At 37.1% G+C, this 57671-nt stretch carries 58 protein-coding genes and 1 riboswitch (2 of these 59 cut by a window edge); of the genes, 41 read left to right on the forward strand and 17 right to left on the reverse strand.

All coding sequences use genetic code 11. From position 1 onward, the window contains the following. A protein-coding gene (locus tag ACFYKT_RS13770; RefSeq protein WP_389220532.1) for a hypothetical protein crosses the window boundary here: on the forward strand, nt 1–298 show its 3' portion. The gene continues 1529 nt to the left of window position 1, outside the view; only the last 298 of its 1827 coding nucleotides appear in the window; its start codon lies beyond the left edge, outside the window; its stop codon occupies nt 296–298. A 117-nt stretch (nt 299–415) separates the two neighbouring features. Next, complete coding sequence (locus ACFYKT_RS13775) at nt 416–1549, forward strand: tetratricopeptide repeat protein (protein WP_389220535.1); 1134 nt, start codon at nt 416–418, stop codon at nt 1547–1549. 248 nt (nt 1550–1797) lie between these two features. Here the strand turns inward: ACFYKT_RS13775 and ACFYKT_RS13780 are convergent, their stop codons facing one another. Beyond that, nucleotides 1798–2355: a cysteine hydrolase family protein gene (locus tag ACFYKT_RS13780; protein ID WP_389220538.1), complete on the reverse strand. Its 558-nt coding sequence runs from the start codon at nt 2353–2355 to the stop codon at nt 1798–1800. A 257-nt stretch (nt 2356–2612) separates the two neighbouring features. On the opposite strand from ACFYKT_RS13780, the gene ACFYKT_RS13785 reads away from it, so the two are divergent. Further along, on the forward strand, nt 2613–3692 hold the full coding sequence (locus ACFYKT_RS13785) for a metallophosphoesterase (protein WP_389220541.1): 1080 nt from the start codon (nt 2613–2615) through the stop codon (nt 3690–3692). 105 nt (nt 3693–3797) lie between these two features. Here the strand turns inward: ACFYKT_RS13785 and ACFYKT_RS13790 are convergent, their stop codons facing one another. Next, nucleotides 3798–4349, reverse strand: coding sequence for a DUF5412 family protein (locus ACFYKT_RS13790; RefSeq protein WP_389220544.1), 552 nt, complete (start codon nt 4347–4349; stop codon nt 3798–3800). 80 nt (nt 4350–4429) lie between these two features. After that, on the reverse strand, nt 4430–4864 hold the full coding sequence (locus ACFYKT_RS13795; RefSeq protein ID WP_389220547.1) for a DUF2975 domain-containing protein: 435 nt from the start codon (nt 4862–4864) through the stop codon (nt 4430–4432). 127 nt (nt 4865–4991) lie between these two features. Here ACFYKT_RS13795 and ACFYKT_RS13800 point away from each other — a divergent pair, with 127 nt between their 5' ends. From ACFYKT_RS13800 to pssA, 10 genes are all read left to right on the forward strand, one after another. Next, nucleotides 4992–5174, forward strand: coding sequence for a hypothetical protein (locus tag ACFYKT_RS13800; protein WP_389220550.1), 183 nt, complete (start codon nt 4992–4994; stop codon nt 5172–5174). 89 nt (nt 5175–5263) lie between these two features. Next, nucleotides 5264–6004 carry an SDR family NAD(P)-dependent oxidoreductase gene (locus ACFYKT_RS13805; RefSeq protein WP_389220553.1) on the forward strand — a complete coding sequence of 247 codons (741 nt, stop codon included), beginning with the start codon at nt 5264–5266 and terminating at the stop codon, nt 6002–6004. A 128-nt stretch (nt 6005–6132) separates the two neighbouring features. Continuing rightward, the gene (locus tag ACFYKT_RS13810; protein WP_389221185.1) at nt 6133–6177 is read left to right on the forward strand and encodes an erythromycin resistance leader peptide; all 45 of its coding nucleotides are present in this window, start codon (nt 6133–6135) and stop codon (nt 6175–6177) included. 297 nt (nt 6178–6474) lie between these two features. Next, complete coding sequence (locus ACFYKT_RS13815) at nt 6475–7938, forward strand: Msr family ABC-F type ribosomal protection protein (protein ID WP_389220556.1); 1464 nt, start codon at nt 6475–6477, stop codon at nt 7936–7938. A 240-nt stretch (nt 7939–8178) separates the two neighbouring features. Continuing rightward, the gene (locus ACFYKT_RS13820) at nt 8179–8586 is read left to right on the forward strand and encodes a hypothetical protein (RefSeq protein ID WP_389220559.1); all 408 of its coding nucleotides are present in this window, start codon (nt 8179–8181) and stop codon (nt 8584–8586) included. Nucleotides 8587–8728: 142 nt separating this feature from the next. Next, the gene (locus ACFYKT_RS13825; RefSeq protein WP_389220562.1) at nt 8729–9874 is read left to right on the forward strand and encodes an acyl-CoA dehydrogenase family protein; all 1146 of its coding nucleotides are present in this window, start codon (nt 8729–8731) and stop codon (nt 9872–9874) included. Between the two features lie 14 nt (nt 9875–9888). Beyond that, nucleotides 9889–11040: a thiolase family protein gene (locus ACFYKT_RS13830; protein WP_389220565.1), complete on the forward strand. Its 1152-nt coding sequence runs from the start codon at nt 9889–9891 to the stop codon at nt 11038–11040. 62 nt (nt 11041–11102) lie between these two features. Beyond that, the gene (locus ACFYKT_RS13835) at nt 11103–12671 is read left to right on the forward strand and encodes a fatty acid--CoA ligase (protein ID WP_389220568.1); all 1569 of its coding nucleotides are present in this window, start codon (nt 11103–11105) and stop codon (nt 12669–12671) included. A 67-nt stretch (nt 12672–12738) separates the two neighbouring features. Beyond that, nucleotides 12739–13842, forward strand: coding sequence for a CaiB/BaiF CoA transferase family protein (locus ACFYKT_RS13840; protein ID WP_389220571.1), 1104 nt, complete (start codon nt 12739–12741; stop codon nt 13840–13842). A 148-nt stretch (nt 13843–13990) separates the two neighbouring features. After that, nucleotides 13991–14680, forward strand: a complete 690-nt coding sequence (gene pssA, locus ACFYKT_RS13845; protein WP_389220574.1) for a CDP-diacylglycerol--serine O-phosphatidyltransferase — start codon at nt 13991–13993, stop codon at nt 14678–14680. Between the two features lie 43 nt (nt 14681–14723). On the opposite strand, the gene ACFYKT_RS13850 is transcribed toward pssA, so the two are convergent. Next, nucleotides 14724–15101, reverse strand: coding sequence for a nucleotide excision repair endonuclease (locus ACFYKT_RS13850; protein WP_389221188.1), 378 nt, complete (start codon nt 15099–15101; stop codon nt 14724–14726). Nucleotides 15102–15499: 398 nt separating this feature from the next. Between ACFYKT_RS13850 and ACFYKT_RS13855 the strand changes: the two genes are divergently transcribed. Beyond that, nucleotides 15500–17677, forward strand: a complete 2178-nt coding sequence (locus ACFYKT_RS13855; RefSeq protein ID WP_389220577.1) for a sensor domain-containing protein — start codon at nt 15500–15502, stop codon at nt 17675–17677. A 44-nt stretch (nt 17678–17721) separates the two neighbouring features. Further along, the gene (locus ACFYKT_RS13860; protein ID WP_389220582.1) at nt 17722–19695 is read left to right on the forward strand and encodes a methyl-accepting chemotaxis protein; all 1974 of its coding nucleotides are present in this window, start codon (nt 17722–17724) and stop codon (nt 19693–19695) included. Between the two features lie 104 nt (nt 19696–19799). Here ACFYKT_RS13860 and ACFYKT_RS13865 read toward each other — a convergent pair whose 3' ends face one another. Beyond that, nucleotides 19800–21839, reverse strand: coding sequence for a molybdopterin-dependent oxidoreductase (locus tag ACFYKT_RS13865; protein WP_389220585.1), 2040 nt, complete (start codon nt 21837–21839; stop codon nt 19800–19802). Between the two features lie 212 nt (nt 21840–22051). Between ACFYKT_RS13865 and ACFYKT_RS13870 the strand changes: the two genes are divergently transcribed. Together ACFYKT_RS13870 and ACFYKT_RS13875 are read left to right on the forward strand one after the other, a co-directional pair. Next, nucleotides 22052–23413, forward strand: a complete 1362-nt coding sequence (locus ACFYKT_RS13870; protein WP_389220589.1) for an MATE family efflux transporter — start codon at nt 22052–22054, stop codon at nt 23411–23413. 285 nt (nt 23414–23698) lie between these two features. Then, nucleotides 23699–23783: riboswitch (cyclic di-GMP riboswitch) on the forward strand. 79 nt (nt 23784–23862) lie between these two features. After that, complete coding sequence (locus tag ACFYKT_RS13875) at nt 23863–25044, forward strand: sensor domain-containing diguanylate cyclase (RefSeq protein ID WP_389220592.1); 1182 nt, start codon at nt 23863–23865, stop codon at nt 25042–25044. 58 nt (nt 25045–25102) lie between these two features. Here ACFYKT_RS13875 and ACFYKT_RS13880 read toward each other — a convergent pair whose 3' ends face one another. Continuing rightward, nucleotides 25103–25315 (reverse strand): methionine aminopeptidase, encoded by a 213-nt coding sequence (locus ACFYKT_RS13880; RefSeq protein ID WP_389220595.1) that lies wholly within the window; start codon nt 25313–25315, stop codon nt 25103–25105. Nucleotides 25316–25508: 193 nt separating this feature from the next. On the opposite strand from ACFYKT_RS13880, the gene ACFYKT_RS13885 reads away from it, so the two are divergent. Together ACFYKT_RS13885 and ACFYKT_RS13890 are read left to right on the forward strand one after the other, a co-directional pair. Continuing rightward, nucleotides 25509–26057: an NADPH-dependent FMN reductase gene (locus ACFYKT_RS13885; RefSeq protein WP_389220598.1), complete on the forward strand. Its 549-nt coding sequence runs from the start codon at nt 25509–25511 to the stop codon at nt 26055–26057. 248 nt (nt 26058–26305) lie between these two features. Further along, nucleotides 26306–27124 carry a squalene/phytoene synthase family protein gene (locus tag ACFYKT_RS13890; protein ID WP_389220601.1) on the forward strand — a complete coding sequence of 273 codons (819 nt, stop codon included), beginning with the start codon at nt 26306–26308 and terminating at the stop codon, nt 27122–27124. A 147-nt stretch (nt 27125–27271) separates the two neighbouring features. Here ACFYKT_RS13890 and rluF read toward each other — a convergent pair whose 3' ends face one another. Both rluF and ACFYKT_RS13900 read right to left on the reverse strand, forming a co-directional pair. Beyond that, nucleotides 27272–27988 carry a 23S rRNA pseudouridine(2604) synthase RluF gene (gene rluF, locus ACFYKT_RS13895; protein WP_389220604.1) on the reverse strand — a complete coding sequence of 239 codons (717 nt, stop codon included), beginning with the start codon at nt 27986–27988 and terminating at the stop codon, nt 27272–27274. A 112-nt stretch (nt 27989–28100) separates the two neighbouring features. Further along, nucleotides 28101–28943, reverse strand: a complete 843-nt coding sequence (locus ACFYKT_RS13900) for a formate/nitrite transporter family protein (protein WP_389220606.1) — start codon at nt 28941–28943, stop codon at nt 28101–28103. A gap of 333 nt (nt 28944–29276) precedes the next feature. On the opposite strand from ACFYKT_RS13900, the gene ACFYKT_RS13905 reads away from it, so the two are divergent. Further along, nucleotides 29277–30149, forward strand: coding sequence for a TRM11 family SAM-dependent methyltransferase (locus ACFYKT_RS13905; protein WP_389221191.1), 873 nt, complete (start codon nt 29277–29279; stop codon nt 30147–30149). A gap of 267 nt (nt 30150–30416) precedes the next feature. Here ACFYKT_RS13905 and ACFYKT_RS13910 read toward each other — a convergent pair whose 3' ends face one another. Further along, the gene (locus ACFYKT_RS13910; RefSeq protein ID WP_389220609.1) at nt 30417–30608 is read right to left on the reverse strand and encodes a hypothetical protein; all 192 of its coding nucleotides are present in this window, start codon (nt 30606–30608) and stop codon (nt 30417–30419) included. 123 nt (nt 30609–30731) lie between these two features. Further along, nucleotides 30732–32756: a bifunctional diguanylate cyclase/phosphodiesterase gene (locus tag ACFYKT_RS13915; protein ID WP_389220612.1), complete on the reverse strand. Its 2025-nt coding sequence runs from the start codon at nt 32754–32756 to the stop codon at nt 30732–30734. A 313-nt stretch (nt 32757–33069) separates the two neighbouring features. Here ACFYKT_RS13915 and ACFYKT_RS13920 point away from each other — a divergent pair, with 313 nt between their 5' ends. Next, nucleotides 33070–33522, forward strand: coding sequence for a hypothetical protein (locus ACFYKT_RS13920; RefSeq protein WP_389220615.1), 453 nt, complete (start codon nt 33070–33072; stop codon nt 33520–33522). A 43-nt stretch (nt 33523–33565) separates the two neighbouring features. On the opposite strand, the gene ACFYKT_RS13925 is transcribed toward ACFYKT_RS13920, so the two are convergent. Continuing rightward, complete coding sequence (locus tag ACFYKT_RS13925) at nt 33566–34336, reverse strand: S1C family serine protease (RefSeq protein ID WP_389220618.1); 771 nt, start codon at nt 34334–34336, stop codon at nt 33566–33568. A 446-nt stretch (nt 34337–34782) separates the two neighbouring features. On the opposite strand from ACFYKT_RS13925, the gene ACFYKT_RS13930 reads away from it, so the two are divergent. The 9 genes from ACFYKT_RS13930 to ACFYKT_RS13970 all read left to right on the forward strand — a co-directional run bounded on the left by ACFYKT_RS13930 (nt 34783) and on the right by ACFYKT_RS13970 (nt 41906). Further along, nucleotides 34783–35124, forward strand: a complete 342-nt coding sequence (locus tag ACFYKT_RS13930) for a zinc ribbon domain-containing protein YjdM (RefSeq protein WP_389220621.1) — start codon at nt 34783–34785, stop codon at nt 35122–35124. A 134-nt stretch (nt 35125–35258) separates the two neighbouring features. Further along, complete coding sequence (locus ACFYKT_RS13935) at nt 35259–35450, forward strand: hypothetical protein (RefSeq protein WP_389220624.1); 192 nt, start codon at nt 35259–35261, stop codon at nt 35448–35450. Between the two features lie 215 nt (nt 35451–35665). Beyond that, a complete protein-coding gene (locus tag ACFYKT_RS13940; RefSeq protein ID WP_064094055.1) occupies nt 35666–35866 on the forward strand; it encodes a cold-shock protein in 201 nt (66 codons plus the stop codon). A gap of 576 nt (nt 35867–36442) precedes the next feature. Further along, nucleotides 36443–37444 carry an LLM class flavin-dependent oxidoreductase gene (locus ACFYKT_RS13945; RefSeq protein ID WP_389220628.1) on the forward strand — a complete coding sequence of 334 codons (1002 nt, stop codon included), beginning with the start codon at nt 36443–36445 and terminating at the stop codon, nt 37442–37444. A 127-nt stretch (nt 37445–37571) separates the two neighbouring features. Next, entirely contained in the window at nt 37572–37793 is a 222-nt protein-coding gene (locus ACFYKT_RS13950; protein ID WP_389220631.1) for a DUF2187 family protein, read from the forward strand. A gap of 268 nt (nt 37794–38061) precedes the next feature. Next, nucleotides 38062–38814 carry a DeoR/GlpR family DNA-binding transcription regulator gene (locus tag ACFYKT_RS13955; protein WP_389220634.1) on the forward strand — a complete coding sequence of 251 codons (753 nt, stop codon included), beginning with the start codon at nt 38062–38064 and terminating at the stop codon, nt 38812–38814. Continuing rightward, a complete protein-coding gene (gene pfkB / locus ACFYKT_RS13960) occupies nt 38811–39740 on the forward strand; it encodes a 1-phosphofructokinase (protein WP_389220637.1) in 930 nt (309 codons plus the stop codon). Before ACFYKT_RS13955 ends, pfkB begins: the two co-directional genes overlap by 4 nt. After that, on the forward strand, nt 39737–41602 hold the full coding sequence (locus tag ACFYKT_RS13965; protein WP_389220640.1) for a PTS fructose transporter subunit IIABC: 1866 nt from the start codon (nt 39737–39739) through the stop codon (nt 41600–41602). The genes pfkB and ACFYKT_RS13965 overlap by 4 nt, the downstream gene beginning before the upstream one ends. Before the next feature lie 40 nt (nt 41603–41642). Then, nucleotides 41643–41906 carry a phosphocarrier protein HPr gene (locus ACFYKT_RS13970; RefSeq protein ID WP_389220643.1) on the forward strand — a complete coding sequence of 88 codons (264 nt, stop codon included), beginning with the start codon at nt 41643–41645 and terminating at the stop codon, nt 41904–41906. Between the two features lie 90 nt (nt 41907–41996). On the opposite strand, the gene ACFYKT_RS13975 is transcribed toward ACFYKT_RS13970, so the two are convergent. Further along, entirely contained in the window at nt 41997–43088 is a 1092-nt protein-coding gene (locus ACFYKT_RS13975; protein ID WP_389220646.1) for a GIY-YIG nuclease family protein, read from the reverse strand. 61 nt (nt 43089–43149) lie between these two features. Between ACFYKT_RS13975 and ACFYKT_RS13980 the strand changes: the two genes are divergently transcribed. From ACFYKT_RS13980 to ACFYKT_RS14005, 6 genes are all read left to right on the forward strand, one after another. Beyond that, the gene (locus ACFYKT_RS13980; RefSeq protein ID WP_389220649.1) at nt 43150–43707 is read left to right on the forward strand and encodes a class I SAM-dependent methyltransferase; all 558 of its coding nucleotides are present in this window, start codon (nt 43150–43152) and stop codon (nt 43705–43707) included. Nucleotides 43708–43910: 203 nt separating this feature from the next. After that, a complete protein-coding gene (locus tag ACFYKT_RS13985; RefSeq protein ID WP_389220652.1) occupies nt 43911–45155 on the forward strand; it encodes an MFS transporter in 1245 nt (414 codons plus the stop codon). A 310-nt stretch (nt 45156–45465) separates the two neighbouring features. Beyond that, the gene (locus ACFYKT_RS13990) at nt 45466–46932 is read left to right on the forward strand and encodes a protein adenylyltransferase SelO (protein WP_389220655.1); all 1467 of its coding nucleotides are present in this window, start codon (nt 45466–45468) and stop codon (nt 46930–46932) included. A gap of 97 nt (nt 46933–47029) precedes the next feature. Further along, a complete protein-coding gene (locus ACFYKT_RS13995; RefSeq protein WP_389220658.1) occupies nt 47030–47266 on the forward strand; it encodes a VOC family protein in 237 nt (78 codons plus the stop codon). Then, the gene (locus ACFYKT_RS14000; protein ID WP_389220661.1) at nt 47208–47534 is read left to right on the forward strand and encodes a VOC family protein; all 327 of its coding nucleotides are present in this window, start codon (nt 47208–47210) and stop codon (nt 47532–47534) included. The genes ACFYKT_RS13995 and ACFYKT_RS14000 overlap by 59 nt, the downstream gene beginning before the upstream one ends. Nucleotides 47535–47754: 220 nt before the next feature. Further along, the gene (locus ACFYKT_RS14005; protein WP_389220664.1) at nt 47755–48813 is read left to right on the forward strand and encodes an LLM class flavin-dependent oxidoreductase; all 1059 of its coding nucleotides are present in this window, start codon (nt 47755–47757) and stop codon (nt 48811–48813) included. A gap of 117 nt (nt 48814–48930) precedes the next feature. Here ACFYKT_RS14005 and ACFYKT_RS14010 read toward each other — a convergent pair whose 3' ends face one another. Both ACFYKT_RS14010 and ACFYKT_RS14015 read right to left on the reverse strand, forming a co-directional pair. Beyond that, nucleotides 48931–50361: a hypothetical protein gene (locus tag ACFYKT_RS14010; protein ID WP_389220667.1), complete on the reverse strand. Its 1431-nt coding sequence runs from the start codon at nt 50359–50361 to the stop codon at nt 48931–48933. Between the two features lie 264 nt (nt 50362–50625). Beyond that, nucleotides 50626–51132 carry a hypothetical protein gene (locus tag ACFYKT_RS14015; protein WP_389220670.1) on the reverse strand — a complete coding sequence of 169 codons (507 nt, stop codon included), beginning with the start codon at nt 51130–51132 and terminating at the stop codon, nt 50626–50628. Between the two features lie 366 nt (nt 51133–51498). Here ACFYKT_RS14015 and ACFYKT_RS14020 point away from each other — a divergent pair, with 366 nt between their 5' ends. From ACFYKT_RS14020 to ACFYKT_RS14040, 5 genes are all read left to right on the forward strand, one after another. Further along, nucleotides 51499–51957 carry a hypothetical protein gene (locus ACFYKT_RS14020; RefSeq protein ID WP_389220673.1) on the forward strand — a complete coding sequence of 153 codons (459 nt, stop codon included), beginning with the start codon at nt 51499–51501 and terminating at the stop codon, nt 51955–51957. Between the two features lie 182 nt (nt 51958–52139). After that, a complete protein-coding gene (locus ACFYKT_RS14025) occupies nt 52140–52319 on the forward strand; it encodes a hypothetical protein (protein ID WP_389220676.1) in 180 nt (59 codons plus the stop codon). 130 nt (nt 52320–52449) lie between these two features. Continuing rightward, nucleotides 52450–53403: a ribose-phosphate diphosphokinase gene (locus ACFYKT_RS14030; RefSeq protein WP_389220678.1), complete on the forward strand. Its 954-nt coding sequence runs from the start codon at nt 52450–52452 to the stop codon at nt 53401–53403. A 205-nt stretch (nt 53404–53608) separates the two neighbouring features. Next, nucleotides 53609–53914, forward strand: a complete 306-nt coding sequence (locus ACFYKT_RS14035) for a hypothetical protein (protein WP_389220681.1) — start codon at nt 53609–53611, stop codon at nt 53912–53914. A 298-nt stretch (nt 53915–54212) separates the two neighbouring features. After that, entirely contained in the window at nt 54213–54854 is a 642-nt protein-coding gene (locus tag ACFYKT_RS14040) for a hypothetical protein (RefSeq protein ID WP_389220683.1), read from the forward strand. Nucleotides 54855–54925: 71 nt separating this feature from the next. Here the strand turns inward: ACFYKT_RS14040 and ACFYKT_RS14045 are convergent, their stop codons facing one another. The 3 genes in view from ACFYKT_RS14045 to ACFYKT_RS14055 are tightly spaced (at most 2 nt apart) and all read right to left on the reverse strand, a layout consistent with a single transcriptional unit that may run on beyond the window. Continuing rightward, complete coding sequence (locus ACFYKT_RS14045) at nt 54926–56419, reverse strand: FGGY family carbohydrate kinase (protein ID WP_389220686.1); 1494 nt, start codon at nt 56417–56419, stop codon at nt 54926–54928. A 2-nt stretch (nt 56420–56421) separates the two neighbouring features. Further along, a complete protein-coding gene (locus tag ACFYKT_RS14050) occupies nt 56422–57363 on the reverse strand; it encodes a transketolase family protein (protein ID WP_389220689.1) in 942 nt (313 codons plus the stop codon). Further along, nucleotides 57356–57671: the 3' portion of a transketolase gene (locus tag ACFYKT_RS14055; RefSeq protein WP_389220692.1), read on the reverse strand. 539 nt of this gene lie beyond the right edge of the window; 316 of the gene's 855 nt are visible here — the last part of the coding sequence; its start codon lies off the right edge, out of view; it ends in the stop codon at nt 57356–57358. Before ACFYKT_RS14055 ends, ACFYKT_RS14050 begins: the two co-directional genes overlap by 8 nt.

Consider the following 57671-nt stretch of genomic DNA (forward strand, 5'->3'; position numbering starts at 1 on the left):
GCTCTGTCAATTTGCAGAATTACATTTATCGTTAACTAATTTTTCCTATGAAGAGCAATCTTGTTTACAGTATATTGTTCAGAGCCTACATGAGTTTGAAGGTGTAGGACTTCCATTGATTCAAGCAGCACTTGAATCCAATGATGGAAGTTTACAATACTATTCACTAACTGTTTTAGATGAATGGTCACCGACCAGTTGGAAAAATCCTGCTATACTGGCAGCAATTCAACATATCGCAACGACGACAAAAGATAAAGAAGATCGTCAACTAGCAAAATATTTATTGACTAAATAAGCAGTAATGGTGACGGTTGCTATTTTCATGTGAAAGAGATCCTTTTAAAAATTTGATTTTATATCATCTGTTGTATGGCTACACTGATAGTAAAAAGGAAAAGTTAGGAGCAAAAGTATGTCAACAACGGATATTTTTAATTTAGAAGAAAGTATTAAAGAATATTTAAATGAGGATAACAAAACGGAGTTAGATGGTATTGTAGATGCATTCAAACGCGGCACCTTTTTAAATGTTTTGTCAAAAATTAAAGGATTTCGGGAAAACCATAAAATTAATAAAGAGTTAGCGAGGATTCTATCATTAATTGAAGCTGCTTGTCATTCACAAATAGGTGAAAGTAAGCAGGCTGCAGTGATGATTAGGAATATGTATGAAGAATCCGAGAATCAATCAATTGATGACTTAATTTTATATGGAAATTTAGCATTCATGTGTGACTATAAACTTGTTCGGAAAATCATGTCAGATGCTGTGAGCCAAATAGAAAGCCAAGAACCAGTTGACAAGACGAAAGCAGCATTTACCTATCTAGTGCTGGGGGAAGCGGAGGAACATTTAGAAAAGTATGTTCGGGCAATCAAATATTATAAGCGGGGCTTAAACTATATGCAGGAAGAACAAGACAACCAGAATGTTCTCTTTCTTCATTTTAAACTGGGAGCGCTCCATTCTATTATTAATGAAACGGATGAAGCCATTGTTCATTTGCAAAAAACGCTAGAACTTGCAAATGAAACGAATTTAGAAATTAAAATGAACTGCCTTGTAAGTATAGCAAAAATATATGGAAGAAAAAATGAGTATGAACAAGCATACTCCTATTTGAAAGAGGCAATTTCTATGATTGAGAGTTCTTCCCTTGTTAGTAAGCGGGTACATGCTGAGGCTTATACGGAGATGGCGTATAATTATTTTGAACAAACCCAATTTGATGAGGCAATCCCCTATTATGAAAAGGCAATCGCCATTTATCCAAAGATACTTAATTACTCTGCAAGGGAGTTTGGAATGATTTATATGCAATACGCTTATTCCATGGAACATAAAGAGCAATCAGATAAATTACTTGCAGCCATCCATTATGAAAAAGCAATTGAACAGCTGGAAAAAACAAATGATCAGGAGTTATTGGCAGGTGCCCTTGGGGATACAATTTTATTTTTTGAAAATATCGGGAACAAAAAGAAGAAACGTTTCTATGAAAATAAATTTGTAAAACTAACGAATGAAAAAGCTCATATCCGCTAAAGGTTACTTGATAAAGGAACACGAGGATTATATAAATAACTAACATTAGTGTTGATTAACCAATAAAATATATCCCGCAAATTCTTGATGGCAAGGGATTAAATGATTAGTTTATTCGTCCAAAATTACATATTAGCCGAAAATATACAAGTTCTTATTCATAACTTGCATATTTTCGGCATTTTTTTTACATTCAAAAAACATACTGCCAGAACAGAATTTTTAAATTGCTAAATATAGATATAGGCTCATCGATAATTATTATGATTTGGACTAAACAGGTCTTCATCAGAGTTTCTAACATCAGAGAAATGATCGACATTATAATGACCATTAAGGATTCGATTGTGATGATGGATAATCTGTTCGGCAGTCAAAGGTACAGAATCTGTTGTTGAATGTCCATCTCCAACTAATGTGACATCAAAGTAATTAACCGTTGCTGTTCTGACTGCGGTATCAATACAATGTTCTGTCTTACAACCCATCATTACAAGATGTTCAACCTGCTGTTCCTTAAGAAAGTCTAATAATGGGGTTCCATAAAAAGAGTTTGTCGCTTTTTTATCAAATATCGTAGCGTCTGGTGGTACGTTAATTTCCTGATGGATTTGAAAACCATCGCCCTGACCGTCAGCGACATCCTTATCCCTGATGAAGACAACTAAAGCATTGGCAACCAATGCTTTTTGAATAACAGTGTTAATATTATTTAGCAGTGTATTTTTCTCGAAAACACTTGCTTCATTTTCATTCCCATCAATAAGTTCCTGCTGTGCATCAATGACTAGTAAAGCTTGTTTCAAACGCAAAACCCCTTTTCTTTCATAATTTAACAGTTTCTTTTTCGACAGTGAGGGAGGACAATCCTTTTTTCGTATAAAATTACTAGCCATAAACCGTTCATAGTGCCCGAAATCAGGTAAAAGCGGAGAAATTGATAGCTATGAAGCTTTTATAAAGCCTGAATGCAGAGGAAATGCAATTTGTTTGACGTATAGGTCAAATGGTATAACATTATAAATTAAGGGTATTTAGATCTTTTTCATAAAGGAGTCGACATATGTATTTATTTTTCATCGTGTTTTTGGCCATCTATTTTAGTCTCTGTTTCTACATAGGATACAATGGTTGGAGATGGCTAGTTTCCGCTTTTTCATTTAAGTATAAAAAACTGTATATTTTGATTGTTTTCTTTCTCTCGGTGTCATTCTTTATTGCATTTAGAGTGAATTCCGCCATTTTAGAAATGATCGGTGGCTATTGGTTAGTTATTGTCGGATACAGCATTATACTATTGCCGCTCGCTAACCTGATCTATTTTATAACAAAAAAGAAATGGAAGATTGGCATTGGCATAACAGTTATCGCTTTTTTTGTATTCGTATTTATTTATGGTTCATACAACGCTTGGACACCAGTTGTACGAGAATATGCGGTTTCAGTCGATAAGCCTCTAGGCGAATCGAAAAAAGATCTGAAGATTCTAATGGCAGCGGATTTGCATATTGGAACAGTCGTTGGGAATAGTCATATTGAAAAACTTGTAAAAATAGTAGATGAAGTAAAACCAGACATTGTGCTCCTGCCTGGTGATATTATTAACGATGATATTACTGCGTATGTTGAAAATAAACTTTCTGAAACGATGGCGAAAATAAAAGCACCTTATGGAGTATATGCGGTTCCAGGAAATCATGATTATTACGGTGGACATAATTCGCAATTAAAGGATGAGCTTGAAAAGATCGGAATTCCGTTTTTGAGGGACGAAATTATGATCGTAGAAGATGAATTGACTATAATTGGTCGAAAAGATGCTTCAGATCATAATCGAAAATCAATTGAGGAATTAATGAAAAAGGTGGATAAAAGTAAACCAGTTATCATTCTAGACCATCAGCCGAAAGAAATTACAGTTGCACAGGAGAACGGTGCGGATATGATTTTCTCTGGTCATACGCATAGAGGACAGTTGGCACCAGCCCATTTAATTACACAAAGGATGTTTGAAAATGATTGGGGCTATCTACATAAAGAGCAGCTGCATTCTTTCACTACATCAGGATTCGGCCTTTGGGGTCCTCCTTTAAGAATTGGCAGTCAATCTGAGGTCATGGTCATTAATGTCACCTTTAAATAAAAGAATGAAGTTCCAGATGGTATCGTATTATTTTTCACTATTCATATCATTTGTATGGATATACAAAAATGCTTGGATTAATAAAGCTTTATCCAAGCATTTCTGCTATTTCCCATGATAGCAGGTTTCATATTCCTTTTTCATTAGCAAGCTTTGGCAGGCTAGACCGCGATCATGATAAATTTCTTTCTCAACATCCAATTCTATGCTTCTATTGGAACTTGGGATTTCATAATCTTCATTAATAATAGAAAGTGTGTCTTCATTCGTCCACTTCATCGAAAAATTTGATTTTGCATCACTATAATAGATGATTTTCTTTTTGTTTTTCTTATCATTGTATGTAATCTCAACCCACACATTTACCCCGCCGACAGCACCGCCATAGGTCATATAATATGCATTAGCTATGTATTTCTTTGTTGGGGAATCAACAGGGCCTTTGTAAAATTCACCTCCAAGATGATTGAATGTGAAAAAGTATTGATTATATCCATATATTGCAATTGTTAAAATCAGACCAGTCAATGCAGCAAACATCATTTTCATAGGAAATGTTTTTTTAAAGATTAGGGAAGTAAGTAGCTTAACAAGAAAAGTAAAAAATACAAAAATTGTTAATAGAAGAATGAAGAAGCCAACCAAATGAATATACATCATTTTTCCTCCCATTTAATCGGGTCCCTTAGATTGCTAGTTAATATAATCATTATCTGTTCTTTTTTATTACAGCACCCTTAAAAAGTCTCCTGAAGAAAACCTGCTAAGCGGGAAACAACAAAAGCCGCACAAATGATTCCTACCCCAATTAGAGCGATTCCTGGGTGTAAAGCACTTTGTGATAGCAGAAATATAATGCCGATTATATATGTGAAAATGATTATTAATGCACAACGCTTGATATGTTTTAATGACAAAGTGGCTAATTCAGAAAAGGTATTCCTGCTTTCGATATAACTGACTAGCTTTAATGACTGGTAAAGAGCAAAGTAAAATGGGATCACTGTAAAATATAAACCTATAAGAATAGGATATTTCAGATAGGCAAATTCGGGATTTAATTCCGCTGCACTTCCTGCCATTTGCGGCAACCAAAAAATGCACAAGAGAAGTATAATAAGCCCAATAATAAAAACGGCCAGCTTCAAAAAGATGGTTGTTCCTCGTTTCATAATGCACCTCACTTTACTTTTCTTGGAAATAGTATAATACAAAATTTATCGAATAACAATAAAATATTATTGATTTATACAGAATTATTATTGTTAAGTATATCTTGAGATTGGATGTGTGGTGAAAATGTCAAAGGAAGAACGGGAAAGACTACAGGCAAAAGAGCAACAGAAAAATCCAACGGGTGTTTTGAATAGTGCAATTACTAGAGCAATGACAGGTTCTCCAGATGGTGGATGCTTAGTTAATCTGTTATCAATCATCATTATTGTTGGGATTATTATATTATTTAAAGCATGTGCGAATTAAGATTATACGAAAAAAATATGAATGGCTATTCACTCATGTGGTACAATGGTAGAGTGTGATAATTCTGACTTTGATTAAAGGGTGATTGTATGAGATTAAAAGACAAAATAGCCATCATTACTGGAGGAGCTAGTGGAATTGGTTTAGAGGCGGTTAAGCTATTTGCTAGAGAAGGAGCACATGTTGCATTAGTAGATTTTAATGAGGAAGCTGGTTTATTGCAGGAAAGAGAGCTTCAAGAAAAATGGGATCATATTAAGTTTTTTCAAGCGGATGTTTCCGATAGGGAAAGTGTTGATCAAATGGTTCAAGCCGTAATGGACCATTTTAATGGGATTGATATATTGATCAATAATGCTGGGATTACGAGAGATAAAACACTAAGAAAAATGAGTGTACAAGACTTTCAAAAAGTAATTGATGTCAATCTTACAGGCGTTTTTCATTGTGCGCAAGCAGCGCTCCCTTATATGTTAGAGCGGGGAAAAGGAAAAATTATTAACACCTCTTCGATTTCTGGGGTAGGTGGGAATATTGGGCAGTCGAACTATTCTGCTGCAAAAGCAGGTGTCATCGGACTTACAAAAACATGGGCAAAAGAGCTTGGGAAGAAAGGAATCAATGTAAATGCGGTGGCGCCAGGATTTATTGAAACCGATATGATCAAAACGATTCCTGATATGCAGCTGATGCAAATAAAAATGATTACTCCAAGTCCTCGATTAGGAACCCCGTTAGACATTGCCAATGCCTATTTATTTTTAGCATCAGATGAATCCGATTTTGTGAATGGCCATGTTCTGAATGTGGATGGTGGGATGCTAAAATAAACAATTATTAATGGGAGTGTACATGATGGTTTAAGTGTTTCAATATTAGTAGAATTGGAGTTTGACGAATTACATATTTCCCTTTATAATATGTATTGAATTTTACATTTAAGGAGGATTATTAAAAAATGACACATTCGATGAGACTTCGTTTCCCAACTTTGAACTCGTAATTTCATACGTTCAAAGGCTCTGCTTGTGTTTGCGGAGTAAACGGGATCAGTCTGTCCTTTTTTAATATTCTTCATTTCACATAGAAATATGTTATTTGTAGAAAGGCGGATCGTTCTGTCTTTCTTTATTTTTGTCTAAATCTGTCTATGTTTGTTTTTTGCAAATGTAGGTTTGTTTGTGATCGTTATTTTTGACGATCACTTTCATCGATCGGATTGGTTTCGCTCCCGTTTACTCTGAATCACAGGCAGATTGCCTGTGATTTTTTTATTTTAAAAAACAGGGGGAAACAAATAATGGAACAATTATGTTTAGAACTTAAAGATATAGAAGTATCGTTTTTAGATCAAGTGGTGTTAGAAATTCCAAAATTATCGGTGTATCAATTCGATCGTATCGGTCTTGTTGGGAAGAACGGCGGTGGGAAAAGCACCTTGTTGAAAGTGATGAATGGAAGCATTCGACCGAACAAAGGGCAAGTGAATCGGCTTGTTGACTTTGGTTATTTCGAGCAAACGACAAAGCCGGTTGAAAGTGAAGTAGATTATGAATTACTTGGAAAACTATCTGTGCCTCAAACGAATATTGAGCAATTAAGTGGCGGGGAACAAACACGAATGAAATTAGCCCAGCTGTTTTCAACCTATCATGAGGGGCTGTTAATCGATGAACCAACCACACATTTAGATGCCTCAGGAACGGATTATCTCATTGAGGAACTCAGGTATTACTACGGGGCTCTTGTTCTTGTCAGTCATGATCGATACGTATTGGATCAGCTTGTGACAAAAATTTGGGAAGTGGCGGATGGAAAGATAACCGAGTATACAGGGAATTATTCGGACTATGTCGCCCAAAAGGAATTAGAGAAAATACAGCAGCAAGAACAGCATGAAAAGTATGTAAAGGAAAAAAGTCGCTTGCTGAAGGCCGCTGAGGAAAAAAGGAAGAAAGCTGACAAAGTAACCCAAGCAAGTAAACAAATGTCGAAAAGGGAGGCGAATGCAAAACCGAATAAAACATTCATGACAAAATCAAAGGATACAAGTCAGAAATCAATGCAACGTGCAGCTAAAGTAATGGAACAACGAGTTGAACAGCTTGAGGCAGTAGATGCTCCAGATCAAGAAAGATCCCTTCATTTTCATCAACCAACGGCTCTTCAGCTGCATAACAAGTTTCCAATTATGGCAGACAGTTTAACACTTTCTATTGGTGAGAAAACACTGCTTAAGGAAACAAATTTTCAATTTCCTTTAGGTGCAACCATTGCAATTACAGGGAATAATGGCTCTGGAAAGTCAACCCTTCTTAAGCATATTTTAAAACAAGGTGAAAGGATTATCCTATCTCCTAAGGTCGTGTTTGGCGCATACGAGCAGATGGATTACCAATTTGAGAAAGCGGAAACGGTTCTTTCATACATGAAAAATAGGAGTGACTATGAAGAAAGCAAAATACGTGCTGTGCTCCATGCGATGAACTTCAAAGGGAATGACATGCGAAAGGATGTAAGGGAGTTAAGCGGTGGAGAAGCGATTCGACTTATTTTGTGTCAACTCTTTCTTGGAAGATACAATGTACTTGTGTTAGATGAACCGACAAACTTTTTGGATGTAGACTGTATTAACGCATTAGAAAGATTTCTAGATGCTTATCAAGGGACTGTTTTATTAGTGTCACACGATCGCATGTTTATTGAGCGTGTGGCCGATCATGTGTACGTTATTGAAGAACAAACGCTTAAATTAAGAAGATAACTCAGATGATTCGCTTGTTGTAAAATGGTATAACGTAAAGGACTGACTGAAGTCAGTCCTTTATCTGTTTAACACATAAATAAGCAGCTTATTAAATAAAATGAAATGATTGCTATATTTTTACAACCTAAAGTCAATTGAAGGTAAAAGAGTTGGCAGTAAGTAAGCATGCTCATTGCAGGTTCCTATATATAAATATCTGAATATTATGTTAATATCAGTAGTGGAGGTGGTTGTCAAATGAAATTGAAGAAAAGTTTAGGCTATTTTGCTTATACTTTGGGTTTTGTGATCTTACTGATATTTATTAGCAAGCTTCAGCTGCACTTTGAGAATATATTTAAAGAGACATTCAAAATGTATCCTTGGGTAATATATATGATTCTATTGAATATCCCCATCGGTATATATCTAGGAATTCCAAGCTTTATTGAGCAAATCAAGAAAAGTGGAAGATGGAAAATGAATTGGGGTAAGCTTGTATTGATTAGTTTGCCAATGCTTATTATTGCATTTTTTTGGTTTGTTCCTTTTTCCTATCATATTTTGGAATTTTTAATCAATCTCGGTCTCACAATGGATATAAGCACTCAATTAGGTGCGATGGTAGCAGGATACTTCTTAATAAATAGTGTATATAAGGAATAGGTAGTTTCATTCTTGAAACTACCTTTAGTATTTTTACAGGAAATGAATTCTAAATGTTCAAAAAACAATAAATAAGGTACAATAGAAAAGAAGATTATTAGTTAAAATATTCAATAAACTAATATTAGAAAGGAGAATCCCTATGTCAGCACCTTACATAAAAGATGAGCATGAAATATTTCGTAAATCACTGCGCAAGTTTTTAGAAAAGGAAGCCTATCCGTATTATGAACAGTGGGAAGAAGACAGAATGATTCCTCGGGCATTTTGGAAGAAGATGGGGGAGCAAGGCTATCTTTGCCCAACGATTGATGAACAATATGGCGGAAGTGAGGTCGATTGGGGCTTTGCGGTTGTTATTAATGAAGAGCTGGAACGTGTTGGCTCCGGCCTTGTTGGAATTGGATTGCATAATGATATTGTCATACCATACATAACCGCTTACGGAACCGAAGAGCAGAAACAGAAGTGGCTTCCCCACTGTACAACAGGAGAAATGATCACAGCGATTGCAATGACCGAGCCTGGGGCTGGTTCTGATTTAGCAGGCATCAAAACGACGGCAAGACTTGAAGGTGACCATTACATTGTTAATGGTCAAAAGACCTTTATCACAAATGGCATCCATTCTGATTTAATTATCGTCGCATGTAAAACAAATCCTAGTGCAGTTCCAGCACATAAAGGCATTAGCTTGCTTGCGATTGAACGGGGAACACCTGGATTTTCTAGGGGAAGAAAGCTGAATAAAGTCGGACTTCATTGTCAGGATACAGCTGAATTGATTTTTGAAGATTGTATGGTCCCAAAGGAGAACTTAATTGGTGACGAAGGCAAAGGATTTCTTTATTTAATGGAAAAATTGCAGCAGGAACGTCTTCTTGTCGCTATTGCTGCCCAAGTAGCAGCTGAAGAAATGCTCCAACAAACGATCGAATATGTGAAAAGCAGAGAAGCCTTTGGAAAATCAATTAGCCGCTTCCAAAATACCCAATTTAAGATAGCGGAAATGGCAACAAATATTGAAATGGGAAGAGTATTTCTTGATCAGTTGATTACCGAGCATATGCAAGGGAAGGATGTTGTCACGAAAGTGTCGATGGCGAAGTGGAAATTAACAGAGAATGCAAGGGAAATTGCTACAGACTGTATGCAGCTATATGGCGGCTACGGCTATATGGAAGAGTACGAGATTGCTAGAAGGTACCGGGACATTCCCGTCGCAAGCATTTATGCAGGAACGAATGAAATTATGAAAGTGATTATCGCAAAAAACATGGGCTTGTAGAAAGGGAGATAAATATGCATGAAGCAGTTATTGTCGAAGGTGTTCGAACCCCAGTAGGGAGAAGGAATGGGTATTTCAAGGATTTCCGTGCTGATGATCTTGCGGCCGAAGCACTAAAAGCATTAGTCAATAGGGCAGGAATTGACCCTGCAATTGTTGATGATGTTATCATGGGCTGTGTGTCACAGATTGGCGAGCAGAGTGGGGATATTGCTAGAGTAGCTGCACTTATCGCTGGCTTTCCGATCGAAGTTCCTGGCACGACCATCGACCGTCAATGTGGGTCAAGCCAGCAGGCTGTTCATTTTGCAGCACAAGCGATTCTTGCTGGGGATATGGATGTAGTGATTGCCGGTGGTGTCGAAAATATGTCACGGGTGCCGATTGGTTCCAGCTATCAAGGTGTTTCCTTTAGTGAGAAATTAACAAGTCAGCATGAGATTATTCATCAGGGATTGTCTGCAGAAAGAATTGCCGAAAAATATGGATTTACTCGTGAGGATTTAGATCAATACTCATATGAAAGTCACCAAAAAGCATTAAAAGCACAGGCAGAAGGCCATTTTACAAAAGAAATAGCACCGATTGAAGTGACACTACCCGACGGCCAAACAATCACGGTATCAGAAGACGCTGGTCCGCGTAAGGAGACATCAGTTGAAACGCTTGGAAGCTTGAGAACAGTCTTTAAGGAAGATGGCGTCATTCATGCTGGAAACGCAAGTCAAATCAGTGATGGTGCTGCTGCCCTATTAATCATGTCACGCGAGAAGGCAGAGGAATTAGGACTAAAACCAAGATTTCGAATCCTTGCAAGGTCTGTCATTGGCTCTGATCCGACACTTATGCTTACTGGTCCGATTCCAGCAACGGAAAAAGTGTTAAAGAAAGCGGGTTTGACAATCGATGAGATTGATATTTTTGAAGTTAATGAAGCGTTTGCACCAGTACCGCTTGCTTGGTTGAAGGAAACGGGTGCTGATCCAGCAAAGCTGAATCCAAATGGCGGAGCGATTGCACTTGGCCACCCGCTTGGAGGCAGTGGTGCTCGCCTAATGGTTACGATGATGCATGAGCTGGAGCGTACAGGTGGCCGCTATGGCCTGCAAACGATGTGTGAAGGTCATGGAATGGCTAATGCAACAATTATTGAGCGATTAGCCTAAAGTTCAAAACGGGAGCCGTATTCTCAAAATGGGGCTCCCTCCCAATAAAAGGAGGTTAAAGGATGAGTATTACGATTGGAAAAATATTTGATTTAACTGTAGGAAAATATGGGAATAAGGAAGCTTTATATGATGTAAGAAAAAATCTTCGCTTTACTTACAAAGAATGGAGCTTTGAGATCAACAGACTCGCTAATGCCCTCCAACAGGAAGGAGTTAGAAAAGGGGATATCGTCTCGACGTATTTATTTAATACAGAAGAGCTAGCCACCACGTTTTTTGCCTGTGCAAAATTAGGAGCTATTTTTAATCCAATCAATTTTCGATTGATGTCTGAGGAAGTAGCATATATCTTGAATGATGCAAAGCCAAAGGTTGTCATTTTTGAAAAAATGCTTGAATCGGGAATTGAACCAATTGCCAACCGTTTCCCGCATACAGCTTTTTGGTTTATTGACGAAGATGCACCCGCTTTTGCTGTAAGCTACAAGAAGAAGGTGGCAGCTGCATCGAGGTCCGCTATTCAGGCTGAAATTCACGAAAATGATCTTTACGCGATTATGTATACAAGTGGCACTACTGGCAGGCCGAAAGGTGTTCTCCATTGCCACAGAGATATTGTAGAACAAAGCTTGATAGTGATTAGCGCAACAAAGCTTGATAGCCATGATAACGGTCTTGTCACTGCACCAATGTTTCACTGCGCAGAGCTCCATTGTGCCTTCCTTCCTCGTGTACATGTTGGCGCAACAAATACAATCCTTCATCATTTTGAACCACAGCGAGTACTCCAATTAATCACCGAAGAAAAGATCACCAAGTTTTTTGCTGCACCGACAATGTGGAATATGCTTTTACAAGAAAAACTCGACGATTATCAGCTTGATAGCTTAAAAATAGGTCTTTATGGTGCTGCACCAATGGCACCAGCACTTGTCTATGCATGCAAGGACAAATTAGGTATTGCTCTTGTTCAGGCATATGGAATGACGGAAATGGGGCCAGCCATTACATTTTTGTCAGATGAAGATCAAATCAGTAAAGCGGGCTCAGCTGGTCAAGCCTGTTTAAATCATGAGATTCGAATTGTTCGCCCGAATGAGAATGGTCCATCTGATCCTGATGATACGGTTCCAGCAGGGGAAACAGGGGAAATCATTGTGCAAGGCCCATGTATGATGAGCGGCTATTATAACAATGAAGAGGCATCGATCAAATCCTTGCATAAAGGCTGGTACCATTCAGGGGATATTGGCTATCTTGATGATGAAGGCTTCCTGTGGGTAAAGGACCGAGTCGATGACATGATTATCAGTGGCGGTGAGAATATTTATCCGCGTGAAGTTGAGGACGTTCTGTATACACATAGTGGTGTCCTTGATGTAGCGGTCATTGGTCAGCCTGATGATCGGTGGGGGGAATCAGTAACAGCCTTTGTTGTTAAAAAGGATTTGGCACTTACTGCAGAGATGCTTGATGAAGTTTGCAAAAATAGTGCAGAGCTTGCCAATTATAAACGACCACGTAAATATATTTTCTGTGATGTGCTGCCGAGAAATGCAAGTGGGAAAATTCAAAAATTCATGCTGCGAAAACGCCTGGAAGATTTAACTCAGACTAACGAGCTCTAAAATCACCACTGATCAAAGGAGTTGTCTATTATAATATAGCCAAATTTAATATAGGAAGGATTTCTATATGTTAAAGGGTGTAAGAATTATTGACTTTACGAATTATCTTCCTGGCCCCTATGCCACAATGAGATTAGCGGAGCTTGGTGCTGAAGTAATCAAAATCGAACCGCCAGAAGGGGATCCTGCTCGAAATCTTGGTATAAAGAAAGATGGAACAGGTATTGTGTATCTAGCGAATAACCGGCAGAAGAAAAGTATAATCCTTAATTTGAAAGAGGAAGAGGAGAGGAGTGCAGCACTAAAGTTAATTTCAGCAGCAGATGCTGTAATTGAAAGCTTTCGCCCTGGCGTGATGAAGAAGCTTGGTCTTGATTATGAGTCGGTCGTCAAGTATAAAGAGGATATTGTTTATTGCTCCCTAACCGGCTATGGAGAACAGGGGAGTTTTCATAAACTAGGAAGTCATGATTTAAACTATATGGGAGTCAGTGGTGTTCTTGCACAATTCAAAGACAGCAGCGGAAAACCTGTCCATCCGTCCATCCAAATTGCGGACTATATGGGAGCACTGGCTGCAAGTGAGAGGATCTTAGCAGGGATTGCCTCAAGAGCGCTTACTGGAAAAGGAAGCAATCATTGTATCTCTATCGCTGATGTGGTTGCTTCCATAATGGGAAATCATCTTTTAATTGAACAAGAAACAGGCGAAACAAGGGGTATTTCTCATTTAAATGGGAAGATTATCTCTTATGCGATTTATGAAACAAAGGATCATCGTTATGTTACTCTTGGAGCACTTGAAAAAAAGTTTTGGGAAAACTTTTGTCTCGCAGTTGAAAGGGAAGAATGGATCGAAGCTCATTATTCTAAAACAGAGCAAAGCAATCTAGTGTATGAGCAAGTACAAGAACTATTTGGCAGTCGTGATTTAGCAGACTGGGTGGAGTTTGGAAAGAAGGTAGATTGCTGTTTAGCGCCTGTATTAGAGTCAAATGAGTTGCGTGACTTTCCTCTTTATAATGAAAAAGGAATGGTATTTCAAAATCCCAAAGATTTCACTTCTGTTAAAATGCACGGGGATCTTAAATCTGAAAATAGCTTTTCACCTGAAAAGGGCGAGCATGGGACGGAAATTAGAAACAATTTCATTGAGAAAGCATCGGATTGATCCGATGCTTTTTCAAATAATATTTTCACTCATTGCATTAAAGTAAAGGAATAAAATGTTATAATCGTTATGTTTAGTTTTTTTCTGTAGCTTTGGGGGAAAAAGTTGTATTTAAATATGATAAGAAAGAATTGGAGTGATAACACCTGTGCGAATAACGAAAGCAATTCCTAACATGGTTACTTTAGGAAATTTATATTGTGGTTTTTTATCTATCGGTTTTGCAGCGAGTGGAGAGTTCAAAAATGCTGCAGTGTTAATATTAATTGGGATGATGCTGGACAGTATGGATGGCAGACTTGCAAGAATGTTACATGCGGATAGTACGTTAGGAAAGGAGCTTGATTCACTAGCAGATATTGTTACTTTTGGTGTAGCGCCCTCATTTTTAGTTTATTATACATATTTCTACCAATTCGGCATGCTTGGTTTTGCTGTTGCTGGACTATTCCCTTTATTTGGTGCCTATCGATTAGCTAGATTTAATATTAGTTCAGGCAAGTCATCATTAAATTATTTTGTTGGTGTTCCGATTACTGCTGCGGGTGGGATATTAGCGATTCTTACCTTATTTGGCGATAGGATCCCACAAATTATTACAACTGTTGTTTTCACCGGAATGTGTTTTTTGATGGTAAGTAAAATTCGGATACCAAGCCTGAAAGAGATACCATTACCGAAGTACGGTACAATTGTTACTATTTTTCTTGGCTGTCTTTTATATTTGATATACAAAGGGACATATGGTCAATTTCCATATTTAATCTACATTGCTACACCTATCTATATCGCTTACCTCGCCTATCGATTTGTAAAGGGGAAGAAAGAAAAAGAGTAAATAAAAAAACTTTCGATAAAAAAGGAGAATATTCTCCTTTTTTTTATCGAAAGTATACTTTGTCTATATTATATTTTGCTTTTAATTTATTAATAATATAGGTTTCATAAATATCTCTTTCTGTTGGGTCCTCTACAAAACAAACCGCAATTTTATTTACTTCATCCCGATGTTGTTTAATTGGGGATACGGTATCCTCGAAATGTTTCTTTACCCGTTGTCTTAATTTCCTTGCTTTCCCTACAAATAGCAAATCCTCATTTTTATCGAAAAAGAGAATTAATCCACCTTTATCTCTCGGAATACGATGGTAATCTGTAAATCCATAAACACTGCTCAGTTCAGTTCCACTTGTTTCCCCAGATTGGTTCCGTTTTTTTGTAATCACAATATCTGGAGTGGGGATATCAATCTTTATCATCATTTATCACTTCCTAATCTTAATTGATGGTATCACAACATAATAGCAAAAATCTACATTCATCATAAAAAACATTCATGAAGCGAGCAGGTACATGTCTGTCTGCTATTTTTTTCAAAAATACAGCATAATAGACGAATATTATTACAAAATATTCACATTTTTCATAAACTGGCCAATTAAAAGCTGGTATCATCACTTTGTGTATTTTCACCATGTAAACAAGGTAAATTCGACACATTATTGTACAAAGCGACATTGTGTGATAAAAATGAACTAACAAATATGATCCATCCATTATTTTGCATAAAAATGAACCTTTAAACCTAGTTAAATGGATTCGTTGTTACAAAATTCTAGGATTAATACTGCTGTTAGTATTAGTAAGGAGTGAGAGAATGTTTAATCAAAGCCATGTTCAGTCATGGGTTGATTCATTACAAGAAATATTTAAAAAAGGGCAGTCAAATTATAAGAATTTGCTGCAAATGGAAAAGGATATTCAACAGATCAGTTCCTTTTTAGAAGATTATACAAATTTAAGATATGCATTAGACGCCTCTGCAATTGTTGCGGTTACAGATGATCGAGGGAAAATCCTATATGTAAATGACAAATTTTGCGAGTTATCGAAGTATTCTAAAGAAGAGCTGCTTGGGCAGGATCATCGGATTCTTAATTCAGGTTACCATGATAAAAATTTCTTTAAGGAAATGTGGAATACAATCAAGAACGGTGAGATATGGGAAAGTGAGGTAAGAAATAGAGCAAAAGACGGATCCTATTACTGGGTGAAAACGACAATCGTTCCGTTTAAGGATCAAGAGGGACAACCGATTATGCATATTGCCATTAGAACGGATATAACTGAGGGCAAGATTGCTCAAGAGAAATTGGTTGAAGCATTACAAAATGATTTCTCACATGTAGTTAACTCATTAAATAACCTTATTTTTAAGGTTGCTAAAGATAAACTAGGAAAGTTTATTTATATTCTAAATGAAGGTAAGCTAGCTTATCAATTAGGCTTAGATAACGAAAAAATGCATGGCAAACAGCCAGAAGAAGTTTTTTCATCTGAAATTGCCAGTATGCTAGTACAGAAATATGAACTTGCCTTTCTCGGCAAACCTGTTACATATAATTATGCTTATCGTAATCGGCAGCTCTTAACCTATCTATCTCCCATTTATCGTGAAGGAAAAGTGGTTGAAATTATTGGTTGTATAAATGATATTACTGAGCTGCATCATGTTCAAGAAGAAGTAGAGTTTATGGCATTCCACGACCTGTTAACAAGTCTACCAAATCGGAGAAAATTTTGTGATGATTTAAATCACTTGATGAGGAAATCAAGGGAGAAAGGTGAAAAAATAGCCGTTTTTTTTCTTGATTTAGACCGATTTAAGCAAATTAATGATTCATTAGGACACACCGTAGGCGATCAATTAATTAAAGCAGTTGCAATGAAATTAAAAACGGAAATATGTTCGAAGTCTGAAATTTATCGATTGGCTGGCGATGAATTTATTATCATTTATCCAAATATTGAAAGTAAGGATAAGGTAATCAATTATGCTAAAAAGCTTTTAGCTATTTTTGATCAATCCATTCTTCTTGGGGCTAATGAAATATATACGACCTGCAGCATGGGCATAAGCCTCTTTCCAGAACATGGAGGAGATTGTGATTCTCTATTGAAAAAAGCTGATATTGCTATGTACGCAGCAAAATTAAAAGGGCGAAATAACTATTGTATCTATGAACAGGAAATGAACCAAGCCAATGAAGAAGCACTATTGATTGAAAATCACTTGCGTAAAGCAATTGATAATAATGAGCTAGAATTATTTTTTCAACCCAAAATGGATTTAAGTACGAGGCAAATTAATGGAATGGAGGCATTATTGCGCTGGAACAGTCCTATGTTTGGAAATATTCCACCTGATAAGTTTATCCCGATAGCAGAAGATACAGGGTTAATCATAAAGATTGATAATTGGGTGATCGAACGGGCATGTGAGCAGAATAAAGAGTGGAACAGCTCTTGGTACTCTTCTCCCTTAAGAGTAGCTGTTAATATCTCCCCCCTTCATTTTCGTCTGCCAAACTTCCATAATGTCATCGAAAACGTTTTAGAAAAGACCGGCTTAGATCCTAATCTATTAGAAATAGAGATTACTGAAAATAGCTTTATTGATCATATCGAAGAATGTATAGAATGTTTAAATAAATTAAGAAACATGGGGATTACTGTTGCAATTGATGATTTTGGAAAAGGCTACTCCTCCTTAAATTATTTAAGGAAATTCCCAATTCATTCACTCAAAATTGACCGAAGTTTTATTCATGAAGTAGCAAAGAACAGAGAAGACATAGCAATTGTGAAAGCGATTACTTATCTCGCACATGAGCTAAATTTAAAAGTAGTGGCAGAAGGGATCGAAACGAGGGAAGTAATTGAAGTACTGGAGGAAATAGGCTGTGATGAAATTCAAGGGTATTATGTTAGCAGACCTCTTCCGAAAAAGGAATTTGAAGCTATATATCGCAGGTTACCTTATCAATTATTGTAAGCATATTTTTCAAGAATGCTAAAGAATCCAAAGGGGAAACCAAAATGAAGAGTCTAAAGACGAAACTAATCGTTGTAATCGTACCAATTATTTGTATTGCCTTAGTACTAGTTGCTTATATAAATCATAACAAGGCAAAGGAATTTCTAGAAGAAGATTTTGAAAAGTTATCTTTAACCAATCTAGAGAAAACACAGAAAGAATTAGATGGTGCTTTTTCAATACATATTGAACGATTAAAGGGTTTTTCCCACAGCACAGAAATGAGCAGCAAGGATGTGAACATACAGCAATCATATCTTAAGCGAATTGCACAGCAATTTCCGGAGTATTCACTGCTTTTTGTCGCGGATGAAAAAGGAACAGCCATCACTTCTACAGATGTAGAAACAAATATTGCTGATCGAGAATATTTCCAGCTTATCATGTCAGGAAAAGATTCCACTATTTCTGACCCAGTCGTAAGTAAAGCGGATCAATTAACAACCGTTGTTTTCGCTGTCCCAATTAAAAATGATAATAATCAAACAATAGGTGTTTTAGGGGGGACTTACCCGATTGATAGTCTCCAGCAGCTTGTAGCTGATGTAGAAATAGGAGATACAGGCTATGCTTCCATTACTCAGCATGATGGCTTATTTATTGGGCATCCGAGTGAAGAGATTGTTTTTAAATCCACTGTTGATCAATTAGGTATTCCAGAACTAAAACAGGCACATGAACAAGCAATGTCAGGCAAATCAGGAATGATTCGTTATAAATATAAGGGGGAAGAAAGGTTTACCTTTTATAAACAGCTTCAATCAAAAGATTGGAACTTATTTATTACAGTCCCAGTGGCAGAAGCAACAGATAAACTATCTTATTTAGCAAAGCTTTCATTTGTCACAGCAGGTATTGTCTTACTATTTTCGATTATTGTCGTCTTTATTTTTGCCTCTCGACTGGTTAAACCCATTCAAAGCATGTCTAATTTAACGTCATCAGTAGCTAAAGGTGATTTAACTTTATTAGTTGATCATCAAGGAAAAGATGAGATTGGTGTGCTTGGCACAAATTTTAATCATATGATTTCAGGAATGCAGAATATTTTAATGCGGATCGATTCGGTATCAGAGCATGTAAGACAATCATCTGCCACACTTGTGAATACAAGTGAAGAAACGAAGTTATCTGCCGAACAAGTGGCCATTGCCATTAATGAATTAGCGACAGGTACAGCAGATATAGTTCATTCGGTGACCAATGTGACTGATAAGGTACAATTTATGAGCCATACACTTAAAGATCTTAGTATGTTCGCCAATGGCGTGAATGAAACATCACTTCAAAGTAAAAATCTTTCCGAGCAAGGTGAATTATTAGTCAATCAAGCAATTGAATCTATTCGAGAGGCAAATCATCAAGTTCAGGATACAGCTCATATCATCAATCTTGTTGATAAACGATCGACTGATATCGGAAATGTGATTGATATGATCACAAGAATTGCTGAGCAAACGAACTTGCTTGCATTAAATGCTTCCATTGAAGCGGCACGTGCAGGTGAGGCAGGGAAAGGATTTGCGATTGTAGCAGAAGAGGTACGTAAGCTTGCAAACGAAACAAGCAAATCGGCCGAACAAATTGCAAGAATGATTTCTGAAACTCAAAATGAAAGTCACCGTGCAGTCCATTCGATCAAAAAAGGTTTAACAGTAGTTGAAACAGGTATGAAGGCAGTTATTCAATCTGGCGAGGCTTTTTCGAAAATATCAATAAATGTAAATACAACCTCTGAACAAGTAATGAAAACGAATCACTCGATTCAACATTTAGAAGAAATTAGTGTGAGCATCACGGAAGATTTGGAGAGCATTTCAGCAGTAACAGAACAATCCTCTGCTGGAGCAGAAGAAGTAAGTGCTGCTAGTGAGCAACAGGCCGCTGGTGCAGTTCAAATCTCAGCCGATGCACTCGAACTATCGAATTTAAGTAATGATTTGAAAGAAATGATGAAGCAATTTAAAGTAAAGTGAAATAAGTGATGCCTGTTCCTCGTTACTTTGATGTATGGAGGAACAGGCATTTTTTATGACACTCGATGAGACAAGCTTTGATTCAACCTTTTGTGAAGACACAATTATATTCTTTCGACAGCTACCCGTCCAGAAAAGAAGGTTGCCCCTCCACCCATATCCGAAAGGCGGTCAGGAGTTAAGGTGTTAACAAGTTGTTTTGTACCAGGAGCATTTGTCCATAAACCTTGGGAAACGACAACTCCTTGGAGCACATTTTCTCCTACCGTGACTTTAAGCTCGCACTCTCCCCGATTATTCCAAATGCGAACGGTTTCTCCATCCTTAATATTTTCCATATTTGCGTCGGTGCTGTTCATGTGTAAACGCGGCTCTTTTTCAAGTGAACAGTGCTTTGTAATATTAGAAAATGTGGAGTTTAAGAAATTATGATTGGGCGCTGGAACAAATAAGTATGGAAAATCTCCATCATTAATAATAGGCGTATATGTTGGTAATGGGGAATGCCCATCCTTTTCCATTTTCTCAGAATATAACTCAATTTTTCCGCTCGGAGTTGGGAGCTTTCCGGGGAATAATGGTTTTACATTCGCTTTTATATATTGCTTTTCAAGTAAGGTATCATAATTTATTCCATTTAGATAAGGATTGCTAGGATGATCAAGTGAAGTTGAGATCATTTCAGCTTCAGTTTCTTCGAAAACAGGATCATCGAATCCCATCCCTTTAGCTAATAAACGGAAAACATCCACATTGGATTTAGATTCATAATACTTTTCAATGACTGGCTGTTGTATTTGTATATAATGATGCCAGTAGGAAGCATAAAAATCTGTATTTTCGAATGAAGAAGTAGCTGGCAAAATGATATCTGCGTATTTTGCTGTTTCTGTCATAAATAAGTCATGAACGACGAGAAATAAATCATCCCGTTGTAAACCTTTTCGAACAAGACTCCCTTCAGGTGCGACAACGGCTGGATTACTGCTGTACACATACATGGACTGAATAGGAGGGTCTAATTCGAGTAATTTTTTGCCGATTTCATTCATATTGATAACTCGTGTATGTTTATTTTCTAATAAATCTGGCCGCTGCAAGTCTTCTTCATTATAAGCTAAAAAGCTGGAATTGGATTTGATGGCACCCCCACCCTTAACAAGCCATTGACCAGTTAAGGCGGGAAGACAAGAGATGGTTCGGGTGGTCATTCCTCCGTTATCATGATGCTGCAGTCCATTTCCGATCCTAATATAGGCAGGATTCGTCTTTCCGTACATTCGGGCTAGCTTATAAATGTCTTCTACAGGTACGCCTGTAATACTAGATACTGTTTCAGGGTCGTATTGAACGACATGTTCGCGAAGCTGTTCATGTCCGATTGTGTATTCTTGTAAAAACTGGTTATCGACCATATTTTCAGCAAATAAAATATGCATCATTCCTAATGCAAGTGCACCATCTGTCCCAGGCAATAACGGAATAAACCAATCAGCTAGCCTGCCTGTTTGGTTTTTATGGACATCTATAACGACTATTTTTGCCCCATTTTTTTTTGCCTTTTGTGCAAGAGCTACCTGATGCATATTCGTACTCACAGCATTAATGCCCCAGAAAATGATAAGCTTTGAATGAATCGTATCTTCAGGGTCGATCCCTAGATTTCCGCCCATCGTATATTTATAGCCGGTTGTTCCTGCTGCCTGGCAAATTGTCCGGTCTAGTTGTGAAGCCCCTAAGCGGTGGAAGAAGCGGCGATCCATTCCTTCCGCTGTAAGATTCCCCATATTCCCGTAGAAGCTATATGGCAAAATACTCTCAGGACCGGCCGTTTGAATCAGTTCTTTCCAGTGAGAAGTAATCGTTTGAATTGCTTCCTCCCAGCTTATCCGTTCAAATTTCCCTTCATTCTTGGTGCCTACTCGCTTCATTGGATATTTCAAGCGATTTTCGCTATGAATTCTTTCCTTCATATTTCGCACTTTATTACAAATATTCCCTTTGGTTACTGGGTGATTCGGATCTCCATCAACTTTTACAATTTTTCCGTTTTCTTTATGAAGGAGTAAGCCGCATTGATCTGGGCAATCAAGGGGGCACACAGATGGAAAAACACCATCTTGTTGATTTACAAAAGTGGTCATTAAACTATTCTCCTTTACCAGGTTAATCAGGTGCAAGAATACAATGTTTTAATATTGTTATTATCATAAGACAGTTTGAAAAAGACCGCAATCATTTATCATTATTAGAATCCTATTAAAGAGTGATAATTTACTTGAAAAGTAGGGTTGATAGAGTATGATAGATTATAACTATTTTAATAAGGAATATTTTATTCAAGGAGTCCATAGCTATGAACCAAACGTTTACTATTCAAGAAAAGATAAAGCAAACCTTCATCTTATTGGTTCCAATTCTGATCACTCAGCTTGGAATGTTTTCAATGGTGTTTTTTAATACAATTATGTCTGGCAAGTATCATTCATCTGCACTCGCAGGTGTTGCGATCGGGTCATCCATTTGGAATCCAGTATTTACAGGCTTAAGCGGCATTTTGCTTGCTGTTTCTCCCATTGTGGCCCAGCGTTTCGGCGAGAAGAAAACGGGGGAAGTTACGTCGATAGTGAAGAATGGAATTTATTTAGCGGTTGGGATTGCGGTTGCCGTTATTATTATTGGATTCTTTTTCTTAGATCCATTATTAACGACAATGAATCTGCCAGATCAAGTGCATGAAACAGCATTTAACTATTTGGTTGGCCTAAGTTTTGGGATTATTCCCTTTTTTACTTTTAATGTTCTAAGGTCATTTATTTATGCCCTTGGCAAAACTCGTGTTGTTATGGTTATTTTGTTATTGGCTTTGCCAATCAATTTATTTTTTAATTATGTATTCATCTTTGGTCAATTAGGTTTCCCAGAACTAGGGGGCGCAGGTGGAGGGTATGCTACTGCTATTACCTATTGGTTAATATTGGGGATGACGATATATATTATAAAAACGAAAGAACCATTTTCAGTTTACAATATCTTTTCAAATTCTAGAGAGTTTTCTTTAGATAAATGTAAAGAAATCCTGAAAATTGGTGTGCCAATGGGGCTATCCATCTTTTTTGAAACAAGTATGTTTGCGGTTGTAACTATTTTACTAAGTAAATATAATGTTAACACGATTGCGGCTTATCAAGCTGCTTTAAATATTGTCTCCTTCTTATATATGATCCCTATGAGTATTTCAATGGCCCAAACGGTCCTAGTTGGGTATGAGGTCGGAGCAGGGAGATTTAAGGATGCAAAAGCATATAGCTGGTTAGGAATCTATCTATCTGTTATAATAGCCCTCTTCACAGGATTGTTAGTCGTTCTGTTCCGCTATGAAGTGGCTGGATTCTATTCCAATGAAGCAGCCGTTATTTCTTTAACTGCCCATTTCTTAATTTATGCCCTATTCTTCCAAATATCGGATGCTATACAAGCAACGGCACAGGCAGCATTAAGGGGCTATAAAGATGTAAATATTTCATTTATTATTACACTAATCGCCTATTGGCTCATTTGTTTGCCAGTTGGATATATTCTGGCACATTTTGCCGATCTAGGTGCAACAGGCTATTGGGTTGGATTAACAGTTGGATTGCTTGCTGCTGGCGTTTGTTTGTCAATGAGGCTCATTTATATTCAAAAGAAGAAGTTTGTTAGCAGACAAGTAGGATAGGATAACGTGATAGGTAAAGGAAAAAGGTATTCACTTTAAATAGTTGAATACCTTATTTTCCCTTTAAAGCTTTGCATGGCTAAACTATTTGATTTTATGATAATATATATATTGGGATAAAATATAACTTCAAATTGACCTACAATAGTCGGAAACTAGAATAGGGAATCTTGAAAAAATTCTGCCTATTTCCCATTTTTTGATTGAAAATGAATTGACTATGGTTATTAAGAACTATATAGTAAAGATACAACCATTTTATGACTTTTCAGAATTCCAATTTAATTATAGAAAAGGCAAATTCATTGAAAAATGAGGACGCAAAGCTAGAGGGGCTAAAGTCATTAGACAATGCCAGCCAGCTACCGTGTATAACTATGAATGAGTTAGATTAATCGGTATTTGGTTAGTCTATTTTTTGTGAAAATATATCTTTGGAAGTGTTAAAAATGGGTAAACACAAGGAAAATATCCATCAAATCTTAGGGATCATTACAAAACTATTGAAAAAGATCGGTACAGAGAAAAATATTATCTCAGGGGATACCTATAAGGAAATTATTCGCACGGTCGGCGAAGATAGCGATAAACAGGTTGTTGAATCTTTACTATCACAATTACAAAAAGTAAATGTACAAATGGAAAATATGAGCTGGTTAAATAAGCATTACATCATTTTGCATGATTTTGCCCAAGTTTGCAGTAAAACATTGAATGAAGAAGTTCTGCTTAAAAAGGCATATGAAATGGTTTCTCAAGTAATGCCGACAGATTCCTTTTTTATTGCGTTATACACCGAAGGAAATCCACTTATTCACTTTATTTTTATGGTGGAGAATGGCATATTCTATCCACAAGATTATATAAAAATGGGGAATAATTTTACTACTAGAGCCATTACAACAAAAGAAATTGTTCATCCCCGGAAAGTAAGTCTTGATCAAACAGATACAACGTTTGGAGTAACAGATACAAAGTCCGGCATTTTTGTCCCCGTAATTATTGATGATCATGTAAAAGCAGTGATTTCTGCACAAAGTGTATCTGACTTTGCCTATCGAAAGGAACATGAAGAATTACTGCAAATTATAGGGAATCAAGTTATCAATTCAATAGAGACAGCAAGACTTTATGAGAAAATATATTTAATGTCACAAACAGATGAATTGACAGGATTGAAAAATCATCGTGCCTTTCATAATGATTTATCCAAGTTAATTAGCTCAGAAGGACAAGAAATTACCCTTATGATGATTGACTCTGATCGTTTAAAGAAGGTAAATGACAACTTTGGCCACGATATTGGTGATTTATATTTGAGGGTTTTAGCTGATGGGATCAAAAGTATTTGTGATGAAAATGTCGTAGGCTACCGCTATGCAGGGGACGAATTTATGATTATCATAAAGGGCTCTTCTCAACATAGAGTGGACCAAATTTATGAAGAATTAGCGGAATACTTAGCTCAGCATCCAATTAGAATTTCAGACTGTGAAATCACTGTTTCAATTAGTTCAGGTGTTGCAACCTATCCGATGAATGGTTCTTCTGTAGATACCTTAAAGAAATCTGCCGATCAAGCTCAATATAAAGCAAAAAAACAAGGCGGAAATCAAATGGTTACATCTTAAAATAGGGAGTGTCAACACCGAAAAGGGATGAATATCCTTTGTGGTGTTGACACTTTTCTTATTCAATCTGGTTTTCCCAATCTGAATATTGCCCGCTTCCGCTGCAGCCAGGACAATCAAATAAATTGGCATGGTAGGCATATTCGTTCCCAGGGTATACGGAAAATCCTCGGCCATAGCATTCTGGACATTTATTCTCCTCTTCCATTTGAGATACATGTTTTTCGTATCTATTTGCTCTCCACTCATTAAACGAATTCAATAGTCCCATACGTTTCACCTCAACTATCTTTTTCTTATTTTTTGTGAATAAACTTAAATTTATACATAAGTTGTTTTAATTCGCATTTATGAAGAAAAAGTGTATGATAATGTATAATTAGGTTATTATTGTTCGCATGTTGAAAATGAGCAATAAACATTTCCTGTAAAAAGAGGAACACCAAGGAAAGGAGATACTACGAATGAAAATACTTGGTATATCAGGTACAATCATAGGCGCAAAAACAGCCATATTAGTTGAGACAGTTCTAAAAAAAATGAAGGAAAAGTATCCAGATACAGAGATCGAAATGCTCGACTTGAGAGAGTATAATATTGAATTTTGTGATGGCAGAAATCCCGATCTTTATAACGATGACACGAAGAAAATGATTAAGATCATCTCAGATGCTGACTTTTACTTAATTGGATTCCCGATCTTTAATGGTTCGTTTCCGGCTCCATTAAAAAATGTATTTGATTTGGTTCATCCAGCCGTTTTCCGTCATAAAGTAATGGGATTTGTCGCAAATGGGGGAACTTATCAGCACTATCTAGTAGTTGAAAATCAATTAAAGCCCATTGCAGGTTATTTACGCTCTTTTGTAGCACCGAGCTATGTGTACGCAAATGGAGAACACTTTAACGCTGCAAATGAAATTATTGATGAGGAAGTTCTTTCACGCATTGATGCATTGGCGGAAGAACTAATCATCATGCAAAAAGGGCTAGCAATTAAAAAGCCTGAGTAGGAGTCATTTCGCAAAGGATTACTGAAAAAGGAGCAATCAAATGACCATCATCATTTATTGCTTCTTTTTTATTCATATTGAATTTAATTTCACAAGTTGGAAAAGATGTCGATATTTCAGTATAATATAAACTAGGAAAGTGGTCATACCACTTAGAGATTAGATAATAAAAATTTGCACTCAAAATCAGAGAATATTACAATCAATATATGAGCCGTTACCTAATTTTAAAGAGGAGGAAGTAAAAGGTGAGTGAAACAAAGGATTTACAAAGTAGTGCAACAGATATGTTAAAGGCGACTAGTCGGACTTTCTTTATTCCCATTAGTCTTTTATCACCGGGATTAAGAGAAGCAGTTTCATCTGCCTACTTATGCATGAGAGCAATAGACGAGATTGAGGATCATCCAGGGCTTCCATTATCGTCCAAAAGCAACCTTTTACTTTCGATCAGTCAAGTTTTACGAAAGCCATTCCATGATAAAGAGTTAACTGAAATCTTTCAACCATTCCAAACATTACTTCCGGAAGTCACACTTCGACTGGGTGATTGGATAAACGTTTGCCCGCAGTCAATAAAAGAGAAGATCTTGCAAGCGACATCAATTATGGCTGAAGGTATGGCGAATTGGGTAGGAAAAGAGTGGGAAATTAAGGATGAAGCAGATTTAGATGATTATACATATTATGTAGCAGGTCTCGTAGGCGTTATGTTAGCAGATATTTGGAAATGGTATGATGGGACTGAGACGGATAAAGAATTAGCCATCGCATTTGGCCGTGGTCTGCAGTCTGTTAATATCCTGCGTAATCATACGGAAGATGCAGAGCGGGGCGTGAGTTTTTTCCCAGAGGGATGGGAGCTTGATGATATGTTCATGTACGCCCGTCGGAACCTGGCATTGGCAGATGAGTATGTAAAGGTTATTAAAACAAAAACAATCCTTCATTTTTGCAAGATTCCATTGGCACTTGCACATGGCACGCTAGATGCATTGACTGCAGGGAAAGAAAAAATGAGCAGATCGGATGTAACTGAAGTTGTTAGTCAAGTGGTTGGGAAGTAATATCTAGCTAAACAACTTTGAGTACGGAGATTTTATTAAGCAGTAATGTTTGCAAACTAAAAAAAAGCCCTTGACCTCCGTTTTGTAAAGACTAAACGAAGGTCAAGGGCTTTTTTTAAAGAGTATGTGCGAGAAAAAAACGTTAATCTACCATTCTTTAGGTTCGTAGTTTAGTTCGTTAAAAAGTTGAGTTTTTTCTTTTTTTGATAAATCTCGCCATTGTCCGACAGGAAGGCTGCCCAAATGAATATTCATGATTCGCGTCCGCTGCAATCGAAAAACATCGTACCCCAGCTCAGCACACATACGACGAATTTGGCGATTTAAGCCCTGTGTTAAAATGATCTGGAAATCAAATTTAGATAACTGCCTTACCTCACAAGGGAGTGTTTTTGTGCCTAATATCTTTACACCTTCAGACATTTTCTTTAAGAATTCAGGTGTGATCGGCTTGTCAACGGAAACAATGTATTCTTTTTCATGCCTATGTTCGGCACGCAAGATTTCGTTTACAATATCTCCATCATTCGTTAGGAGTATGAGTCCGTCGGAATCTTTATCGAGCCTTCCGATATTATAAATTCGTAAAGGATGATTTACTAAATCAACTATATTTCCCTTAACGTTTTTTTCAGTTGTGCTGGTAATTCCCACAGGTTTGTTTAAAGCAATATAGACATAGTTCCTTGCCATTCTGATAGGATTTCCACTTACTCGGACATCATCCCCAGGTTCAACTTGGCTGCCTACTTTTGCCACTTTTCCATTAATAGTGACTCTTCCTTCACTTATTAATCGATCTGCCCCTCTTCTTGATGAATGTCCAGACTCGCTTATGTATTTATTAATTCGCATGTTTACCAATCCTTAAGAAGTGAATTTTTTTAAAGAATACATGACAAACAAGTTAATTTCAAGAACAATTTAAAATTATAAGCGGCAGATATGCAGGTAGGAACAAGCCTTTTGGAAATTCTTATAAACTTTTTTCCTTTAGAACAGTAAGCTGGTTTGTTTCTAGATTTGTAACAGGATTTTTCTTTTTGTTAACTAGATGAAGAGCTAAACCAGTAAAGATAAATCCACCAACAAAGTTACCAATTGTAACAGGGAGTTGATTCCATAGCCACCAATCACCTAATGTTATGTCAGCTCCCATAAAGATGGCTGTTGGAATAACAAACATATTTACGACAGCATGCTCAAAGCCATGAGCAAAAAAGAGAAAGACGGGAAGCCACATTGCTGCTATTTTTCCAATGGTTGAGCTAGATACAAATGCCATAAAAGCACCTAGCGTAACCATCCAATTACAAAGTATCGCTTTTGTGACGGCAATAATGACCCCTTCACCACCAAGGCTCTTATATGCAAGCGTTTTTCCTTCTGCCACACTAATTATCTTTTCGATCATGGGTCCATCTGTTAAGTGTCCAAGCTTTGTAGCAGTAATATAAAATAAAACACCGTATAAAAGACTGCCTAATAGATTTCCTGTAAATGCCCAAAAAAAGTTATATCCTATATTTTTGCTAGTAGTTAGGCCTCTTAATCTCGCTAGTGGCAGCATGGCGAAATTTCCAGTAACAAGCTCCAATCCTAATAAAAGAATTAGCACAAATCCAACTGGAAAAACAAATGCACCAATAATACTTAGATTTGTTTCGATTGTAGCAGTGTAGGCGAGTGTGGTGGCAAAACCTAAAAATGCACCCGATAGAATTCCCTTTATTAAGATTTCCTTTATCCCTAAAGTAGATTTGTAGGCACCTGCATGTGCAACATCCTCTACTAATTGATTGGGTTTAATATAATCCAAGACTATTCCTCCATTGTTCGTTTTTTTTTATGAGGCTTTATCTATTGTAATAAGGAGGATTTCATCATTTCAAGCATTATTTACAGTAAATTACATTTAATTATATGTATAGTAAATACAGTAAATATAGTTTAAATTCGAAAAAGCTAGATATTTGTAAATTTATTGTGCATCTGTTTAAAGATTGCTTTTCTTGTCTGTAACAGATATGGTTTGATAGGTAGAAGTAATTAAATAAAGGATGATAATAGATTGAGTAAACAAAGCAGGGAAAAAGCATATATATATACTTTTGCATGCAGGGGGGAAGAGTTATCCCTTTGTCATCTGGAAATGCGTTCATTATTCGGAATCCAGCCAGAATCAAATATATTAAAGAGTTCCATCCAAGTAGATTCCAGCCGAAGTCCGTTTATCAAAGAAAGGATAGAAGTCATCTACGAAGGGGATAACATATCGGAAATATTGGAACAAGTGGAACAACTTCATCTAAATGAGTCCACATTTAAAGTGATTTTTGTAAAAATCAATGACCTTGAAGCAGATAATAAAATTGAATATGATGAGCGGCGTAAAATTGAGCGAGATATTGGCTGGCGCATAAATGGAGAGGCCGATGTCCGTCATCCAGACCTTGTATTTGGGATAGTGACAATCGAAGGTCGCTGGTATTTCGGTAAATATCAGAAAAACAAGGCAGTTTGGCTGGATCACGTAAAAAAGCCTCGAAGTTTTTCTACATCACTAAGTACTCGTGTTGCTAGAGCAGTAGTTAATATTGCTGCCCCTAATCCTGAGGGACTCCAAGTGATTGATCCTTGCTGTGGGATTGGTACCGTATTAGTGGAGGCGCTCTCCATGGGAATTGATATAGTTGGCCGTGATATTAACCCACTGGTTGTTATGGGTTCAAGAGAAAATATTGCTCATTTTGGATTTCAAGGTGAAGTAAATATAGGACCGATTTCAGAAGTCACAAAAAACTATGATGTAGCAATAATTGATTTACCCTATAATCTGTATACACATGCTACTCCAGAGGAACAGTTCTCTATTATTAAGCATGCTCGCCGTTTTGCAAAGAAGGTTGTTATCGTTACGATTGAAACAATCGATCACATGATCGAAGAGGCTGGTTTCGAAATTCAAGACCGTTGTGTTGCAAATAAAGGATTGTTCTCTAGGCAAATCCTCGTTTGTGTTTAATCGCAGACACGGTTTAATTAATCAGACCGATTTTTACAGAAAAAAGATCACTATCACCAAAGCAAGTTGGAACAGTGACCAATTAGAGTCCATATAACCGTAGACAGTCATCAAATTAATATAGGTAAATGAATAAATGTTGACAAAAATAGTTGTTGATTGGAGTGGAAGGTGCTAGCTTGCGGGAGGCTCACCACCCACCCCGCAAGCTAGCACCTGGAGCGGAAATCAACCTCTACCAACTACATATATAAACTAACATGTGTATTATGAGATCTTTTCCTCTGATGCAAAAATTTGAATTAATGAGCCTTTTTTAATCCAGTATTGAAAGCTTTCTAAAGGAAAGACTCCTCTGCATTCTGGATTGTTCATTTGGATTATAACACTTTCAGGTGTTACTTCAATGACCTTTAATGAGTCTGAATTGTTTATGTTCGGTATGAAGGAGCTTTTCATTTCAAACTCCATATTATTAGCTAAAATAATCGTAAACACTTCCCTAATTAGTAATATATGAATAAATGATTCTAAGCTAGTTTATCCGTTTTAGCAGCTTTTATCCAGATTTTAGTTTAGATGTTAAAATTTTTCTATCCATTCGCTTAACTCTGTTGCCATCATTGGCTTTGCGTAATAATAGCCCTGTAAGGTGAGCTGAAATCCGGTAGATAATAGGAAATCTACTTGATCTTTTGTTTCAACACCTTCAATGACAATAGTTAAATTTAGCGAATGACCTAAGGCGATAATTGCTCCTAGAATGGATGAATCCTTTTTCGACTTTGGCACTTCATCAATAAAAGACTTATCAATTTTTAAAGTGGAAATAGGCATTTGCCTTAAATTAGAAAGGGAGGAAATACCTGTTCCAAAATCATCAAGTGCAACAGAAAATCCTGCTTCCCGAAAGGCGCTTATCGCACGCATGGTAGATTCAACAGACTCGATGACACTTGTTTCAGTAATTTCAAGTTCAAAATGGATCGGATCAATATTATTTTGAACTAAGGCTTTCTTTAGCTTTTTCATCAAACGTGGTGAAGTGACATACTCACCAGGGATATTAATGGCAATTTGAAATACAGGCAGTTTCTGTTCATGCCACTTACGGAACTGCTTGCTTGCTTTTTGAATAACCCAATCTGTAACATCACAAATCCGCTGATTTTGTTCTAAAATTGGGATAAAGATGGCTGGAGATAGAAATCCATAATGTGGATGATTCCATCTGATAAGCGCTTCAAGTCCATCAATCTTATGGGCATTTACATTGACTTTAGGCTGATAAACAAGAAAGAGTTCGTCATTTTCCATCGCTTGATCAATACTATTTAAGATTTCTTGTTCAAACGATAATGTGTGTATAACTGGATCGAAACGGATAACTTCAAGCTTATAAGAAATCGTTGGACTTGCCAGTACAGCAAGGGTATTAGAATATAGTTTCTTAGGACTTTGATCGGCATCAATGGCTGATAACGCACATGCGGCTTCAAGTTTATATTGTTTGTTTTGTATAACCATAGGTTGTTTCCATCTTAGTGCAATAGACTCCATGGCTGATTGGAGCTCATCTATACGATCTTCTCCTTGGGCAAGAAGGGCAAAGCGGTTTCCTTCAATTCGATATAAGTCGGTCATAGGGAGATTTAAATGTTTTAAGCAGTGTACAACGTTTCGGATAATCTCATCTCCGAAAAGATACCCGTATTCAGTATTCACTTTTTCCAAATTATGAATATTCCACACAGCGATACTTCGACTAATCCCATCATTATTTAAAACTTTCTCAAAACTTCGCCTGTTCGGAAGTTTAGTTAGAATATCAAAATGGCTAACCCGGAAATCTACATAACGATCAACTAAGCTTGATAAAAGCAATAGGCTCATTAATACAATGATTCCAATTGTCACACCAGTTATTAATAAACTCCTATCCATATGATGTTCTGTTACAATAACCTTTTGAATGGGGACATAGAAGGATGTTCCTGCCATGCCAGTGTAGTGCATGCTTGATACAGCCAGACCCATGAGGATAGAAGTCAAGCCTTTAATAAAGTAATTCTTCATATAATAGTGCAAATGAGAAAAAATAAACAGAGCAGCAAATGAGACGATTATAGCGATAATAACAGATAAACTAAATACCCATGGATTATATACATAAGTAGCATCCATTACCATCGAGGCCATTCCAGTATAATGCATAGTAGATATACCTATGCCCATGGCAATACCTGCAAAGATATAGGACCGCAATGAACGATTTATTTGGTTGACAAAATAAAAGGCCAAAAACGATGAAATAATAGAAGGAATCGTTGATAGAATGGTAAGTAGATTATCATAGTGCATCATGATCGGCAGTGAGAGTGCACTCATACCAACAAAGTGCATTGACCAAATACCAAAGCCCATCGCAAGAGATGCTAACATAAGCCAAAAGTAACGATGGAAAAAGCTATTCTGCTGCATTCGTTCATTCATTGAAAGAGCTGTAAACGAAGCAAGACTTGAGATAATGATGGAAAGGATAATAATAGATAGTGAGTATTCCCCACTAATCTTAATAAAATGATCAACAGGTGGTGGTGAAAACACAGTAAGCCCTCTTTCTAATGACAAAATGATCTTAAAAGTATACTAAATGATTGTAGAAGGTTAATAGAATTAGGTCAATAGATTTACAATTAGTCAATTTTTTCTAATTTTGATATGGATTTCATTCCAGCCAAACAAGGGTTATATGCAACAGAAAAAACTCTTGAAGTAACAAGAGTCCATCAGAGGGCATTAGGTGTCCACTAAATGTTTAGCTATCTAAGTACACCAATTTTCTGCCTATCACTACATTTTAATTGTTAGAAACATTGAATCTAGTTTGTTATCATTGATTAAAAAGGTGGTCAAAAAAATGAAGAAAGCATTGCCAATCTCAATCAGCATATTAGTAATATTCATTATTGTTTTTGCAATAGGAGAATATTTTACTATTAAAAGGTATGATGTTATGTCCGGCAATGGGAATATCGGTTTACTGCCAATTGGTATACTATTTATTGTGCTAATGTATGCATTAATAAAAATATACCAAGCGATCCCTAAAAATATTAGCCCTTTCTTCATCCTTGCATTTTTACTTATATCAACTATATCCTTGCCTTTTAGTATAAATTACGGTATTAAACAGTTAAGCCTTATAAGAAAATCTCTTTTGAAAAACTTCGATTTAAGTGATGTATACCAGTTAACTAAAGGTATAACTATTTATACTAACACTGTTTTTATTAATATTTTCAGCATGTGTACTCTCATTATTTTATCGGTATTAATATTAATGCTAGTAAAAAAATATCTTAATAAATAGCTGAAGTTACATTTGAAAAATATCAAAACATCGGAAGATTTAATTAGTACCCCTCTGGGAGATGGTCAATTACTTTTTCAATTGGAATGGCAAGCCCTATTTGATCCTTTGTTGAGATGGCGTAAACTACTCCAATAACGTCCCCACTAACACTAATGACAGGGCTTCCGCTGTTTCCTTTGTAAATTGGTGCGGAAAGCTGTAGGACTCCATTCTTCTCAGATCCTTCTAATAAAGCTCCTTCATTAACAATTTGATTATGTAATAGTGGATTTCCAATTACATAAATATGATCCTGAATGCGCCATAAATCAGGCTCACTTAAGGAAAGATGAGGCAACTTGTCCCCGGTAATTTGTAAAAAGGCAAGATCTAGATCAGGTTCTGCTTTTATGATTGTCGCTTTGAATAATTCGCCATTTGGGAAAGTAACTGTAATTGGATACATGCCTTCTATAACATGATTGTTTGTAATGATTAGCCCATTTTCAGAAATATTAAAACCAGTTCCTTTTGAATATTGGTCTTGGATGGTCACAACTGCTTCTTTATATTTTTGGATATCTTCTTGTTTCGAAAGCTCTGCAGACTTCTGTAGAAATTTAATAGATGATAAGTTGAAAACTTGTGGCCAAATTTGAATAACGCTGATAAACAAGGCAACGGCAAGGCAAAGGGCCACTCCTTTTCTTACAAATGACTTTCGTCTCTTCTGCCTATCTGCTAATAACTGATCTTCTTCATTTGGGAGAAAATCCTCTAAAGGTGGTTCTTCAAAATGAACTTCATCATCTTCTTTCTCATAATGATCCATATAAAAAAATCCTCTCATTATGTATTTTTCAATGGCTCTTTTCTTAAAGATTGTTGTTTTTTGAATAAAAGTTGTGAGTGAAAATCATTAACAAATATGTTAGTTGATTGTAGCGGAACGCGATCGACCTGGAGCGGAAATCAACTTCTACGAATTCATGTTAAAAGCAACAATGTTTGCGAAAATAGCCTTTTCAATAAAGTTAAGAGTAGTTTTCGTTAATAACTACTATACTATCGCCATTATAAATTTGCTATGAATAAAGCTTATATGGAAGTGTATCGGTCACAAGACAGTATCCGTAGATCTAAAGGCAAACTTTAATCAGAATGAAATATACGGTAGAATGAAATGGATACGGTCTAAGCTTGAGTGTATCGGCAGTTTTTTTATGCTGAAAAAGTAAAACAAGTAGAAGAATAATTATGAATAGGGGATATACAACAATGCTTAATTTGCCAAATTGTCCAAAATGTCATTCGGAATACACTTATGAGGATGGCAGTCTTTTTGTTTGCCCAGAATGTGCCTATGAGTGGAGTGCAGATTTGGATGCTGATAACAACGAAGATAATAAGATGATTAAAGATGCCAATGGAAATCCTTTAGCTGATGGGGATACCGTAACAATCATTAAAGACCTTAAAGTCAAAGGCAGTTCATCCATCTTAAAAATAGGAACAAAAGTAAAAAATATCCGTCTAGTGGATGGAGACCATGATATCGATTGCAAAATCGACGGCTTTGGTGCAATGAAATTAAAATCAGAATTTGTCAAAAAAGTATAATGAAATTTCAAGTACTGATTTTGATCTAAAAATAGTAAAGTGCAAAACCTTCACAACTCTGATAATATTAAATGAGTTTGCTATTATCAGAGTTGCTTAATCGGATATGGCTTATAAAGAAGGAGTTGAACCAAATGAAGTACTTAAAATCACAAATGAAATTGCTGATTAAAGATAATAATGAATTACAAAAACGATTAAAAGTATTAATGGAAGAACATGATCTTGAGAAAAGCTTTGCCATGAAAGCACTGTACCATTCAGAAGTTGCTGAAGGCGGTAAGTATCAGCTAGCATACCAGGCACTTGACTTACCTAAAGATTAAGGGTTTTGATTACTTTTAAAAATATGATTTTGTTGTAGAATTTCACGAAATGCACTATTTAATTGCTTTATGAAAATATATCTGTTATGATAAAGAAGTTATTTTTGTTTGGTCTGTAAGGAAAGAATAAGTATTTAAGCTTTTCGCCTTTGATATCTAACCTAGCAACGATAGTAATAAAATGTGAACTAGATTCACAAAAGGAGATTACACATATGCAACAAGGTACAGTAAAATGGTTTAACGCAGAAAAAGGCTTCGGTTTCATCGAAATTGAAGGTGGAGAAGACGTATTCGTACATTTCTCAGCTATCCAAGGCGAAGGATTTAAATCATTAGATGAAGGCCAAAAAGTTACATTTGACACAGAACAAGGTCAACGCGGACTTCAAGCAACAAATGTAAACAAAGCATAATTGCTGAAAAAGGGACTCCAATTGGAGTCCTTTTTTTTGTCTTACTAAAGAAGAATTGACACGATAATAAATAAGTTAAATATTAAGTGACAATACATATTGTACAACGAAAATTTGAGGTCGAATTAAATGCCATTATATTACTAAAACCGGTGCCAATAGGGGAGTATTAGGCTACCGAAATGAAGAATATCCAGTGAGTTTGTTTGCCAATGAGGCTCTTGTCTACCGAATGGTGAAAACTCAGTGAGTACGGTAGCCAATAAGGGGTGTTGCTTACCGAATTGATGAAAACCCAGTGAGTGTGGTAGTCAATAAGGGGTGTTGCCTACCGAATTGATGAAAACCCAGTGAGTGCGGTAGCCAATAAGGGGTCTTGCCTACCGAAATGGTGAAAATCCAGTAAGTGCGGTCGTCAATAAGGGATCTTGTCTACCAAAATGAAGAAATCTTGGTATGTCCCCGATCACTATTCCAAAAGACCAAAGTTAATAAGGAAGAAAGCATAAAAGTTTGTTTCTTCTTCTCCAATTGTTACTATTGTATTGAAACTTCAATAAGGAAGGATAATTGGAAATGACAAATATAAAAATTCCTGTATCAGTCTTAAATCTGGCGCCAATCCGTCAAGGGCAGGAAGCAAAAGAAGCGATTGATGCTATGGTTGATTTAGCAAAAGCAACTGAAGAAATGGGCTATACACGCTATTGGATTGCTGAGCATCACAATACGCCGACGCTTGTAAGTTCAGCTACTTCCATTTTAATAAAACATGTCTTAGAACATACTAGTCAAATACGTGTTGGTTCAGGAGGCATTATGCTGCCAAACCACTCTCCCCTGGTTGTTGCAGAACAATTTGGAACGATGGCAACGATCTACCCTAATCGATTAGATTTAGGACTTGGCCGTGCACCTGGTACGGATATGATGACGGCAAGTGCGCTTAGACGATCAAAAAATGACTCTGTTTATACATTTCCTGACGATGTGAAAGCATTGCTTACTTATTTTGGACCAGAAGAGATGCAAAGTTATGTCAAAGCATATCCAGGGGTAGATACAAATATTCCGATTTATATCCTTGGTTCATCGACTGACTCAGCTTATTTAGCAGCTTCATTAGGCTTGCCATATGTATTTGCATCCCATTTTGCCCCAAAATATATGGAGGAAGCGATTTCCATTTATCGTGAACGTTTCCAGCCATCGAAATACTTAGACTCTCCATATATGATGGTATGTTTGAATGTAATTGCAGCAGAGAGTGATGAAGAAGCACGTTTCGAATCAACGACGATGCAGCAATTTTTCCTAAATGTTGTCCGTGGTTCAAGAACCCCATTAAGCCCGCCAGTTGATAACATGGATCGGATCTGGAGTTTACCAGAAAAAGAAATGGCTACATCGATGTCTAGTGTGACTTTACTAGGAAGTAAACAGTCGATTCGAAAACAATTGACGAGTTTTCAAGAGAAATATCAAGTAGATGAGATCATGGCTGTAACGTATATGTATGATCCTGTTAAACAAAAACGTTCATATGAGATATTAAAAGAAGTGGTAGATGGGAGATAACAATGCCCGCTGTTTTATTCTATAAAGTGACTAGGAAAATCATGTTGTATGGTGAAGGAAAATGGTCATACTAAAAAAGCGACTTCTAGTATCACTGTCCGAAAAAGGATAAAGCGGGGGATAGAATATGACTGATGAAAATAGTAAAAACAATGATGGAAAAACGAAGCATTCAAAAAAAGCAGGCATGGGAGACTTAATCCAAATAAATAACGGAGATTCAAAAGGGAAGCAAGGGAAAGTCATTGCACTTAGGGAAAACTCTGTAATTGTTGAAATTGGTATGAACACCAAAACAGATGAACCGATTAAAACCGTAGTCAATCATAAGAATTATAAAGTACTTTAGTTGTCACAATGATTGCTAAAGTGTAGAAAGAGAAGCTGAGTAGAATTTCTGCTCAGCTTTTTAATGTTATGTTCATATTCTCTCGTTTCCGATAAAGGGCAAGGTAATCGCTGAGCATTTTTGATTCAGTTGGTATTCAAACAGAATGAAAGTGAGAGATCATTCGTGAAGGAAAATGAATGATTTTGACTGAAAATGATTGATTTTTGTAACCGTTGTCAGTAAAATATAAATTGTAAAGCAAAATTCATTTAGGGTGGGTGATTATTTGTTAACACCGACACGCCATCAACTTATTTTAAATGTATTAAAAGAAAAGAACGTCGTGAAAATAAATGAACTTGTGGAATTAACAAACGCCTCAGAGTCGACGATTAGACGTGATCTCAGCCAGCTGGAGGAAGAGAAATTCCTGAAAAGAATTCATGGTGGTGCCTCAAGACTGCAAGGAAAGCTGCAAGAGCCGAGTATGACAGAAAAATCATCCAAAAACATTCAAGATAAAAAGAAAATCGCTCAATATGCGTCAAGTATAGTTGAAGAAGGTGATTGCATTTACTTGGATGCAGGTTCGACAGTAACGGAAATGATCCCGTTTTTACCTGCTAAGGATATTGTCGTTGTTACAAATGGACTTATGCATGTGGAGGCATTGCTTGCACGTAATATTACCACCTTTTTATTAGGTGGCTATGCAAAAGCAAAAACGAAAGCAATTGTTGGCAGAGGGGCAATTGCCAGTTTAGAAAACTATCGTTTTGATCATTGCTTTTTAGGGGTGAATGGTATTCATCCTGAAGCAGGTTATACTACACCTGATCAAGAGGAAGCTATGATTAAGCAAATGGCATTAGAAAAGTCGAGGGTCACACATATATTAGCAGATCAAACGAAATTTTCGGAAATGTTTTTTGCCAAAATAACAGACCTGAATCATGCAGCTATTATTACGAATGAATTAAACATTGAAAATATAGAACAGTACAAAAGCAAGACTACAATAAAGGTAGTGACATCATGATATACACATTGACTTTAAATCCGTCTGTTGATTATATAATTGGGCTTGGCCAGGTAAGGCTTGGTGAATTAAATCGAACGGAACAAGAAGCGAAGTTTCCGGGTGGAAAAGGAATTAATGTTTCTAGAGTATTGAAGAAAATGGGAGTAAACAGTCAAGCGATTGGATTTCTTGGTGGTTTTACAGGTGATTATATAGAAGAATATTTGCAAAATGAAAGCATTGAAACAGACTTTATCCATGTACAAGAGGATACGAGAATCAATATCAAAATAAAAGCAAATAGTGAAACGGAAATAAATGGAATGGGTCCAGCCATTTCAAATGATGATCTATTAAAACTGAAACAGAAAATTAACATGCTTTCACTTGAGGATCTTCTTGTTCTTGCAGGAAGTATCCCATCTACATTACCGAATACAATGTATGAAGAAATCGTGAAAATTTGTTCGGAAAAGGGTGTCTCCTTTGTAGTTGATGCGGAGGGTGATTTACTGAAGAAGGTTCTACCGTTGGGACCATTTTTAATTAAACCGAATCATCATGAATTAGGTGAATTATTTGAAACTACTTTTTCAACAGTTGAAGAGGTTATCCCATTTGGAGAAAAGCTACTTAAAATGGGTGCGAAGAATGTAATTGTATCATTTGCAGGTGAAGGTGCCGCACTAATAACTGCTAATGGGGCTTATCTTGCTGCAGTGCCAAAAGGGGAAGTGAAAAGCTCTGTTGGAGCAGGTGATTCTATGGTTGCAGGCTTTTTAGCAGCCTATGAGAAGGAAAAGGATATAGAAAAAGCTTTTCGTTATAGTGTTGCTTCAGGAAGCGCAACGGCCTTCTCACTTGGTCTTTGTACGTCCGAAAAGGTAGAAGAGCTGCTGCCTCAAGTTTCCATTCATCGATACAAAAGGGGGGAATTGGGATGAGAATAACAGAACTATTATCTAGAGATACAATTCTGCTTTCTATCAATGGAACGGAAAAGCAGGATGCCATTGATGGACTTGTGGAAACCCTTGCAAATGCAGGCAAGTTAAATGATCGCACTGAATTTAGAGCAGCAATATTAAAAAGGGAAGAGCAAAGTACGACAGGAATCGGGGACGGAATCGCGATTCCACATGCGAAAACAAAGGCGGTAAAAGAGGCTGCAATCGCATTTGGAAAGTCAGACAGTGGTGTGGACTATGAATCACTAGATGGCCAGCCTGCACATCTATTCTTCATGATTGCTGCACCAGATGGAGCAAATAATACACATTTAGAAGCATTATCACGACTATCTTCGATTTTAATGAACGAAGAAGCACGAAAGAAATTAATGAACATAGAAAGTGCCGAGGATGTTCTTGCTATAATTGACAGCTATGATTTGGAAGAAGAAGAGGAAGTGCAAAGCATCGCTGATAGCAAACGGTTTATCGTTGCGGTCACAGCTTGTCCAACGGGAATTGCTCACACATATATGGCTGCCGATTCCTTAAAGGCAAAAGCGGCTGAAATGGGAGTAGACATTAAAGTTGAAACAAATGGCTCAAGCGGAGCTAAAAATGTACTGACAAAGGAAGAAATTGAAAATGCTGTTGCTGTTATCGTTGCTGCTGATACGAAAGTTGAAATGGAGCGGTTCAGCGGTAAGCATGTTCTTCAATCACCTGTAGCGAGCGGGATTCGAAAACCGAAGGAATTAATTGATAAAGCACTTAATAAAGATGCGCCAATCTATCAAGGCAGCAATAACAATAGTGAGACGAAGGATGGAAAGAAAGAGCAAAAGGGTGGTATTTATAAGCATTTAATGAATGGTGTGTCGAATATGCTTCCGTTCGTAGTTGGCGGAGGAATCCTGATCGCAATTTCATTCATGTTTGGCTATAATTCATCTGATCCGAATGATCCATCGTATAATGCATTTGCTGCTGCGCTGAAATTGATAGGCGGGGATAATGCTTTCGGATTACTAGTGCCGATTCTAGCTGCCTTTATTGCTATGAGTATTGCAGACCGTCCAGGATTTGCAGCTGGGGCAGTTGGAGGAATGATGGCCGCATCAAGTGGTGCCGGTTTCCTTGGAGGACTAATCGCTGGTTTCCTAGCAGGATATATAGTAATTGGTTTAAAGAAAGTTCTGTCGGGATTACCCACTTCACTTGAGGGAATTAAAACAATTCTACTCTACCCGTTGTTTGGGATTGCAATAACCGGGTTACTGATGCACTACGTCATTAACAAGCCTGTAGGAGCTCTTAACACGGCTATTACAGACTGGCTATCAGGCTTAGGAACTGGAAACGCCGTGTTGCTTGGGGCGATTTTGGGCTTGATGATGGCCTTTGATATGGGGGGACCCGTCAATAAATCAGCTTATGTATTTGGCACAGGGCTTCTTGCAAGCGGTGTTTATGAACCAATGGCTGCGATTATGGCCGCAGGGATGGTCCCTCCGTTAGCCATTGCTTTAGCAACAACACTGTTCAAAAACAAATTCACTAAGCAGGAAAGAGATGCAGGAACTGCCAACTATATAATGGGGGCATCCTTCATTACTGAAGGCGCCATTCCATTTGCAGCAGCTGACCCGCTTCGTGTCATTCCATCCATTATGGTTGGTGCAGCAATTGCTGGAGCGATCTCGATGGCTGCACATATTGGGCTTCGTGCGCCACACGGAGGAGTGTTTGTTTCATTCTTAGTCGAGGGGTCCATGTTTATTTACCTTGGTGGAATTATACTGGGTGCAGTGATTTCCGCTTTATTAATCGGCTTTTTGAAAAAACCAATTAAATAAATTATTTAACCATTATATTAAAATTAGGAGTTGTTTTCTTATGAATGAAAAAACGTTTACGATTATTGCAGAATCAGGAATACATGCACGACCAGCTACATTATTAGTACAGGCAGCAAGTAAATTTGATGCGGATATAAACTTAGAATATAAAGGAAAGCAAGTGAACTTAAAATCAATTATGGGCGTTATGTCTTTAGGGATTCCAAAAGATGCTACAATAAAAGTAATGGCTGAAGGATCAGATGCAGCACAAGCTGTAGAAGCGTTAGAAGAAGTGTTGAAAAAAGAAAATTTAGCATAATGATAAGAAGGAAGCTGCCTCAAGTGTTTTTGGGATAGCTTCCTTTTTTATATCTGGCTCTGCAAAATTCAATGAGTCTGCCGTACTAAACTAAACTTCAATTCCTTTCAAAAATCGGCTTAATGCTAGATCGATACTGGTATAAATCTTAGATTCATGCCATTTTTCAGGAAGGATTAGATAGGTGCAGTTGTTACTATTTAGATAACTATAAATAATCTGTGCTTCATCAATTTCGTTTCTGTTAACACTTTTGGATGGAATAGGATCATTATTTTTGAAATGGGTAATCACTTTTGTTTTTATTTTTTCGCTAATTTGTTCAAAATCATTGTTTTCTAGAAAATATTTGTGACTATAAAGGATATTTGTTCTCTTTATTAGAAATAGTTTAATTGTAGATTCAGTTAATTTTTCTATAATTAAGATACGATTGTTTTCTTCAGTGAATTCGATCACTTTTTCCTTACGAAAAAGTGAGTTTACAGCGTGTATCCCATCTCGATATTTAGAGGCGGTTTCAAAGTCATATACCTCAGATGCTTCTAACATCATTTGATTCATTTCGTCGAGAATACTCCTGTCAGTGCCATTAAGAAAAGCAATAAGTTTAGCAATTATTTCATTATATTGCTGCACTGCTGAACCCCCAAGACATACGCCAAGACAGCGGCCTAAGGAATAATTTAAGCATGCGGTATTGGTTCTAGTAGGATTGCTGCAGTTTAATTTAAAGCATTCCTTTATCCCTTGTATCGCTCTCTCAACAGTCCCTTTGCTCGTAAATGGGCCAAAATAAAGATTGCCATCATGATCAATGGGGTTATAAGTCGTATCAATCGTATGATATTCCTTGTTCATATGGATCACTACATAGGTAAAGGATAGTGGATTTTTCATCATCCGATTATATAAAGGTTTAAATTTCTTAATTAATTGACATTCCAGCAGCAACGCCTCAAATTCAGTATCTGTAAGAATATAGTCAAAATCCTTTAAGTGCTTAACAAGTTTTTTCACTTTTGGAGAATGACTTTTTGAGTTTTGGAAATAAGATTGAACTCTATTTTTTAAACTTTTTGCCTTTCCCACATAAATAATTTGACCAAGAGAATCTTTCATAAGGTAGACACCTGGGGATAAAGGCAGACTTTTCACTTTTTCTGATAGATAAATGTTCATTCATCCCTTTACTAGATCCTATTTCATTCGTATTTTATCACAATTCTAAGGAGCAATTTTAATGAACTCAAAAAAGAAGTGGAATTTAAAGCATAGTGAACGTATGAATCAGTTGAAGGTCCCTACTCCTAATCCAAGGTTGGTGGATCTATCTGATCATCTAATGGGCGGCACTGCTCTGGATCTTGCTTGTGGACTTGGCGGAAATAGTCTATTTCTTGCGGGGAAGAATTATCAAGTTCATGCAATGGATATTTCGGATGTCGCTATTAGTTATATTCAGGAAAAGGCTGAAATCGATAGTCTTACTATCGATGCGGAGGTTGTCGACCTTACGGATTTAGATAATAGGCAATGGCAAAAAGGTTCATATAACTTAGTTGTGATTACTTTTTATCTTGATCGTTCACTTTTTCCCATTGCCAAAAACCTTGTTAAAGAAGGCGGGCATATTTTTATAGAGACTTTCTATCAGTCACGAATGAACGAGAATAAAGGAGTATCTAACCAGTATAAATTGATGCCTAAGGAGCTATTATCTGAATTTGAAGGTTGGACTGTTCTCTATTTTGAAGAAAATGAAGAGGAGGGTCGGCAAACAATTTTTTGCCAGAAATAAGGGAAGATAACACGTTTTCCATTCGAATTAGGTTTTGGGGTTGATCCCATTTATAGCCCTTTTAAATGGACTAACTATTGCTTGATAATAAATATTGACAGAGCTGATGATTAATGGCAAAATCTTTAAGTCGACTGATTAATGTGAATTTTATCACTGGATTTTATCATTTACATAAGAAACTAAGTAGAAGGAGTGAATAAATGAATACAGAACAAGCAATGGATAATTGGAAAAAGAATATTATTCTTTTTTTGAGCAGCCAGACGATTTCCTTATTTGGTTCCGCTTTAGTGCAATATGCGATCATGTGGCATATTACGCTTAAGACTGAATCGGGTGTGATGATGACCTTATTCATTATATGTGGATTCATCCCTACCTTTATTTTATCTCCAGTTGCAGGGGTATGGGCAGATCGCTATAACAGGAAAATCCTGATTATATTAGCAGATGGGCTCATTGCCATTGCAACATTGATACTCGCAATTGTATTTCTAATGGGATATGAGGCCATTTGGCTGCTCTTTGTTATGGCAGCGGTTCGTGCTGTTGGGGCTGGAATACAAACGCCAGCTGTCGGTGCGATCCTGCCGCAAATTGTGCCAAAGGATAAGCTAACTAAAGTGAATGGAATAAACGGCAGTATTCAAGCTGTCATTATGTTCGTAGCGCCAATGGTAAGTGCAGCGTTGTTGACAATGGCATCACTCGAAATCATTTTCTTTATTGATGTCGTTACTGCAGCGATTGCGATCTTTACACTACTTGCATTCTTAAAAATTGCGGTCCACAAGAAGGCCACTGATACACAGACAACAAGCTATTTCAGCGATTTTAATCAAGGCCTTATTTATATTAATAACCATGCGTTTTTGAAGAAATTCTTTCTCTTTTTCGCATTTTTCTTTGTTTTGATGGCACCGGCTGCTTTTCTAACACCTTTGCAAGTGGCAAGAAGCTTTGGTGATGATGTTTGGCGCTTAACAGCGATTGAAATTGCATTTTCAGTTGGGATGATGGCGGGTGGTGGTATTATTGCCTCCTGGGGTGGTTTTCAGAATAAAGTTCATACGATGACTTTTGCTAGTATTTTAATGGGAATATGTACGTTTGCACTTGGTATCGTTCCAATCTTCTGGATCTATCTACTCTTTATGGCAATATTCGGTGTTGCTATGCCATTATTTAATACACCAACAATGGTTTTAGTACAGGAAAAGGTTGAAGAAGATTATTTGGGAAGAATATTTGGCGTATTTGGGATGATTTCAACATCCATGATGCCAATTGGCATGCTTATTTTTGGTCCAATTGCAGATGTCATTGAAATTGAATGGCTGTTAATTGGTACTGGAGTGCTTATTATTGTACTCGCCATTTTCTTAGTTCGAAACAAAACTTTAATTGAAATTGGAAAGCCAGCAGCGAAGGAACCTAGTAACTAAAGTTGAATCAACTAATGAATAAGAAAAAATAATATATTTCCACTGTAATCCTGATTCTTTTGATAAGTAGCTTGCTCTGTTGTTAAAAAATTTGGAATGGGATGAAGAGACCTTCATGTTCTTTATTTATGGAGGTCTTTTTTATATTAAAGGTTTATAAGCTCTATTGTTCTTGTAATGGTAAATAAACGTTTAATCGGGTCATCTACTAGCATGAAGGGTATAATAAATAAAAGGAGTTAGCAAAGGCTTATGCGATCTTAATGCCCAAGTAAAATGGAAGGATATATATAAGAAGGAGGAAGTTTTAATGACAGAAAGTGTGGCAACAGGCTGGAACCTGAACAATAGTTATGCAAGGCTGCCGAAATCATTCTACTCGAGCATTAGCCCGAACCCCGTTCGTGAACCGAAACTTGTGATTCTTAACAGTAATGTTGCAACATTACTGGGACTCAATGTCCAGAAGCTGCAGTCGGTAGAAAATATAGCGGTGCTTGCTGGGAATAAGATGCCAGAAGGTACTTCATCGCTTGCTCAAGCTTATGCTGGCCATCAATTCGGGCATTTTACCATGTTAGGGGATGGCAGGGCTTTGCTGATTGGAGAACAGATTACACCTAATGGAGAACGATTTGATATTCAGCTTAAGGGCTCTGGCCGGACACCCTATTCCCGTGGAGGCGATGGCCGGGCTGCACTCGGACCGATGCTGCGAGAATACATCATTAGTGAGGCGATGCATGCGCTTGGGATACCTACTACTCGCAGTTTAGCAGTGGTTACTACAGGTGATTCGATTGTCCGCGAAACTTATTTACCAGGTGCCATTTTGACGAGAGTGGCGGCCAGCCATTTGCGAGTTGGAACATTTCAGTATGCAGCGAATTTGAGGGCGGCGGATGAACTTCGGGCACTCGCCGATTATGCGATTAAACGTCATTTCTCAGGAATTGAAACAGGTGAAAATCGCTATCTTTCGCTCCTGCAGGAAGTGATCAAGCGCCAAGCCGATCTAATTGCCAAATGGCAGCTAGTTGGTTTTATACATGGGGTGATGAACACTGATAATATGACCATTAGTGGAGAAACGATTGATTATGGACCATGCGCCTTCATGGATAGGTATGATCCAGCAACAGTTTTCAGTTCAATTGACAGGAGCGGGCGCTACGCGTATGGCAATCAGCCATATATTGCTTCATGGAATCTTGCGCGCTTGGCTGAAGCATTATTGCCGCTGTTGCATGAAAATGAAGAAAAGGCATTAGAAATGGCTCAGGATGCGATTGGGAACTTTACCAAATTATATCAATCGAATTGGCTTGCTGGAATGAGAGCGAAACTAGGGATATTTAATGAAGAAGAGCAGGATGAGGCTCTTATTAAAGACCTCCTTGAGATAATGGAGAAGAACCAAGCGGACTTTACGAATACATTCCGTGCCATAACCTTTGGTAGATATGAAGAAACGGGCATCAATGGTACAAATGAATTTGATCAATGGGTTAGGCAGTGGCAAGCGAGACTAGAAAGGCAGCAGGAATCGAAAGAGGCTACGAAGCAATTAATGAAAAATTCTAATCCAGCGGTGATTCCACGTAACCATCGAGTGGAGGAAGCGTTGGATGCTGCAGTGAACGAAGGTGACTACAGCGTAATGGAACGGCTTCTTGATGTCCTATCCAATCCATATGATCATTCTGAAAAGCAAATGGAGTATTGTACACCTCCTGCGCCTTCTGATCGTCCATATCGAACGTTTTGTGGTACGTAATTTTTTTTAACTAGAATAAAATGCTACTTATTTTTCCGAAGGTGGGTAGCATTTATCTAGTTGCCGTTTTTTTTATAGAAAATGGAGGGTAAGTATAATGGGGAATAAAATCCAAAAAATCACTTCGAATTTGTGGTTTGGTACGCAAGCTGAAGAAGCTGCCCAATTTTATATTTCTATTTTTAAGCATTCCAAGATCAATAGAGTCATCCGTTATGGAAATGAGCGGCATAAAATGGAAGAGATTGAAGAGGGTGTTGTTATGACAGTCGAATTTGAAATTAGAGGGTCAAACCTTTGTAGGCTTAAATGGGGGACCACATTTCAAATTTAATGAAGCGATTTCTTTTATTGTAAATTGTGATTCACAGGAGGAAATTGATTATTATTGGGACAGGCTCTCAGAAGGCGGAGATGAAAAAGCCCAAGTGTGCGGATGGCTAAAGGATAAATACGGAGTTTCTTGGCAAATCGTTCCCTCCAATCTTAACGAATGGATCAGTGATACGAATCCTGAAAAATCAGAGAGAGTCATGAAAGCCCTTCTTCAAACGAAGAAAAAGATTGATATGAATGCTTTAATGAAAGCTTATGAAGGCTGAAAAAGAAAATCGGTCCAATAGGAGTTTATGATGCCCGAAAAACGAAAAAGGCAGATGCTTCTAAGCAACCAATAGAGGAATTATTTCAGTTCGAATAATTGATAAGTCAGTCTGCTTGCTAAGAGTATTCTATAAGTTTATTTTTAAAAGGAAATATGTGACCTATTTTCATCGCTAGTTTGACAGAAGTATAGGTATTATATGTTTAGGAGTGATTCAAATGGAAATAGGGATAAGTACGTTTGTAGAGACAACACCAGATGTGAAGACGGGTGAGGTTATTAGTCATGCACAGCGTATACGTGAAGTGGTTGAGGAGATCGTACTAGCTGATCAAGTAGGCTTGGATGTATTTGGAGTAGGTGAACATCATCGTGAAGATTTTGCTGCTTCTTCACCGGCCATTATTTTGGCTGCAGCTGCGTCACAAACGGAGAAGATTCGATTAACGAGTGCAGTTACTGTGCTTTCCTCTGCTGATCCAGTACGGGTATTTCAGGATTTCGCCACAGTTGATGCGATTTCAAACGGTCGGGCGGAAATTATGGCAGGAAGAGGCTCTTTTATCGAATCCTTTCCATTGTTTGGTTATAATTTAAGAGACTATGATGAACTATTCGAAGAGAAGCTAGAGTTATTGTTGAAAATTCGAGCATCTGAGAAAGTCACTTGGCAGGGAGGACATCGTCCAGCCATTCAAAATCTTGGTGTGTATCCTCGACCTGTTCAGGATCCACTGCCAGTATGGATTGGCAGCGGGGGGAACTCAGAATCGGTCGTTCGTGCTGGAATGCTAGGACTGCCACTCGTTTTAGCCATTATTGGCGGTCGTCCTCTGCAGTTTGCGGCGCTTGTAAAGCTTTATAAAAAGGCAGCAGCACATGCAGGCCATGATTTATCAAAGCTAACCGTAGCTTCCCATTCACATGGGTTTATCGCTGAGGATACTGAAGTGGCAGCGGATAAATTCTTCCCGTCTACCCAGCAGGTAATGAATAAATTAGGACGTGAACGAGGATGGGGACCTTATACTCGAGCAACATTTGATGATGCTCGCAGTTTAGAAGGCGCATTGTATGTTGGTGATTCACAAACTGTAGCTGAAAAAATTATTTATTTGCGTAAAAATGTAGGCATCACTCGCTTCATGCTTCATGTACCGGTTGGATCAATGCCCCATAAGGATGTTATGAGAGCAATTGAGCTATTAGGGAAGGAAGTAGCGCCAAAGGTAAGGGAAGAGGTAGCTAGATGGGAAGCTGAAGGGATAGAAGATTAAATTTCCTAAATTATAAATTTTGAGAAGAAGGCAGTACAGAGACATTTTATAATTTATTGGTATAATAAAAGCGCCTAAATTCCAATTAATATGGACTGAAGGCGCTTTTATTCGTAATCAGAAAATGATCAATCCAGCAATTGTTGAGATAATCAACCCGATGATTACAGGGAAAAAGCTCTTTCGAACAAGCTCCATGACTGGAACCTTTGCAAATCCTGCCACTGCAACGAGAGATGACCAGGCAATTAGCGTCCCACCTCCGACCCAAATCGCTCCCATTTGACCAATAGCAGATAATGTTGCTACATCAACACCTACACTATCCCCTAATGCACCTGATAACGAGCCGACTAAAGGCAGACCTGAGAACCCTGATCCATCAAGGCCAGTAATAGCGCCAATTAATAATATCCCCAGCCCTGCAATATATGGGCTCTCTGGAATGAATTGCTGTCCGGCAACAACTAAATCAAATAGAAAAGATGTAGATTCTTCAGCACCCGTGTTAAAGATTTTTGCTGATAGTTCGCCGCTGCCAATAAAGAAGAATCCTGCAATGGGGATGACAGGTCCCATTGCTTTAAATGCAAAGACAAATCCTTTAACAAGATTATCACTAACAATATTTAGTGAGGAGCGAGCATTTTTAAAGACTGAAGCTACAATAAGGAGAATGGCAGATGCCCCACCAATTAAAGCTGCGCCTGTACCGCCCTCTATGGAAGGAATGGCATCTGAAAATTTCGCCATTGCCATATAAATGATGATGATTAAAAATGTGATCGGAATGAGGATAGCAAATAATAAACTGTATTTGCTTCTCTTTTCCTTCCCAACTTCAGCTTCTTCTTGAAGTTGTTGATTGATTTGACCACTATTTTCCCAATTTATTAAATGTGTATTGGAAGGTTTGAGGATGTGCTTTTTTAACATTAGATATGCAATAACGATCGCAATAACACCAGTAATAATTGATAATACAAAAGCACGATCAGCAACTGGCCCCACATCTATGCCTGCAGCAGTAGCTGTTAAGGTAGGAGCAATTTGGATTACATAATCAGAGGACAAGGCCATTCCTTGCCCAGCCAGAGAAATAGCAATAGCAGCACCAATCGGCGGAAGTCCGGAGCGAACCGCCACAGGTATGAGCAATGCCCCAACTAACGGGACAGCAGGTGTTGGCCAAAAGAATAAAGAAATTGCATAGGTAACAAAGATGATAACCCAGAAAGAGATATGACCATTTTTCATAACCTGCTGGAAAGGGGTAATCATTTGTTGATCAGACCCTAATGATTTCAATGAATGGAGTAGGGCAGTCATGATGGCGATAATAAGGAAAATATTAAATAACTCGCCCGCTGCTACTAAACTAGCATTGAATATCGTTTGTAATCCGGCAATAAATGATCCAGTAAAAATCCACCCTACTAAAAAGGTTACGATAATGGAAGGGACAACAACATTCTGCCGAAATAACATGGTTAGAATGATAATACATGTGCCAATCAAATACATCCAATGTGCGGCTGTTAATTCCATACCCAGTAACACTCCTTTCAAGATGAGTAACGTGATAACTTCTTGTAAAGTAGGTTATGCAGGGAATTGGGCTTTGGTGAAGAGGAATTAATGGATAAAGTTGAGGTCCTTTAGCCCCAACTTGTTCACTAATGGTTATCATTCTTGAGAAGCTTATAGTGTAAATCGGGAAAAGTTTTTTGTTGTAGATGGACAGGAAGTCAAAGGAGCTTCATTCGCCAAATAAATAAAAGAAAACCCTAGATCAGGGTTTTCCTCTGTTAATTACAATGCTATGCTTGTTTCTACTCCATCTTGTACAATAACTAAGGCCTCTATATTTTTGGCAATTTCCTTATCAACCTGGATTACAAATGTTCTGGGTGTTGCATCTGCAGTGCAAGCACCGTCTGGTTCTGACAAAGGTACTGTCAGTGTTTTGTTATCAGAGCTTAGTTCAATATTTCTAATCTTGTAGGGACAACTTCCAGACTCTTGAACTCCAATAAAGAAAATACCTTTCTCCTTAAAGTCCACGTTTGCTATATTATTATCAAATCCATATGAGTTCCATTTTTCTTCAAAGTCAAATGGATCAATGACTTTACTGACCAAATACTGAAACAATGGGGTTGTTTTTCTATTAAATGCAATTTCATCAAAGTTGGCAGGCAATGTCTTTTCACTTGCTATCATATGAAACTCTACCTGTTTATTCATTGCCTCATTACTACAACCGAATAAAAGTAATAAAAATAGGGTAGAAACGAGTAATGCTTTAAATCTTGTCATTGATTATTCACCTCTTTCCATACATTAGACGAATATTGATTATTAAAGTTTCTTTTGTAATTATGAAAGCTGCTGGATTCATGTATTTTTCATTAGATCTATTTCAATAATCTTGGTTAATGTCAATTAAAGCAGGGCGAGAAACTTGTTAGAGTATATAAAGAAATGTTATTTCAATAGTTAATCAAGAGTGGAGAAGAAGTATAACCTTAGATTTAAGTTAATTCTGAGGTTGTCATTGTTTTTTACAGAGGCTATATTCTCAAAGATTATTATTTTATGAATTAAATTAGTTAAAATGGAATTTTATGTTAAAATAGGTATATAACTCATTAGTCGGATTATTTAAAGGAAGGAGGTAATAAAATGAAGTTTAAATTGTTAATCTTGCTTATATGCACATATATAATTGCTTTTTCAACAAACTTAATCCCATCATTGAAACATCCAGACTCAAATATGAGTATCTTTAATTTACTCGCTACATCATTGTTTCTAATCACTTTGCTAGTATTCATTAAAAAAGCGTCATATAGTGGTAAATCTAATAAGGGATTAAAGGTATTTTTAATATTTGGTTTTACATCTGGCCTAGTTGTATATGTCATAAAAATATTTGAAGGCACTATGATGGATTACGCCATTTTGGATATGATAGCATCAATTCAATATCCATTTTATTTGATGTTCACAACACCGTTATTTGGAGTGAATTACCTATTTGATATAAATTATGAGACTTTCTCATTGTTGATGTCAGCAGTGTATATCCTTGTATTCATTTTAATAATGAGTTTTAAAAAGGTAGATACCCAAAATGTATAAATAGACCTTTTAGTAGAGGTCTTTTTTTGGTACTTCTGAACATCTTAATTATAGTATAATTGGATTTTTGACAGGCGAACACAAGCTGAGCAAGATTTCTAGGTCTTGCTAGAAACAAAGAAAATTTTAAGGTATTTTAGATAGTAATAATAAATACTTTGAGTTCCAACAGGGGATCTATAATGAAAAGATATAGCTTGAAAGATGAATTTAAAGGCTACAAAAAAGGAACAACTTTTTACGTAGTTGCTGAATCAGAGTTCATTGGTGTAAAAGAATTTGTATTACGCACTCAAGATTTAAAATACAGGTTAAACATCACTGAAGCTGAACTTAATAAACATTTTACTTTATTAAAATAACTAATGATTCATGCTGTTAATCGGAAAAAGGAAAAGCATTATGATGGAAAGAGTATCTTGAAAACTTCATTTCATGTAAAATAGGATATGGAAATAAACAAAAATTATTGTTATTATGCTTGGAGGAAATATGGTGTCATACATACTTAAAGAGAATTTCAAAATGTTTGCACTTTCTTCGAATCGAGATCTTGCTGAAGAAATGGTGCAGCTATTAGGCTGTGATCTTGGGAATAGCTCAAGTACACAGTTTAGCGATGGGGAGCTTCAAATTCATATTCAAGAAAGTGTTAGGGGAAGTGAAGTATTTTTGGTTCAATCGACTTCAGAACCAACAAATGAACATATTATGGAACTGCTCATTATGATAGATGCTTTAAAAAGAGCTTCCGCTAAAATGATTAACGTTGTCATGCCTTATTTTAGTTATACCCGCCAAGATCGGAAAGCTCGATCACGAGAGCCGATCACTGCTAGACTTATTGCCAATCTATTAGAGACTGCTGGTGCTACTAGAATTCTAACGATCGATTTCCATTCCCCGCAAGTACAAGGCTTTTTTGATATTCCAGTGGATCACTTAACTGGGATTCCAATTCTCACCGATTATTTTAAGAAAAAGGCGTTAGAGGATCTGGTCATTGTGGCACCACATAATGGGGGAGTAGTTCGGGCGAGAAAGATGGCCAATTTACTAAATGTGCCTCTTGCACTAATTGATCGCCGTCGTCCAGAACATGATGAAACAGAAATTATGCATATTATTGGAAATATTGAAGGGAAAAACACGATTATTGTTGATGATTTAATTGATACAGCCGGTACGATTACGACTGGAGCAAATGCATTGATCGAAAATGGGGCAAAAGCGGTTTATGCCTGCTGTACTCATGCAGTTCTGTCAGGTCCAGCTATCGATCGAATCGCGTCATCATCCATTAAAGAACTAGTGGTAACGAATTCGATTAAACTGCCTGAAGAAAAAAGGATTGATAAAATCACTTCTTTATCTGTTGCTCCATTACTAGTAGAAGCAATCGATCGGATTCATAATCAAAAAGCGGTAAGTCCATTATTTGAATAGAATCACAAAGTTAGTCCCTATGTAGAAATCGTCAATTACTAGATCGAACATGTTTTCAGCATGTTCGGTCTTTTTATTTCTTTAATTTTCATGAGGAGAAATTGCCACTTCATTAAAAAAGGCAAAATCTATCGCCTTGATGTGAATTCCCATTTTGAAAGTCAAATCTGCTATAATAAAATATAATAGAAGGGAGGGAAGCTAGATGGAAAAAACACTTAATTTGATTTTAGATAAACTTGCTTCATTTGAGAACGTACAAAAAAGACAAGGTGAATTAATTCATCAATTAATTAATACTGTAGCTGCTACAAATGTAAAAATCTCTGAAACAAACGAAAAGGTAGACACCATCGAAAAAAGAGTAGATTCAATTGAGATGAAGGTAGATTCCATTAATGAAGAGGTTAAAGAAATCAAGCAATCCATGATAACAAATCATGATCTCGCGTATTATGACCAAATGATCTCTGAACATTCAAGGCAAATTTATAAATTGAAAAATAATTAACACATCCTCATGGTTTCTCCTTTTTTGATTAAAAACACTTCCATCTTTGTTCAATTTCCTTTTCATTAGTCACTAGCAATTCGTGAACTTGCTTACATTATAATGATAAATAATTAATAAAAGAGCCTGTCCGGCATGTTTTAACTTGATAGTGGATGTCGGATAAGCTCTTTTTATATTTTATAATTTTTAGAAAAATTTTAATTATCAAATATTAATCTTTATAGTATAATTTATGTATTAGTATGAATAAATTAGTTCATTTAGTCTATAAAATCCTAAAGAATGGAAATCTAAAATGCTAAATGTGAAATTAAATCCTTTAATCGTATTAATAGTCATTTTCCTTGGGATAATAGTCGGGGCAGTTATTAATAAAGATGCTAGTTTAAAAGCTAGCAGTGCGTTCCATATGGATGCATATTATGGAAAAAAGGGGCAAGAAAATCATCACATAGCTGGATTAACACCTAATTATGTCATGGAGTATTTAGAAGAGAATGGGTTTTCAATTAATCCAGTCTATTCAGATACAAAAGCTGACATTTATACTGCGAAAATAATACCAGATCATACAAATGTTATCGTTCAAGTGAATGTTTATTATGAACGGATAAGAAAAGAAATTATTTTAATAGAAACAAATATTGATGGAAGAAATCATTCAGGAGATCCTGATATAAAAAAAGCTGTAGAACACGTTACAGACGTTGCAAATACATATTTTTTTCTTGTAGCAGCCATACCGTATGATTCAAACCAAATGGAGGAATGGGTAAAGCTGCATATCACTGGTTCATATTTTCAAACTCCTAAAGTAAAAACAAGTGCACGTATTGGAATGGGAACAATTAATATTTTGGGAGATCCATTGTTTCGGACGCTAGAATTAGATTTTGGTTATACGGATCTATTTTCGTCTGGATGGAAGACTCCGTAACGGTCATATATATGAACGTTACGGAGTCAGGTATTTTAGGGACCCTAGCCTTGTGTCCCAAGATATGAACTTTATTTCTTTGATGTAAGGACTGATCTAACAGCAGAGTGCCAGCCAGTAAGCTTTTGCAGTCTTTTGTCTTTACTCCATGAGGGGATGTATGTGCCCTCTGTTTGATAAATATGATCTATTTCTTCGTCATTCCAGAAACCGATACCACGACCACCGGCATATGCCGCTCCGAAGGCTGATAGTTCAGCTGTTTTTGAAGTAATAACGGGTTTATCCAAGATTTCTGATTGGAGCTGCATTAGGATTGCATTTTTCGATGCCCCACCGTCACCCCTTAATTCAAAAATAGGGATATTCGTTTCCTTATTCATTAAATCAATCACATCATATACTTGATAAGCAATACTTTCAATACAAGCTCGAAGGAGATGTGCTCGAGTAGTGGAGCGATTCATGCCTATGAAGGCTGCTCTGGTATTAGCGTCCCAATATGGCGCACCCAAACCTACAAATGCAGGTACGACATAGACGCCGTCTGTATCCTCAACTGAAGAAATTAGCTGTTCAAGATCATCATAGGTTTCAAATAGATTTAGATTATCTTTTGCCCATTTAAGACTATCACCACTTGTATGAATGATTCCTTCTAATGCAAATTGTGTTTCGTCTTTTAATTTCCATGCTAAAGCAGTGACCAATCCATCTGCTCCTGATACTGGCTTTGATCCGACATTCATGAGAACTGAAGAGCCTGTACCGTAAGTAGTTTTTACCATTCCTGGTTTTGTACATCTTTGGGCAAATAATGCAGCCTGTGAATCACCCATTACTCCACATATAGGGATTGGAGAGCTAGTTTTTTCAAAGATATCAGGGTCAGAGAAATAGCCGAAAATATCATCTGAAACTTTCACTTCAGGTAACGTCAATTCCTCTAATCCAAATAAATGAATTAACTCTTTATCCCATTGTAAAGAATGAATATTAAATAACAGTGTTCTACTTGCATTCGTATAGTCAGTAGCATGGACGGCTCCGCCTGTTAATTTCCAGATAAGCCAGCTATCCATCGTACCTGCAAGCCAATTTCCCTTAATCTTTTGATCGTTCATTTGATCCAATAGCCATTTCCATTTTGTCGCTGAAAAATAAGGATCTAGCAGAAGTCCGGTTTTTGAACGAATGAACGGCTCATGGCCATCTATTTTCATTTCCTCACACATGGAAGCTGTTCTACGGCACTGCCAAACAATTGCCTTGTGTATGGGTTCACCTGTTTCTCTGTCCCAAATCAATGCAGTTTCCCGCTGATTTGTAATGGAGATAGAGGCTAGTTGATCAGGAGAGGTACCTGAAGATGCAAGTACCTCTCTAATAGTGATTTTTACATTTTCGTAAATTTCATTTGGATCATGTTCAACCCAACCAGCTTGTGGATAGTATTGCTTATGTTCCCTCGTGCATTTGCTGATAATCTGCCCTTTTTTATTGATAAGAAGTGCTTTCGTCCCAGAGGTACTTTGGTCAAGCGTGAGCAAAAATTCACGTTCCATTCTTATTCCTCTTTTCTGAGACCTTCTTCAATAATGCGTGAAACATTTTCAGAACTAATTCCATAATGGTTGAATACTTCTGCGGTTGTTCCAGCAATTGGTGCTTCGTCAGGGATCCCAAGGATACGAAGTGGTACTGGACAATTTTGTGAAGTCGTTTCTGCAACGGCTGCGCCTAATCCGCCATGAATACTATGTTCTTCAATTGTCACGATAAATCCAGTTTCTTTTGCTGCTTTCAACACTTCTTCTGTATCAAGTGGCTTGATCGTATGCATATTGACTAGGCGGCAGTTAATTCCTTTTTGTTCAAGAAGTTTGCATGCATCCAACCCAATTTTAACAGTTTCACCACAGGCAATAATGGTTGCATCGTTTCCATCGCGCAATCTTACTGCTTTACCAATTTCAAAATCGTAATCATCTGATGGATACACATCTGCAACTGGATTACGTCCAATCCGCATATAAACGCCACCATCATATTCAGTAAGAGCTTCTGTCATTTTTTTTGTTTCATGGCGATCGGCTGGAATCATAACAGCAAGACCAGGAATTGCTCGAGTAACGGCGATATCCTGTAATGAGTGATGGGACATTCCGAGTGCGCCGTAACTGATGCCGCCACTAATTCCAACTAGCTTTACATTTGTTTGTGAATAGGCAACATCGACTTTAATTTGTTCAATGCTCCTCATGCTTAAGAAACAGGCAGGGGAGGTAACGAAAGGTTTTTTCCCACTATGGGCAAGGCCGGCAGCTACTCCAACAATGTTCTGTTCTGCTATTCCCATCTCAACAAATTGTTTTGGATATGTTTCAGCAAAAGGGCCCATCGCAGCTGAACCACGAGAGTCGCTGGCAAGAACCATTATATCTTGATCTTTTTCAGCTATTTGCATTAATGTCTCACAAATAACCTGTCTGTTTGGAATTTTATTCATGACATGGTTCCTCCTTAGAATCCAAGGATTCAATCTGTGCCTGTAGCTCTTGCACGGCAAGGGCTAGTTCCTCTTCGCTAGGAACACGATGGTGCCAGTTGATCGCATTTTCAGCAAAGGAAACACCTTTTCCTTTCACTGTGTTTGCAATGATTAGCGTTGGTTTTCCTTCTACAGAAGGAACTTTATCAAATGTTTCTATTAAGGCATCGATGTCGTTGCCATCAATTGAAACAACATGCCAACCAAAAGCTTCCCACTTTTTATCTAGGGGATCTAGCCCCATCACATCTTCGGTACTTCCACTA

This window comes from Cytobacillus mangrovibacter, from assembly GCF_042865275.1.
Classification (GTDB): Bacteria; Bacillota; Bacilli; order Bacillales; family Cytobacillaceae; genus Cytobacillus; species Cytobacillus mangrovibacter.

Coding starts and splice junctions, on each gene's coding strand:
- ACFYKT_RS13775 (WP_389220535.1), top strand. CDS start 416: ATGTCAACAACGGATATTTTTAATTTAGAAGAAAGTATTAAAGAATAT.
- ACFYKT_RS13785 (WP_389220541.1), top strand. CDS start 2,613: ATGTATTTATTTTTCATCGTGTTTTTGGCCATCTATTTTAGTCTCTGT.
- ACFYKT_RS13790 (WP_389220544.1), bottom strand. CDS start 4,349: ATGTATATTCATTTGGTTGGCTTCTTCATTCTTCTATTAACAATTTTT.
- ACFYKT_RS13795 (WP_389220547.1), bottom strand. CDS start 4,864: ATGAAACGAGGAACAACCATCTTTTTGAAGCTGGCCGTTTTTATTATT.
- ACFYKT_RS13800 (WP_389220550.1), top strand. CDS start 4,992: ATGTCAAAGGAAGAACGGGAAAGACTACAGGCAAAAGAGCAACAGAAA.
- ACFYKT_RS13805 (WP_389220553.1), top strand. CDS start 5,264: ATGAGATTAAAAGACAAAATAGCCATCATTACTGGAGGAGCTAGTGGA.
- ACFYKT_RS13815 (WP_389220556.1), top strand. CDS start 6,475: ATGGAACAATTATGTTTAGAACTTAAAGATATAGAAGTATCGTTTTTA.
- ACFYKT_RS13820 (WP_389220559.1), top strand. CDS start 8,179: ATGAAATTGAAGAAAAGTTTAGGCTATTTTGCTTATACTTTGGGTTTT.
- ACFYKT_RS13825 (WP_389220562.1), top strand. CDS start 8,729: ATGTCAGCACCTTACATAAAAGATGAGCATGAAATATTTCGTAAATCA.
- ACFYKT_RS13830 (WP_389220565.1), top strand. CDS start 9,889: ATGCATGAAGCAGTTATTGTCGAAGGTGTTCGAACCCCAGTAGGGAGA.
- ACFYKT_RS13835 (WP_389220568.1), top strand. CDS start 11,103: ATGAGTATTACGATTGGAAAAATATTTGATTTAACTGTAGGAAAATAT.
- ACFYKT_RS13840 (WP_389220571.1), top strand. CDS start 12,739: ATGTTAAAGGGTGTAAGAATTATTGACTTTACGAATTATCTTCCTGGC.
- ACFYKT_RS13850 (WP_389221188.1), bottom strand. CDS start 15,101: ATGATAAAGATTGATATCCCCACTCCAGATATTGTGATTACAAAAAAA.
- ACFYKT_RS13855 (WP_389220577.1), top strand. CDS start 15,500: ATGTTTAATCAAAGCCATGTTCAGTCATGGGTTGATTCATTACAAGAA.
- ACFYKT_RS13860 (WP_389220582.1), top strand. CDS start 17,722: ATGAAGAGTCTAAAGACGAAACTAATCGTTGTAATCGTACCAATTATT.
- ACFYKT_RS13865 (WP_389220585.1), bottom strand. CDS start 21,839: ATGACCACTTTTGTAAATCAACAAGATGGTGTTTTTCCATCTGTGTGC.
- ACFYKT_RS13870 (WP_389220589.1), top strand. CDS start 22,052: ATGAACCAAACGTTTACTATTCAAGAAAAGATAAAGCAAACCTTCATC.
- ACFYKT_RS13875 (WP_389220592.1), top strand. CDS start 23,863: ATGGGTAAACACAAGGAAAATATCCATCAAATCTTAGGGATCATTACA.
- ACFYKT_RS13880 (WP_389220595.1), bottom strand. CDS start 25,315: ATGGGACTATTGAATTCGTTTAATGAGTGGAGAGCAAATAGATACGAA.
- ACFYKT_RS13885 (WP_389220598.1), top strand. CDS start 25,509: ATGAAAATACTTGGTATATCAGGTACAATCATAGGCGCAAAAACAGCC.
- ACFYKT_RS13905 (WP_389221191.1), top strand. CDS start 29,277: ATGCGTTCATTATTCGGAATCCAGCCAGAATCAAATATATTAAAGAGT.
- ACFYKT_RS13910 (WP_389220609.1), bottom strand. CDS start 30,608: ATGAAAAGCTCCTTCATACCGAACATAAACAATTCAGACTCATTAAAG.
- ACFYKT_RS13920 (WP_389220615.1), top strand. CDS start 33,070: ATGAAGAAAGCATTGCCAATCTCAATCAGCATATTAGTAATATTCATT.
- ACFYKT_RS13925 (WP_389220618.1), bottom strand. CDS start 34,336: ATGGATCATTATGAGAAAGAAGATGATGAAGTTCATTTTGAAGAACCA.
- ACFYKT_RS13930 (WP_389220621.1), top strand. CDS start 34,783: ATGCTTAATTTGCCAAATTGTCCAAAATGTCATTCGGAATACACTTAT.
- ACFYKT_RS13935 (WP_389220624.1), top strand. CDS start 35,259: ATGAAGTACTTAAAATCACAAATGAAATTGCTGATTAAAGATAATAAT.
- ACFYKT_RS13940 (WP_064094055.1), top strand. CDS start 35,666: ATGCAACAAGGTACAGTAAAATGGTTTAACGCAGAAAAAGGCTTCGGT.
- ACFYKT_RS13945 (WP_389220628.1), top strand. CDS start 36,443: ATGACAAATATAAAAATTCCTGTATCAGTCTTAAATCTGGCGCCAATC.
- ACFYKT_RS13950 (WP_389220631.1), top strand. CDS start 37,572: ATGACTGATGAAAATAGTAAAAACAATGATGGAAAAACGAAGCATTCA.
- pfkB (WP_389220637.1), top strand. CDS start 38,811: ATGATATACACATTGACTTTAAATCCGTCTGTTGATTATATAATTGGG.
- ACFYKT_RS13965 (WP_389220640.1), top strand. CDS start 39,737: ATGAGAATAACAGAACTATTATCTAGAGATACAATTCTGCTTTCTATC.
- ACFYKT_RS13970 (WP_389220643.1), top strand. CDS start 41,643: ATGAATGAAAAAACGTTTACGATTATTGCAGAATCAGGAATACATGCA.
- ACFYKT_RS13975 (WP_389220646.1), bottom strand. CDS start 43,088: ATGAACATTTATCTATCAGAAAAAGTGAAAAGTCTGCCTTTATCCCCA.
- ACFYKT_RS13980 (WP_389220649.1), top strand. CDS start 43,150: ATGAACTCAAAAAAGAAGTGGAATTTAAAGCATAGTGAACGTATGAAT.
- ACFYKT_RS13985 (WP_389220652.1), top strand. CDS start 43,911: ATGAATACAGAACAAGCAATGGATAATTGGAAAAAGAATATTATTCTT.
- ACFYKT_RS13990 (WP_389220655.1), top strand. CDS start 45,466: ATGACAGAAAGTGTGGCAACAGGCTGGAACCTGAACAATAGTTATGCA.
- ACFYKT_RS13995 (WP_389220658.1), top strand. CDS start 47,030: ATGGGGAATAAAATCCAAAAAATCACTTCGAATTTGTGGTTTGGTACG.
- ACFYKT_RS14005 (WP_389220664.1), top strand. CDS start 47,755: ATGGAAATAGGGATAAGTACGTTTGTAGAGACAACACCAGATGTGAAG.
- ACFYKT_RS14010 (WP_389220667.1), bottom strand. CDS start 50,361: ATGGAATTAACAGCCGCACATTGGATGTATTTGATTGGCACATGTATT.
- ACFYKT_RS14015 (WP_389220670.1), bottom strand. CDS start 51,132: ATGACAAGATTTAAAGCATTACTCGTTTCTACCCTATTTTTATTACTT.
- ACFYKT_RS14020 (WP_389220673.1), top strand. CDS start 51,499: ATGAAGTTTAAATTGTTAATCTTGCTTATATGCACATATATAATTGCT.
- ACFYKT_RS14025 (WP_389220676.1), top strand. CDS start 52,140: ATGAAAAGATATAGCTTGAAAGATGAATTTAAAGGCTACAAAAAAGGA.
- ACFYKT_RS14030 (WP_389220678.1), top strand. CDS start 52,450: ATGGTGTCATACATACTTAAAGAGAATTTCAAAATGTTTGCACTTTCT.
- ACFYKT_RS14035 (WP_389220681.1), top strand. CDS start 53,609: ATGGAAAAAACACTTAATTTGATTTTAGATAAACTTGCTTCATTTGAG.
- ACFYKT_RS14040 (WP_389220683.1), top strand. CDS start 54,213: ATGCTAAATGTGAAATTAAATCCTTTAATCGTATTAATAGTCATTTTC.
- ACFYKT_RS14045 (WP_389220686.1), bottom strand. CDS start 56,419: ATGGAACGTGAATTTTTGCTCACGCTTGACCAAAGTACCTCTGGGACG.
- ACFYKT_RS14050 (WP_389220689.1), bottom strand. CDS start 57,363: ATGAATAAAATTCCAAACAGACAGGTTATTTGTGAGACATTAATGCAA.